Below are 48,288 nucleotides of genomic sequence, written 5' to 3' on the forward strand. Positions count from 1 at the left end.
TTCTGCTGATAATCCAAACAATGTTATGAAAAATGCTCCTCATACTATGGCCATGCTTACAGCCGACACATGGGATTTTCCGTATTCGAGAGAACAAGCAGCATATCCATTATCATATGTAGCCGATAACAAGTTTTGGCCATCTGTACGTCGTGTAGATGACGCATATGGCGACAGAAACTTAATTTGTACCTGTGCACCTATCGAGGAGTATATGGAAACAGAAGCTTAAGAAATGGTATTCTATAAATAATAAAGAGGTGACTTTATGGTTGCCTCTTTTTTGTTATTATGAAAGAATAATAAAATCAATTATAGTCATAAATTGATCTTAATCTAAATAATGATTTAAACACATGAAAGATATTACATCCAGACATGATATAGAGTTCTTAATGGAAGCTTTTTATAAGGTCGCATTTGCAGACCCTATAATTGGTTTATTTTTTACTGAAATTGCAAAAGTTAATCTCAAAGAACACATTCCGGAAATTACAGATTTTTGGGAACAACAATTATTCAGAACAGGAAACTATAAAAAAAATGTGATGCAGATTCACAAAAATTTAAGCAGTAAAAAAAAATTAGAAAAGATTCATTTTGATACCTGGTTATCGCTCTTTCACAAAACAGTAGACAACCATTTTGAAGGAGAAAAGGCTCACCTCATCAAAACCCGAGCCTTATCCATTGTAACGGTTATGCAATTAAAAATAGGATAATCTCTGATGATTTTTAACCAGAATTGCGTATTAGATCTTTGTTACAAGGAATAGTTCAAAGGTATATCTTGAAGCGATTTCAAGCTGTTATATATTTTCTAATACACAATCAAGGTTTAATCAAATACATAACAAAAGAGGTTGGGCATCGTAGCGTCTACTATGCGCGCATAGTAAAATAATTCTTATTATGTACCTTACCATTCATAATCTATAATTGGGAACAATGAATATCAAAATAACGGGCACAGGGAGCTATATTCCTAATGAAATTAAAAAAAACAACGACTTTATCAATCATCAATTCTTTACTGAAAACAAGGTCTTGATCGAACATAATACTACCACTATAATTGATAAATTCAAAAAAATCACTGGTATTGAAGAACGTAGATATGCCTCTGCCCATCAAAACACTTCTGATTTAGCATTTCTTTCCGCAAAAAAAGCAATTATAGACTCAAAAATTGATCCTGAAACCCTTGATTACATTATTGTAGCCCATAATTTCGGCGATGTAGATAAAAACTCTTCTCAGGCAGATACCGTCCCCAGTCTTGCAGCAAGGGTAAAACATAAACTAAAAATAAAAAACCCGTACTGCGTCGCATATGATTTGCTTTTTGGGTGCCCTGGGTGGATAGAAGGAGTCATACAAGCCCAATCATATATAAAAAGTAATATGGCTCAAAAATGTCTTGTTATTGGAGCAGAAACTTTATCTCGTGTTATAGATAAACATGATCGGGATTCTATGATTTATTCTGATGGATCTGGAGCCGTGATACTAGAAAAAACAAAACAACCCGGAGGGATAATTTCTTCTATAAGTGCTTCTTATACATTTGAAGAAAGTAATTTTTTATTCTTCGGAAAAACAAACAATAACATCTCTAATGATGATACGAGATATATCAAAATGTATGGAAGAAAAATATATGAATTTGCTTTAAATCAAGTTCCAAAAGCAATGAAAGTCTGCCTTGATAAAACTGACATTAACATCACAGATATCAAAAAAATTATCATTCATCAAGCTAATGAGAAAATGGATGAAGCTATTGTAAAAAGGTTCTATGATCTATACGATCAGAAAGTACCTGATGGCATTATGCCCATGACTATTCAAAAGCTAGGAAATAGTAGTGTTGCTACTGTTCCTACTCTATATGACCTTATTTTAAATGATAAAGTAGAAAATCAATCCATTAAAGAAGGAGATATTTTGCTATTTGCCAGTGTAGGCGCAGGGATGAACATTAATACTCTTTTATACCAATTTTAAACCTTTTGTAAAATTCTCTTAGATGTACAGATAGTAATCTGGGTAATTGTCTATTTTTACAATATAATTACTGATTTGACTATTATGTACGAAGGAACTTTTCCTCATAAACGATATCAAAAAACTTTAGAGTTTCTTAGAGAAAACACTCCTGCTCCTGGCGCTATCCTGGATTTGGGCATTAGAAACCCTTTTGTAGAGTTTATGGAAAAAGAGGGATACACTGTATCAAATACTTCTGGTGAAGATTTAGACCTCAATACAGAAGTTGTAAAAGAAGAGGGTATTGAAATCGTTACTGCTTTCGAAATTTTTGAGCACCTTATTGCACCTTTTAATGTTCTACGAGACATTAAATCAGATAAATTAGTGGCTTCTATCCCATTAAAACTATGGTTCTCTCCTGCCTATCGCAGTAAAACTGATCCATGGGACAGACACTATCACGAATTTGAAGATTGGCAATTTGATTGGTTGCTCGAAAAAGCTGGCTGGGAAATAAAAGCTAGAAATAAATGGACTCATCCTATCAAAAAGATTGGTTTACGCCCCTTATTAAGACTTTTTACACCAAGATATTATATTGTTTACGCCGAGAGGATTAAAAATTCTTAGTTTCTCTCTTCTTAGTTTTTTAACTTTATACCTGAAACCAAAAACTTCAATTATTTCTTGAATATATATATTGTCATACCTGCTCATAATGAAGACCGTTTCATTGCAAAGACTCTCGATTCTTTGGTATTACAAACACTTACTCCTTCTAAAATAGTAGTGGTTAATGATAATTCTACAGACAATACAAAAGATATCATAAGTGAATATACAAATGCATATGATTATATATCAATAGTAAATACTCAGGCTACCAAAGATCATATGCCCGGTAGTAAAGTGATCAATGCCTTTTATCAAGGTTTCAAAACATTAGACACTAACTATGATATCATTTGTAAATTTGATGCAGACCTTATTTTCCCTCCAGATTATTTAGCAAAAATCACTCGTCATTTTCAGGACAACGATAAAGCAGGAATGGTAGGTGGATTTTGTTATGTAGAAAAAGACAAAAAATGGGTTCTAGAAAATTTAACCAACAAAGATCATATTCGAGGTGCATTAAAAGCATACCGCAAAACATGTTTTGAAGATATTAATGGTCTCAAACCTGCAATGGGTTGGGATACTATAGATGAGTTATTAGCTCAATATTGTAATTGGGAAATACAAACCGATACCTCTTTACATGTCAAGCATCTTAAACCTACCGGAAACACATACAATCCTAAAGCAAAATATAAACAAGGAGAAGCCTTTTATCGTATGCGATATGGTTTTTGGATTACACTAATTGCTTCTATAAAATTAGCACTCCTCAAAAAGCGACCAGGTCTAATCAGTGATTATCTAACTGGGTATTATAAAGCAAAAGTAAAAAAAGAAGCATTCCTTGTTTCTGAAAAAGAAGGTGATTTTATTCGTAAACTTCGTTGGAAAAAAATGAAAAAAAAGTTTATATAACAAACACTCTTAATTAGAAAAACTAGCATCGCTTTAACTTTTATACAATAAATTATTCTTACATTGAAACATTAATTTTTTTAAAAAATAACTTCATGAACATCAAACAACTTCTTTTAGCATCAAGTTGCGCATTATTCTTAGCTTCCTGTAATAAAAATAGCAACGCAGAAAAAGTAGATTATGTGCTTTTCTCTGGAAAAGTAAGTAATGTCGTAGAAAATGAGATTAGTGTATTCGGAAATGATAATGGCTTCCAAAAAGCAATCTCAATTAATGAAGATGGGACATTCTCTGATACTTTAAAGATTGAATCTAAAGGCTCTTATGGTTTTATGATTGGTCGCGAAAGGTCATCCTTGTATTTAGATCATGGAGATCAATTAGAATTAACAATAGATACTAAGCAGTTTGATGAAAGTATAAAATACACAGGTACCGCTGCAGATGCCAACAACTATTTGGCAGAAAAAGCTTTAATAGAAGAAAGCCTTTTTGCTGGTGGCCCAGAAGGGTATAAAAAACTCTTCGTTAGTGAGGTCGATGAGTTTAAAAAATTAGTATCGCAAAATGAACAAGCTAAAAATGATGCGATTAAAAAATATAAAGATTTAGGCCCCGAATTTGCAACTATCCAAACTAAGGATAATCGCTATGAATATTTATCAATGCTAAATAATTATCAATCAACTCATAGTCATTATACAAAAAAAGAAGACTATAAAACTCCAGAAGGTTTTTTGGATGAATTAAAAGATTTTAATATTGATAATGCCGAAGATTATGAGAAATCTAACGCTTATAGAAGATTAAGCTCTGATGTTTTTTATAGAATTTCTCAAGAAAAAGCTGCCAAAGACAGCATTTCTATGGATAAAGCAATGATGGAGAATTTGGCTCAAATAAAAAGTAAAAATATCAAAAATGCTTTTATAAAAAATATAGCATATCAGGTATCTCCAAGAAATGAGAATGCTGCAGAATTGTATGATATGCTTATGGCAGTCTCAGACGACGACGAATTTAAAAGTGAATTAACTAATAAATTTGAAAAAATAAAAGTATTGGTTAAAGGCAATCAGTCTCCTGTATTTAATGATTACGAAAATTATAAAGGAGGTACAACTTCATTAAGTGATCTTAAAGGAAAATATGTATACATTGATGTTTGGGCTACCTGGTGTGGACCTTGTAAAGCAGAAATCCCACATCTAAAGAAAATCGAAAAACAATACCACAATAAAAACATCGAATTCGTAAGTATCTCTATAGATAAAAAACCACAACATGATACTTGGAAAACAATGGTAAAAGAAAAAGAATTAGGTGGAGTTCAATTATTTGCAGATAACGATTGGAGATCTCAATTTATTGTAGATTACGGCATTAGAGGAATCCCAAGATTTATATTGATTGATCCCGAAGGTAAGATTGTAAGTGCAAGTGCACCAAGGCCATCTGACTCAGAACTGATAGAGGTTTTTAATAAACTAAATATCTAAGATTACTTTCTTATTTTTAAAAAATAAAAACATAAATCCGCAAATTCTATTACTATAGGATTTTGCGGATTTATTATAGATAGATGACCTGTTTTTATAGCTCTTTTGAATAATATCAATTTAAAAACAGACAGACTTGTCTATTTTTAAAATTATTTTGTAGTTTTGTATCGTGAAACACTCTTTAGTAAGACAACACATCATAGAAACTGCCTCTGATCTCTTTTACCAAAAAGGATATAATCGCACGGGTATAAATGAAATCATAAAAGAAGCAGGTATTGCAAAAGCAACGCTATACAATCATTTTGCTTCAAAAGAAGATATTTGCCTTGCCTATCTTAAGTTTAGAAATGACTTATTTACAAAAAACATAAAAACCTTTGTGAGCAACGCCAAAAAGGGAAAAGATCAGCTTTATGCCTTATTTCATTTTCTTGCGGAGTTTTTTGCCGAAAAAGATTTTAATGGGTGCTGGTGTGTAAATACCGTTGCTGAAATCCCAAGAGAAAACGAAAAAATCAGAAAAGAGATACAAAAACAAAAAGAAGAATTTATTGAATTCATAAAAGAACTGGTAGAACAAAACTATAGTCAGAATACAACTTCAGAAAATGAGGCACTAGCCAAAAAGATTTATTTAATATATGAAAGTTCAATTTCTGAAAGTAAGTTACATCAAAATCAATGGCCAATAGATACTGGTTTATCTCTTTGTAAAATCATACTGAATTAAAAAAATTTTATTAATTAAAGACAGACTTGTCTGTTCAGTTTTATTCATCTTAAAAAAAAACAAAAAATGACAACATTCAAAAACAAGACAGCCTTAGTTATTGGTGGTACTAGCGGAATCGGTAAAGCTACCGTAAATACTTTAATCGAAGGGGGTGCTACCGTGCATGTAGTAGGGAGAAATATATCCAAAATACCAGATGCAGATAACATGATTAAACACCAGGTAGATATCACAGATACAGTCAGTGTAAATGAATTAACCAATACCATTTCTGGATTAGACCGCTTAGATTACCTGGTAAACGCATCAGGAATCTTTGGACCAAAAGCATTTTTGGATCATACAGTAGCGGATTATGATTCTTACCAAGACCTTAACAGAGGTTTCTTTTTTATTACTCAATCTGCTGCTAAGAAAATGAAAGAAAATAATAGTGGATCTATTGTAAATGTCGGTTCGATGTGGGCAAAACAAGCTGTAAAAGCGACTCCTTCTTCCGCTTATTCTATGCAAAAAGCAGGACTACACACTCTTACTCAACACTTGGCAATGGAGCTCGCAGACCATGGGATTAGAGTAAATGCGGTATCTCCTGCTGTAGTCGAAACTCCAGTTTATGATAGTGTTTTTGGAAGTGCAGAAGAAGCTAAAAAAGCATTAGTAGGATTTAATAATTTTCATCCTATAGGAAGAAATGGAACTCCACAAGATATTGCAAATAGCATCACCTTTCTATTATCAGATAAAGCTTCCTGGGTAACCGGTGCGATATGGGATACCGATGGAGGTGTAATTGCCGGGCGTAATTAACCAAATACACAAGACTAGTTCTATATAGTGTTATTACTATTATTCGTCTTATCAAAAAACAAGAATTGTAAATTCATAAAATAACATTCGAGTAAAGTCTCAAAAAAGAGGCTTTACTCTCCATATTTAACCATAATGAAATCAGAAGTACTTATAATTGGTGCAGGATTAACAGGATTATTACTAGCATATAGATTAAAAAAGCAAGATATTTCTTTTAAAGTTATCGAAGCCAGAAGTAGAATTGGAGGTAGAATACATACTGTTCTTACAAACGATGAAACACCAATAGAAATGGGAGCTACCTGGATAGGAATCCAGCATCAGGAGTTATTAAAAGTAGTAGAGGAATTAAAACTTCCTGTTTTTGAACAATTCATGAAAGGGAATGCACTATTCGAACCCCTATCTACTTCCCCACCTCAACAAATACAATTACCACCTAATCAACAACCAAGTTATCGGATACAAGGAGGAACTATTGCATTACTCAATACTTTGGCTTCACCTTTGGATAAGAAAGAACTTGTTTTAAATGAAAAAATAACAAGTATTCATTATTCAAAAAATCAATTTGAAATTAATACTGCAAACCACAACTATCACGTAAATAAAGTAGTGTCTACATTGCCACCTAGGCTTCTGGTAAACACAATACATTTTAATCCTCCTTTACCTAAAAACAGTATTGAAATAGCAAATAATACCCATACCTGGATGGGAGATTCTATAAAATTTGGGATTTCTTACAAAAGGCCATTTTGGAAGGAAAACAAATATTCAGGAACTGTATTTAGTAATGTGGGGCCTATAACAGAACTATATGATCATTCGAATGATAGAAACACCAAATATGCTCTAAAAGGCTTTTTACAAAGTGAAATGCATATGGAGACCGAAAAGAATAGAAAATCTAAGGTGATACATCAACTCCAAAAACTCTTTGGTAATGATGCCTTAGAATACTCCCAGTATAAGGAAAAAATCTGGAGAAAAGAACCCAATACCTTTAAGGGTTCTGAACATTTTATCTTTCCTCATCAAAATAATGGCCATCCTGTCTACCAAAAAGTTTTTTTTGACAACAACTTATTTATTGCCGGAGCCGAAACTGCAATCCAATTTGGAGGATATATGGAAGGTGCGGTTCAAAGTGCACAATCCATATATCAAAAATTAAAAGGATAACTCCTACTCTAACACAAAGGATAACACTTTTCCTGTAGCTCCGTTAGGAAAAGTAATTCCTAATAAAGCAGAGATAGTAGACGCAATATCCGGGATATATGTTTCTTGAGTTGTACTTCCTTTTTGTATTCCTTTCCCAAAAAACAATAAAGGAGCATGAGTATCATAAGCCAGGCCACTCCCATGAGTTGAACCTGTTTTAGAATAAGATATCGTAGCAGGATCCATCACATATACCACATCACCACTTCTTTTTTGATTATATCCTTTTTGAATCAATGCTGCAATACCTGTAACATATTCACCTGTTTCTAATTGATTTCTGGTAAACACTTTATCAATTTGATTTTCCTGAAGTATATAATGAGCGAGTGCTTTCTCTAGATTTTCAGCAGATATTGCATTCTTTTTCAATATATTATAATTAAAAAACACTTGATTGTTTGATATATTTTCGATCAACCCATCTACTTTAAATTGTGCTTTTACAAATGCTTTAACTTTAGTTGTAAATGCATCTCTATCAAAGTAACCTGCAGGAATTTTAACAGATTTCAAATATGACGGTACATGTACAGCTCCATGATCAGCTGTAAGGAAAACAGTATATTGCCCCTTACCTACTTTAGTATCCAGAGTATCAAAAAAACGTTCTAAATCTTTATCTAATCGCAAATATGTATCTTGAATTTCTTTAGAATTTACTCCAAAGTTATGCCCAACATAATCTGTACTAGAAAAACTCACCGTGAGAAAATCAGTAGTCTTATCACCTCCCAGTTGTTCTCCTTCGATTGCAGCAATTGCAAAATCGGTAGTTAAGCTGTTTCCATAAGCCGAAGCTTTAATGATATCATATCCCATATTCTGATCTTTTAACTTTGCTAGATCATAAGGAAACGTAGCTGTTTCTTTACCTTTAAATCCACCTTCAAACTGATTTTGATCAGGGCCACTTTCTGTATATGTATTGATATCATAAAGAGTATTCCATACTTTTAAGTAAGACTCTGCCTGGTTAGAAGCATTAAATTTTTTAACCCAATCTGGTAGTTCGTTACGATAATAGGTACTTGTTATCCATTTTCCTTCATCTTTACCTCTAAACCAATATGCACCATTAGCAGAATGACCAGCTGGTAGAATAGCACCTCGGTCTTTTATTGCAATACCAATTGTTTTTCCTTTTAATTGTGTATGCAATCTATTTTGATCACTTATAGTAGACGTTTTCATGCGATGAGGAGACATTCGTTCCATTTCGCTATTGGATCCTACCGCTTTGACCAACGAATCGCTTGCACAATACACCATTGCTTTACCAAATTTATCATACCAATGATTAGAGATAATTCCATGATTTTTTGGCGTAGTCCCTGTATATACAGATGCATGACCAGGCCCTGTATAAGTAGGTACATAATTAAAATGATTGTTTTTGCAATTAAAACCTTCATTAATCATACGTTTAAATCCCTTATCACCGAATCGATTATAGAAACGCGTTAAATAATCGTATCGCATTTGGTCTACAACAATACCAACTACCAGCCTTGGTGAACTATTGATCTGAACAGCTTCCTGTGCTTTACAGGGTATGCTGCACAATACAACTAATAAGATTAGAAATATTCTTTTTGTCATTATATTTTGAGTTTAAATAGCTAAAATACTATTACTACAAATGTAAAACTTTAATAGAAGGTTAAATGCTATGGATATTTTTTTTTCTATTTTAGCCTTTCTAATTATAATGCATGTTTTACTTAGACGATATTGGTCGCTATTTTTTAATGTTAAAAGGTGTTTTTAGTCGAATGACTAAAGGTTCTGTAATACGGAATCTAATATTTAAAGAGATAGATGATCTAATTATTGGTTCTTTAGGAATAACCATATTTTTAGCCTTTTTTATTGGTGCTGTTGTAGCTATTCAAACTGCACTTAATCTTACGAATCCTCTAATTCCTAAAAAACTTATTGCTTTTGCATCAAGGCAATCTGTAATACTTGAATTTGCTCCCACATTTATTTCTGTTATCATGGCAGGTAAAGTAGGCTCTTTTATTACCTCAAGTATTGGTACAATGCGAGTAACCGAGCAAATCGATGCACTAGAGGTAATGGGTATCAACTCTCTCAATTATTTAGTTTTCCCTAAAATCATTGCCATGCTTACTTATCCTTTTATTATTGCGATAGCAATGTTTGTAGGTATATTTGGAGGATATGTTGCTGGAGTTTATGGGGGATTTATTTCTAGCTCAGAATTTTTGACAGGACTGCGAGAGGAGTTTATTCCTTATCACCTGATATATGCTTTTATAAAAACTTTTTTATATTCTTTTCTACTAGCAACCATACCATCATTTCATGGGTATTATATGAAAGGTGGTGCACTAGAAGTTGGTAAAGCAAGTACTTCTGCATTTGTATGGACTACGGTTTCTATTGTCATATCTAATTATATTCTCACTCAACTATTATTAAGCTAATGATAGAAGTTACCAATTTACATAAAGGGTTTAACGGAGAAGAAATTCTAAAAGGAATTACTACAACCTTTGATAGAGGCAAAACTAATCTCATCATTGGTACCAGTGGAAGTGGTAAAACTGTATTCTTAAAATGCTTACTTGGCCTTTTTACTCCAGAGCAAGGTTCTATTTGCTATGATGGCAGTACTTATTCTGAACTCAATGAAGAAGAACAAAGAGACCTAAGAGAACAAATGGGAATGGTTTTTCAAGGCAGCGCTCTATTTGATTCTATGACAGTAGAAGAAAATGTAATGTTTCCTCTAATGATGTTTACCAAACAGAAAAAGGAAGAAATGTTAGAAAGAGTTCATGAGGTTTTAGATCGTGTACATCTTGAAAATGCTGAGAAAAAATTACCTTCAGAAATTAGCGGTGGGATGCAAAAGCGTGTCGCTATAGCCCGTGCCATAGTAACACGACCAAAATACCTATTCTGTGATGAACCTAATTCTGGACTTGATCCCAGAACGGCTATTGTTATAGATAACCTTATTAAAGAAATTACCGAAGAATATAATATCACTACAGTAATTAATACACATGATATGAATTCGGTAATGGAAATTGGAGAAAAAATCGTTTTTCTTAAAAATGGACACCTGGAATGGGAAGGTGATAAAACCCAAATATTTAAAACCGATAACAAAGCAGTAACCGATTTTGTATACTCTTCTAATTTGTTTAAAAAAGTTCGAGACGCTCAATTAAAAGGATTATAACTATCAGCTTAGACAAAAGCTATCTACTACGTATTAGTTCGCCTTACCATTGATAATAATACTCCACTAAAAATCAATAGAGATCCTATGATTTTATTTTGCAAATGAATTTTTTCTTTGTTTTCAAGATATTTTTTTAACCTGGATGCAAATCTAACATACATAAAAAGACTGATTCCATCTATCAACAGATAAGTTATTCCCAGTAATAGTACTTGAGGTGCAAAAGCAAGACTTTCATCAATAAACAACGGAAATAATGCAGCAAAAAACACAATTGCTTTTGGGTTAGATGCCGACATAAAAAAGCCTTCACTGTATAATTTTAAAAAATCTTTTTCTCTATTCTCTTTTTTGAATTGCTCGACATTTGGTTTTGAAATAATTTTTGTCACCCCCATATATATCAAATATCCAACACCAATCCATTTTATCAGTCCAAAAATGTCTCCCGAAGAAATAACAATAGATGCTAATCCCAGAGAGGACAAAAGTATTTGTATAGCATTTGCAGATAAGTCTCCGAATATCGTTCCAACTGTTTTCTTTGTTCCATAATTCATACTATTAGCAGAAGCAAGTAGTACACTTGGTCCTGGAGTCACTGCAATAATGAATACTGTTCCGATAAATGAAATCCATAGTGTTAAATTCATGTGCTAACTTTTATGATATATTTCTTGGTTTATTTTGTTTAAAGCTACTAAATTTTCTACTACTTCTCACATCAACTATTCATATGATACTGTATCCTGAATTTTTCAATGCTTCTCATCTTTATTCTTTTTATTTACAATAACGCCCCAAATCTACTGTACTCATTACCGGTATAAACTCTACCAAGTTATATTCTGCTACTTCTTTTTGTATTAGCGGATCTTTATCTAAGATTTCATAAACTTCTTCTTCTGAATCACAATTTGCAATTACAACCCCTCTTGTTCTAGGTGATTTGGGCCCTCCTAATATAAATTTCCCCATCTTGTATTGTTCTGAAATATAATTACGATGGACTTCAGTAAAACGATTAACTTCTTCTATTGGTTTAATAAAATTAAAATTGACAATAAACATAATATACTCTATAATTTTAGTTATTATTTATTTGAATCTCTTCTGGTTTTATACCTAAATACCTTTCTTTTATAATATTAAAATGCCGTAACTCATGTCCTGCAATATGATATACTAATCCTCTTACAGTTCTGCTATTAATATTCCCAGAAGACATCCCGCTTCTCATAAAACAATCATCTGGCAAATAGTTAAACAATGCTATGGTTGATTTTCTTACTACTTCATATTCGTCGAATATGCTTTCTAAACTTCTATCATTGGCTTTAGAATAAATTGCATACTCATTTTCTTCGAATCCAGGCAAAGGCGTTTTGTCATTTCTTGCATACCGTAATGCGCGATATGAAAAAATACGTTCATCGTCAATAATGTGTACCAGGATTTCTTTAATAGTCCACTTATTCTTAGCATACCTATGGTACAATTTTCCTTCTGGCAGGTTGCATATAAAGTTTTTGATTGTAATGAAGTTATCCCACAAATGATTTAAAATCTTACCATCATCCTGCAACAAATTCATATACATATGAGAATAAGCAGGAAACTCACCAGAAACAGGCTTATTAATTTCCCTCATAACGCTTAGTTTAGATTGTTATTTGCCCAGGTTTCTATTAAAAATCTAGCGATAGAATCTGGTCTTGAAAGTGTTAACTCTCCTTTTGACGCAAGCTTATGTATTTCTTCTGCCGAAAACCAAGCTGCATCTTTAATTTCTTCGCCATCTACCTGAAATGCCATTTGCTCTACTTCTGCAACAAACCCCATCATCAAAGATGATGAAAATGACCATGGTTGTGAATCAACATAGCGTAAATTAGTCACCTCAACATTCACTTCTTCTTTCATTTCTCTGGCTACAGCATCTTCAAGGCTTTCACCAATCTCAACAAACCCAGCAAATGTGGAACATATATACCCTTTATCTATTTTTCTTTTACTCAATAAACATAATGGTTGCCCTTTTTTCGGTTTATATTCAATAAGTACAATAATAGCTGGTGAGATTTGTGGATAGAAAATTGTAGAACATTTCGGATTTTTACATTTCTTACTATGCCCATTTTCCCAGCTTTTGGTATCTACTCCACAAGCGCCACAAAATCTGGTTATCTGATGCCATTTATTAATACCTAAAGCATAGGCCAAAAGTGCCGCCTGTTCATTTTCTAATTGACCAACCAGATCCCTAACATCATAAAATCGACCCCCTTTTAAAATTTCTGAAACACTTTCTATATTTGCTTTTGTTAGTTCGGCTGTCCATATTTTTTTGTCTTTCTGTATTCCTAAAAAAGAGCTACTAAGGGAAACCTGAGTAAATAATTCTAAAGGAAACAACGCTAACTCTTTTCTTTCCTTTTCGTGAAAGAAATAAAATTTATGCTGAAACGACACAATCAAAACATCATTTGCAGAAATTGTCGAAGAAGCCTTTCTATTTTCAATATCTCTATCAAAAAAAGGATTACTATAGTATTGTTTTTTCATTTTGAGGGATAGTTCTTTGCCCAGGTTTTTGCCCATTTACCCAGAGGAGATAATAATTCAAATAACTCTTTTCCTTGTTGAGTTAACATATATCCATCAATAGACCGTTCAATAAGGTGAGATTCTGTTAATTCTTTTAACCTCTTGTTCAGCGTAGTAGGAGAAATTGACTCACAATACTCTTGTAACTTTCTAAACGTACTTGGACCTCTATACAAATGCCATATTACTCCCATAGTCCAACTTCTTCCTAAAAGATCAAAAAGAGCCATAATAGGTTGTCCGGTTTTTGATCCTCTAACTGGTTTTCCTGGTTTTGGTGTTGCCATAATATAAATTGCTACATATTTAATAGCAAAGCTACATAAAATGTAGCATTTAAACAACAAGAAACAAATATCAACAAAACACTAGCTCTATCTTCCTGCTACTAATCTATTCAAAATGAGAAAGTAACTCATTATAATTCGTTGGTCATTTTGCCAAGATTTATTTTTTCGGCTTTAGTAAAATATATTTCTCTTACATATTCCATTTTTCCCCACAGGTAAGTATTTCCCTTCAGTCCCTTTGTAGTTTTCATTCTTCTATTTAAGCGTCCAGTTTCTTTACCAGTTGCTTTTCTTCTCTCCCCTAACTCTCCATAGAGTTTAACAGCAGGGTGATTAGGGAATTTTCCTTTAAATAATGATTTGATCCAAAAAAAACGACTGCTATTTACTCCCAAGGCACATATATTCTTATTTTTTTTGGCATGATCTGGCAGTTTTGAAGGAAACTTTTCAAAATAGAAACCAGTTTGATTGTCATTCAGAAATAATGACCCTATTGGTGTTACAGTTGGGTTATTATCAGCATCAACAGATGCAATCGACACATAAAAGTTAGATTTAAAACTTTTATTGAAGTGTTGTCTTATCGTATTCCAATCTGTTTGTATATTCATTTTTACTTCTAATTTATATGGCTAAGTTCTAAAAAGCATATTATTTACTACTATGTTTTTAAATTCCATCCAGGCAGTATTGGAAGCAAAGGCTATAGCTGCTACGGTTGCCATTTTACTGGTTGAATTTTTTATTTTTTCTAAGACTAAAAACCAATTCAGATAATTCTGAAGGTATTTTGTTGCCACTCCATTGAAGGGCTCCATAAATTTCCTTAGACGCATATCCATATTATTCACATTTTGTACGTGATATATTTTGTCAACAGCTCTTTGACCCTTCGAAGCATTAAATTTTTTGTGTGCTACCTTCTTGTCTTTTGCAAATGCAGTATAGCTTCTGTGACTGTCGCTACAAAGGGTTTCTACTTTAGCCAACTTCCCTTGTAATATAGTCTCCAAGTCACTTTTACTAATGCGACCTCTGGTAGCTACTTTGAAATCTTTGTTCCCTGATCGGTCACAACTGGCTATCACAGCTACTTTTTCATTACTGAGACCAGCTTTACTTGCCTTTGCGCCACGTTTTCTAGCAGGACGATCCAAATTTCGATTCCCTTTTTCAGAGTAAGCAAAGAAAAGATCATCACTCTCTAGGATTCCTTGGAATTCATCCACACTTACGCTCCCAAAGGAGACAAGTAATTTGTGCCTCCAATCAAAAGAAGTCTGAATAGAAATCCCTGTTTCTTTGGCACTCTTGCGAATACTATATCCAGAGAGTAAACAGAATAAATAACGATTAACTTTGTCTTTCTTCTTGAGGTTGTACCAGAACTTACCGGTAGTTTCACTAAAGTTTTTATGACAAGTATTACAAACATAGCGCTGTACTCCTTTGAGCTTACCATTAGCCTTAATTTTATTGCACTTACAATGAGGACAGCTTATGGCTTTACTCTGATTGCTATCAATCAGGGCTGAACCCTCAGTAGAGATCTCCAATAATGTGGAAACAATTTCTGATTGAACCAAAGCCGATGAACTAATGAAAAAATCTCTAAAATCTTCTGGTATCATTTCTCCGTTTTTATAAAGTAAAGATAAAACATATTCTAATTAGAACTTAGCCATTTATATGTAATAAACGATCAATCTAGAATTGCCTTCATTAATTTATAAATATTATTTTCTTTTTCGTCTTTGGTTAGTTTGATTAGATAATATCTTCGCACTACGTCAAAAGCTTATAAATCAACCTAAATTAGTGTTTTACCGTACCAAAAACAAGTATACATTATATCCTTACATTAAGTTTATCATGTAGACGTTAGCAACTGAATTAAAAACAATAAAAACACATACTCAAGTTACTGTTCATAATTTTAAGTTCATCAAAATCCGTTAGATTTTTGCAAAATACAATGGATATACACTTAGATGTTATGAGAAATACATAGCAAACTTCACTTCAAACAGAGAAATATATTTTGTATTAGGCATTGATTTTAGTTCGCTAAACACTAAAAATCACTGAAAACAGTGGAGTTTAAAATACTTCCAAAGCATAATTTTGTCTCAAAACAATGCATTATGCGTAATTTATATATTGTATTTTCTTTTATTATATATCAAGGATATGCTCAAGGTATTGAGTTGGAAAATTACTCCAAAAATGATAGTTTAAGGAAAAATGGCATAGGAATTCAACTATTTGCTAATGTAGGTATCGCAACAACGAACATGAGTGATGTTGTTGACACCTCGGGTTTCTTCAATATTGTGGGAAGTTTATTTTCTAGTGGGATTACAGTAGAAACAGGGATAGGAATCCGAATTTTTGACAAGAGAACAGAAACTATTGGTTACAGTTCTGATGGAAACTATAATTCATTTTATCAAGGTATTAATAAAACATCATATTTACTTATAGCAGGGTATGAATTTGGGCATCTTAATCTAGATCAGATATATCATGGTCCAAAACTGAGTACCCAAGTCTTTCTTTATGATCTATTTGTAATCGGATTAAGCAGTTCATACCTTAATGGAAACAACCAGTGGAGATGTATTGTAAGGCCCGAAATAGGTATAGGGATTAGTGATGTATTTAGTCTTACCTACCAGTATACACTTTTTGGCGACACCTCTACATTCTTCCCTTCAGGTTATGATAGGAATCTATTCAGTTTAAAGGTTGTATTTGACATCAAATAGTCGCCGTTTTTGAAGTTTTCATTGAGATAAAAAACCTCATATCAGCATATGAGATCATGATAGCTAAGGGGTAGATTCACAGAAAAAAAACGTACTACAACACCTGTAATCATTGCACTAGCCTATAATTCATTATAAAACAACATATCCTAAACCTCTCTCTGCAGAAGCGTTCTTTATCTTGTACCGTTTAAGACCTTTATTTTAGACCGAAGCCCTACTCTTCTTTCCCTCAAAACTTCGAGTATATCTTTTTGAAATTATTTGATAATTCATTATACCCCTATAAAGGCTAAAGCTTATAAAAATTATGTAAAGGATATGCTTTTTTCACTACCTACTCCACATACAATGTATCTGCTTTCATTTCTTTGGTAATCCATTCTTGTAGCCTGTTTACCCTAATCGTATTAAGGCTATCAGACACCTGAAATTTCCATCTTGGGAAGATGACTTGTACGGTATCTACTTTTAAGAAGTTTGATTTTTGCACCTCGCCATACCCTAGTTCTGCCAGATCAGGGAATCGTATTTTTGCATCTTTTGCTATACTCGCATATGGCATTACAGTTACAGGAACCACTTTGTTTGCCTCTTTTAGCTGGGTTTCCAGACCTGCTATCTTAATCTTGAGATCTTCAATTTCATCCAAAAGCTTATCATTTTCTTTTTCTACACGGTTTAACTGCTCGATCGATCGATCATATGCTTTGGATATCTGGTCAATCCCTCTTGATTTATTACCATTTATTGCTAATGTAAAATCACTAATACTCGTATATTTTTTGATTTCATTTTGCAAATCACTCACTGTTGCTTCATTAATTTCCCCATCGAAATATAATTTTATAGACTCGTTGTTATAGTCATAGAAATCCTTTCTGAGATATAAGCTCTCATTAGCATCAATCTCATTAGCTTTAAATGCTTTATAATCCCGCTCTGCATTACTCTCATTAAGGGTAATATAAAATGTATAACTCGCAGGTATCATTACTAATATCGCTAATAAGGAGGCTAGCTGTGCTATGCGTTTTCTTTTTGCAGAATTGGCATACCGTAACATCGGAAAACGTAATAATTTGGAAACAATAAATGTAGATAATGCTATAAAAGTGGCATTAATAGAAAACAAATACAATGCTCCTAGGGCATACTCTAATTTCCATTCTGCAATACCATATCCTACTGTACACAAAGGCGGCATTAAGGCTGTGGCAATTGCTACTCCTGCTATGGCATTAGGCATTGTTCCTTTTTTAGACTTGGCAACAATTAATGCCAAACCTCCAAAAACCGCAACCAATACATCCAGGATAGTAGGTGCCGTTCTGGATTCTAACTCAGGAGTTAATTCTGTTAACGGAGAAGCCCAAAAATATAAGGTGGCAGCAAGAACACTTAGACCTACCATTACGCCCAGATTAACCAAGGATCGCCTTAAGGTATCAATATCATTAATCGCAATAGATAATCCAACTCCTACAATCGGCCCCATTAATGGAGAAATTAACATCGCTCCTATCACTACTGCTGTAGAACTTACATTAAGACCAATAGACGCTACAAATACCGAAAAAATAAGAATCCAGGCATTGTGCCCTTTAAAAGGAATATCATTCTTAACATCTTCTATTGTTTGATCCTTATCCGTCTCTGATCTTATATCTAATAGTTCTCTAACAAATGTATTAGCGCTGGCAAAAAGACCTTTGGCATCTCTCTTTACTGTTTCTGCCATCTCATCCTGATCAGGAACGGGTTGATTTGTATTTTCTGTCATTGTACTTTATCCGTATTGTTCTCCGTATGTTTCTTTTACTTTTTTAAGGACTTTTTTAATATCCTGTTCTTTCTTTTTAGGATAGATCAAAAGTACTTCTTCTTTGTCTATAATGATATAATCCTTTAGTCCATCGACAACAACTATTTTGTCATCAGATGTTCTAATCATATTACCCGATGCGTCTTCTGGTAATACTCTGGCATTAACCACGGCATTATTAGCTTCTGTTTTATCTAATTTATCATATAACGACCCCCAGGTACCTAAGTCATTCCAATCAAAAGTTGCCGGAAGCACGTATACATTATCTGCTTTCTCCAAAATAGCATAATCGATAGATATATTCTCTGCCTGAGGGTAATTTTTTTGTATAAAATCGTTCTCCTGCATCGTATTATAGACAATCGACCCTTTCTCGAATAAAGCAGTCATCTGTTGCTGAAATTTTGCAAAAGCGGTTATAATACTTTGTGCACTCCAGATAAAAATTCCGGCATTCCATAAATAGTTTCCTTCTTCTAAAAACTTTTTTGCTGTATCATAATCAGGTTTTTCTGTAAACTGATTCACTTTTTTCTTAGTGTTTTCGTTTTCTTCATTATATTGAATATAACCATATCCTGTATTAGGAAACGTGGGTTGAATCCCCAAGGTCATCAAAATATCATTTTCCAAACATGCAGCAAAGCTATATTCTAAATTTGCAATGAATGCATCTTCATCCTCTATCCAGTGGTCACTAGGCGCTACTACCATCACTGCATCAGGGTTATCTTTCTGGATCTTTAACGCTGCATACAAGATACATGGTGCCGTATTACGCATTGCAGGCTCGGTTACTACTTGTCGTTGTTCCGTTTCTGGTAACTGTTCTAAAACCAAGTCATTATATCGTTCGTTGGTAAGAATAAATATATTTTCTTTGGGAACAATCTTAGCCAGACGTGAAAATGTACGCTGGATTAGCGTTTCTCCTGTTCCTAGCATATCATGGAACTGTTTTGGAAATTCTGAAGTACTCACAGGCCAAAACCTTGATCCTACTCCACCTGCCATCAATATTGCATAATAATTTTTGTTCATTAAATTGTATATTTTATTTCCAAAAAGATACTATATCTTCTATTGAAATATCATTTCCATTACTTATATAAATATTATCCCACCTTAGAGATTTCCCTGTTTTTATAAAAACCCTAAAATATCCTGGTTGTAGATCTTCAATATTAATAGTAACATTCTTACTATCTAACCCTCCAGATGTTAGCCTAGCTAACCTTGTTAATTCTGATTCATCATAAGTTACATTTTTTAATGCCTCACTAAAATTTACATCTTGATGTTTTTTTTGTGGATTCGCTTCAACAATCCACACCTTACTAATTTTATCAGCAGTAAAAGATGTTATATTGAATACTTCCCTCATCGGGTTAGGAGATATCATCACTCCATCATTATTTATATTAGGGTTTCCATACAGTAAGGGTTCATCATTTATATCTGCTCTTAAATACATTCCTGTCATTAACAAAATATCAACTTTATCATCTATAATTTGATCATCATCTTTATTACAGCTTGGTAAAACAGAAATCGCAAACAATATTATTAGTATTATTTTCCTCAAAACTTATAATTTTTCTATCAATTCAATAATTCAACTTCTGCATTTGGATTAAAAAGGTAAATCCTGCCGGTATTGAGCTCTACGCATTCATAACGTTTTACTTTCTTATTACCTTTCTTAAAGACTTTTCCATTATACAAACGGAAGACACTTCCGAGGGGTAACTCAAAGATATAATTTTTATCATTAGCGGGGTCATATTGTTTTAGCGCTAATGACAATTTTTCATCGGTATCACTACTAGCTCTTGGGTTTTTAAAATGATGTGCAATAACAGGTAATAATTTAGCTGGGAATACTTCGGGATTAATATAGGGTAACATTAATTGCTGAAAGGTTCTTTTCCATTCTATCCCATGTGGTTTTATGTAACGCCCGTACTTCTCAAAAGCTACAAGATGCGCTACTTCATGAATCAATGTAATGAGAAAACGATATTTATTAAGAGATGCATTTACGGTAATCTGATGTCTACCATCCGGCATTTTGCGATAGTCCCCATGTCTCGTAACCCTCTCATTAACGATTTTAAGATGTACATTACATTTCATGATGAGATCTAATACCTTATCTACAGATCGTTCTGGAATATATCTCTTTAATATTTCTTTCAAACGTATAAAATTATTAACCTTTCTTTTACTTGCGCAAAATACAAAATTATGTATATCGTATTTATCTGATTTATAATTTTTCGTATGTTATTTTGAAATAATAAAAAATATAGGCTTTAAGATAGAATCTCTTACTTTTGTAATAATCAATGCAAGACATACAATGAATATGTTTCAATAATGAAAACTATGAAAAACACATCCAAACTGCTCATATTATTCGTTTTAGGGCAATTATTAACTTCTTGCTTTACTTCAAATAAAAATAAAAACGATACTCTCTTTATTGAAGAAGATTTTGTTCCAGTCGAAATCAATAATCAATATGAACTAAGCGTCCCTAAATACATGAAAGAGGCTCATGATTTGAATGATGATGCTTCATTGCAATATAAAAACATATATAAAGAGACCTATATTGTAGTTATAGATGAACCTAAAGAGGAGATGATTTCTACTTTCAAAGAATTAGAAGAATACAATGATTCTCTTTCTGTAATAAAGAATTATAAAAACATACAGCTTCATATTTTAAATGAAGTAATCGATATAAATATGACATCTGACCCTAAGTCTTTACAAATTAGCGGTTTGGATGCTGAATTTGTAGAATTTGATGGAAAAATAGAAGGTTTAGCATTTGATATTTCTTATTTCTTGACATTTATCGAGGGTAAAGAAAATGTCTACATGATAATGGCTTGGACACTTAAAAACAGAAAAGAAAAGTATAGAAAAGCGTTTGAAATGGCAACTAAATCTTTTCGCTTAATTGATAATTAATGATTAAACATATCCAAAAAAACAGATAATTAGGTGCACCAATAGAGTGCACCTAATTTATGTTCGTTACTTTCGTATCCACTTAAAATACACAAAAATAACAATTCCTAATATTATAAACGGCCAGATATAAAACAAAAGCAACGTTAGGTTTTCTATAATCGACCAACCAAAAGACAGCCCTTGTTTTGCTTTGTCTAAAAAGTGAGGTTGGTATTCTGCAGGCTCGTCTTTTGGAATTATAGTTTGATATACATCTACCTGAACTGTACTATAAGATACTTTATTACTTAAATATTTTAATCTTCCTTGAGCAGCTTCAATTTCTTCCTGAAGTAAACTAAGTTTTTCTTCGGTCTTTAAAATATCTTCTACCGTTTTGGCTCTTGTTCTTAAAATGGTTTCATAACGCTCTTTTACATCCAACTTTGTTTTTAATCGTGATGTAATATCTATATACTCTTCAGTCACATTTACTGTAGATATATTTTTATAATCCACGAATTCTGCCAATCCGCATACACTATCCAAAACAGTATCGAATTGATCTTGAGGAATTCTGATCGTAAAACGATTTTCTTTAGTATAATTTGTATTTGTAAATCGCTCATCAGAAATATATCCCTGATATTTTAAAGCAATTTTTCTAGCCAATAGTGTTGCTTCTTCAACATCTTTAACTTTAATTCGACAATTCGCATTCTTAATAATCTTTAGGGTAGTATCAACGTTATTTTTTTTAGTTTTCAATCTATCACTATCTAATAGCGTTACTTCTTCTGTTTTTTCTTCAGATTCAATACTTGCTAACACAGGAGTTTCTCCTGTATCTTCGAGCATAATACTCTCTGAGTCTAAAGTATATTTACCTTCACTATTAGAGCAAGAATACCCTAACAATGTAACTCCTGCCAAAATTATTATTCTGCTTATTCTAAATTTGTTCGTTTTCATATTATTTTATTCCATTATAACTATTCATCAATCTCACAAACTCTGCTCTATATCCTTGCTCATCTTTCCCTTTATTATTTTTAGCTAGATCAATAATGTTCTTCAAATTTTGATATTCAATATATTTTGAATTTCTTAACTTCAAACCAAACCATGCTACAGAAGTAGCAAATTTGAAATCTGTTGACATTTCTTCTTCCGTATTAGCTTTAAATGCATGTACTAATTCATTACTATGATTTTCTTTTGGGTTTTTATATCTAAATTTCACAGTAAGTTCTTCATCAGTATTTTTTATTGTTTTTTTTGTATACTTCAAATCTGACATTTCTTTAAAATATTCACTTTTCACCCCTACTGGTATGACTTCATAAAGAGCCGTAACCGTATGCCCACTTCCTAGTTCACCTGCATCTCTGGTATCATCTATAAAATCCTCATCTCGCAACACCTTGTTTTCATATCCTATCAAACGATACGCTTTAATTTTTTTTGGATTAAATTCTACCTGAATTTTTACATCTTTAGCAATTGTATACAATGTACCTCCAAACTCAAGTCCAAATATTTTTTGAGCCTCTTGTATCGTATCTATATAGGCATGATTACCATTACCCGCATCTGCAAGAGTTTCTAGCTTGCTATCCTTATAATTCCCCATTCCAAACCCCATACAGGTCAAAAACACTCCAGACTCTCTCTTTTTCTCAATCAGTTTCTTCATTTCTTTATCACTACTTATACCAATATTAAAATCTCCGTCTGTAGCCAGAATCACTCTATTATTACCATTTTTAATAAAATTCTTTTCTGCAATTTCATAAGCAAGTTCTATACCTTCTCCTCCTGCAGTTGATCCTCCTGCTTTAAGATCATCAAATGCTTCCATAATTCTTTTCTTATCATCTCCGCCGGCAGCTTCAAGAACCACTCCTGCCGCTCCAGCATATACTACAATTGACACTTTATCTTCTTCTCTTAGTTTTCCCACTAATAGCTTAAATGCTTTTTTGAGCAATGGCAATTTGTTCTGTTGTGACATAGATCCAGAAACATCTATTAAGAACACTAAATTAGAAACTGGCATATCTTGAGTAGGTATTTCTTTACCTTTTAATCCTATTTTTACCAATTTGGTGTCTTTGTTCCATGGTGTATCTCCCTTTTCTATATGTATCGCTATAGGATGAGTATCCATTGGCGATGCATAATCATACTTAAAATAGTTAACCATTTCTTCAATCTTAACTGCATCTTCTGGAATTTTTTGTCCATTATTGATCATTCTACGAATATTACTATAAGAAGCTTTGTCTACATCTATTGAAAAAGTAGACAAAGGAGCCAGGTGTACATTCTTAAAACCATTCTCTATAATTTCTTTATAGTCTTCATTATTACTATCCATAATTTCTGTTTCTACTACACTAATTTTCTGAATATCATATCCCCTCTTCTCTGGGTATTGATCACATGAACTTAGTATTGTAAACACTACTCCTAATAGTAGAGTTGTTATTTTTTTTATCATCTTTGTTTTCATTTTTATATGTTTATCTTGTTAAACTGAAAACAAACTTAAAAACTAACCTCAACTATCTATTGTAGCATACTTGTAAAGGAATTGTAAAACATTTTACAAAACACAAATCATTAATTATCAAAACATTACAATCATAACTCCTGAAGAAAAAATACTATTCGATCTCCTTAAAAAAGCAGTTACACAACAGTTTTTAAAGGAAAATACTGCTTCGAGTTATGATATTTCTGATTGGAAAGGGCAGGATATTATATGGTTTCAGGAAGATTTACAAAAACAGGTAAAAGCTACGATTAGCGAAAAATCTTTTTATAGTTATTTTAAAAATTCTTCAGAAAAATTACCTCGTGTTGACATCCTTAATCTACTCTCGCAATACTGTGAATATAGAAATTGGAATGACTTTAAAAGTAATCACTCTATTTCTTCGAGCTCTACAAAGGCTGTAGATATTCCTAAATGGTTTTGGGTTGTACCGTTAAGTCTTGGTTTATTTATTATAGCATACTTTTCAATTCCCACTGAAAACACTTTTAGTTTTTGCTTTATCGATCAGGACAGAAACCAACCTATTACCAAGATTCCAATTGATATTATTATACTAAACGACGAAGAATCTCCTTTTTACTCGAAAAGTGATAGTACAGGCTGCTTTTCCTGGAAAACAAAAGATGACTATATTCGTTTTGTAGTGCAATCTCCTTATCATAAAACCGATACTATATATCGAATGACCTCTTCTGACCGCCGAGAGGATGTACATATTAAGACAGATGATTACGCATTAATGCTTCATTATTATGCTAACGGAAAAGTTAACGATTGGAAAAACAGACGAAAAGAATTATCTAGAATAATTGCAAATGACGCAACTATTTTTCAGGTATTACCACAGCGATTAGGTATTGAAATGTATGCTAAAGATGAATTTATAAATAAACTAACTACACCAACACAAAGCTTAAAAAATATTGAGATTATAGAATCCCGAAGATTAAATGGACAGATTGTTAAACTAAAATTCAGGATAAAATCATGAAAGCCCATAATGGGCACTTAATAAATCATTACCAACCTAAATAAATGAAGTTTTAATTGGCAATGGTTTGTAAAATTTTATATAAATGAAAAGGTTGATATATATCATAGTGTTTTTGTTCTCATTAGGTTGTGCAAACAATGCATCCAAATCAATGGAAATGGATACTGTAGAGAGCTTTGAAAAAACAGAAGAACAATCTAACCTTTCTGAGGATGATGCCTACACTCTTATCATCACTCAAAAACTTCAGGAATATCTAGACAAAAAAACATTAGCTAAGACCAATCCTGATTTTACTACCGATACCAATAAAAATGAATTACTCTCTACAGAAGAAGGGGCCCAACTCAAACACATCGATTTTATCACTCCTTTCGAAACTGTTTCAGATTCTGTACAAAAAGTAGTAACACGAGTTGTTCTTGAGCATCAGACTGATACTATTATAACATTTATTAAAACATCTATTATTACTATTGATAATGAAGTTTTTAGAACACATAAAATAGAGTTCGAAACGACAGAAAATGTCAAAAATTAATAACGCCTTATTAGGTCAAGGTGTACTACTAGACACCTGAAGGACTTTTCCGTTATAAAATTTATTTCCGCTTAAGGAAAATTCTTTTATATATTTTGCCATTTCTATAGCGGTCAAAGGTGCTTGATATCCCGGAAATGCTTCTTCCAGCATTTCGGTCTGTACTGCTCCAAGCGCAAGAACATTAAAAGCAATACCACTTTCTTTATATTCTTCTGCTAATAACTCGCTTAAGGTAATTACCGCACCTTTACTAGAACTATACGCCGCTAATCCAGGAAACTTCATACTTCCCTGTATACCTCCCATACTACTTACAGTAACCACATGGCTTCCTGATTTCATATAGGGTAAAGTCAAACGTGTAATTTCGGCTACTCCAAAAACATTTACTTTATATACCTCTTCAAAATCCTGAGTAGAAATTTCGCCAAAAGGCTTATTTAATAATTTACCAGCATTATTGATCAAGACATCTACTTGTTTCCATGAAGAAGAAATATAGCTATTCATCTTTTCAAGATCCTGCGGGTTACAGATATCAAAAGAAAATGTATGTATATTTTTATGTTGAAGAGTATCGATAGGTTTTTCATTCCTTGATAATGCTAAAACCTGGTGACCTTCATCGGCAAATAGTTTTGCCATTTCATACCCAATACCCCGACTTGCACCTGTTATGATGATATTTTTCATTCTTCTGTATAATTAAACTATAAAAAATCAAAAAAATATGATTTTTCAGACAACTTCTTTTCTTTAATTTAACTTAATTTCTTTATCCGATGTATTTGCCATCTTTGTGATTACAGGAATACAACTGTTAATGAATTCTGCCATAAATTCAAAATTCATTTCGGATGCTTCATCATCTACATGATGATAATAGTCATAGTTTGTAAAGTCAAAAGTAGAAATAGTCTGGCAAGGCACTTTAAATTGCTCATAGAACGGGTAATTATCGCTCCTTCTAAACAACTGAAATTCTTTGGCTTTTGGTAAATACCCTATCAGCTCCGAACCTGCATACTCATTCATTTTTTGAGCCATATTAGATATTTCATATCCTGTAATATAGGCTTTATATGGTTTATCATTTAATGGCACCCCTATCATTTCAAAATTAACCATGGTATACACATTAATATTCTTTTCTTTTAATACTTCTGCAAGATGTGTAGATCCTAGTAATCCTCTCTCTTCTGCTCCAAACAGTACAAAAAGAATACTTCGCTTATTATTTTTTAATAGAGCAAATTGTTTAGCCAGAGAAACCACTGCACTGCTTCCTGCCGCATTATCATTAGCTCCATTAGCAATTACATCTCCATCAACTTCTTTTCCCGTACCAATATGATCAAAATGCGCTCCTAGTATGATAAATTCTTTTGATAGCTCCTTATCTGTACCTTTAAGATACCCTACAATATTATATGTTGGTGTTCCTTTTGCATCAAAAGCATCTCTATAGGTTTCAAAATAGGGTGCTATTTTATTTTTTTTAAATTCTTCTTCAATAAATTTTGCAGCTTTTTCTAAACCTTCACTTCCCGTATCTCTTCCTTTTAATTCATCACTAGCTAAAAAATCAACAATATCCTTAACATCAGAAACTTTAGTCTTTTCTACAGAAGTATTTTCTGCTGTCTTTGCTTGCGGCTGAGCAATTGTTCCTTGCTTGCAATTGATAAATAAAACCGAAATCAGGATGATCAATATGTTCTTTGTCATATAAATATGTTTTGGATAAAGATAAAAAATCCCGCTTCATTAGAAGCAGGATTGAATATGAATATTATAATGTTAGTCATCTATGCAAGCATAGTAACCGGATTTTCTAGGTACTGTTTTAATGTTTGTAAAAACTGAGCTCCTGTTGCCCCATCTACAGTTCTGTGATCACAAGCTAAGGTCACTTTCATTGTATTACCAACTACAATCTGACCGTCTTTAACAACCGGTTTTTCTACAATAGCACCAACCGATAATATTGCTGAATTAGGTTGATTAATAATAGAAGTAAATTCCTGGATTCCGAACATCCCTAGATTAGATACCGTAAATGTACTACCGCTCATTTCTTGCGGGGTTAATTTTTTATCTCTTGCTCTAACAGCCAAATCCCTAACCTTAGTATCGATCTCCATAATATTCATATGATCTGTAAAAGGTAATACTGGGACTACCAACCCATCAGGGACAGCAACTGCAACTCCTATACTAATATGCTTATTAAATACTGTTACATCATCTTTCCATGTAGTATTTACCTGAGGATGTCTTCTTAACGCCATTGCGCATGCTTTAACCACCATATCATTGAATGATACTTTGGTGTCAGGTAATTCATTAATAATCTTACGAGAAGAAATCGCATTATCCATATTTACCTCGATAGTAAGATAGTAGTGCGGTGCATTAAATTTAGAAGCCGAAAGACTCTTGGCAATAGCTTTACGCATTTGCGAATTTTTCACTTCTTCGAAACTTTCTTCTCCTGCTGGAGTAAACGTTTGCACTATTGGAGCAGAAGGTGTTTCTTTAGCTGGTTGCGAAGCACTAGCACCAGTTGCAGCAGAAGGTGTAAATGACTCTACATCTTTCTTAACAACACGTCCGTTTTCACCTGTTCCTTTTACCAAAGAAAGGTCAATTCCTTTATCAGCTGCTATCTTCTTTGCCAACGGAGAAGCAAATATTCGTCCTCCTGATGAACCACTTCCTCCTGAAGTCGCAACTGTTGTTTCTATTTTCTCTTCTTTTACAGATGCAGTATCTTTTGCTGCTACAGCTGTTGCGGGAACACCATCTTTAAGTCCAGATATATCGGTTCCTGCGGGGCCAATTATTGCTAATAAAACATCCACCGGAGCAGTTTGCCCTTCTTCTATACCAATATGCAACAAGGTTCCGTTATAGAATGACTCAAACTCCATAGTAGCTTTATCTGTCTCTATTTCGGCAAGGATATCTCCTTCTTCAACAGTATCTCCTACTTTTTTCAACCAGGTAGCCACGGTTCCTTCTTCCATTGTATCACTAAGGCGTGGCATAGTAATAATCTCTACGCCATCGGGAATTGCAGCTGCTTGATTAGAAACGGGAGCAGATTCTTCTGCTTTTTCTTCTTTTACCGGTTCTGCTTTTGGGGTAATATTTCCGTTTAATAAATCAGAAATATCTTCATTTTCTTCTCCGATAATTGCTAGCAATTGATCTACCGGAGCTGTCTCACCTTCCTCGATCCCTACATGAAGTAATGTTCCTTCATAAAAAGACTCAAACTCCATTGTCGCTTTATCTGTTTCTATTTCAGCAAGGATATCTCCTTCGCTAATTTTATCTCCTTTTTTAACAAGCCACTTCGCAACCACTCCTTCTTCCATGGTATCGCTCAATCGCGGCATATTAATTACTGTAGCCATAATTTATTGTGGTTTGTGTGATAAAAATGGATAATTATCCTGTTCGTAAACAACATCATACATCACATTCTTGTCTGGGAATGGTGATTCTTCAGCAAATTTTTGACATTCTGCAACTCTATCTTTTACTCGTTTGTCTATTATTGCAATTTCTTCATCTGTAGCATGATTTTTTTCTTTAATAATATCCAAAATCTGAGTTATTGGATCTATTTTTTGATATTCTGCTACTTCTTCCTTTGTACGATATTTTTGCGCATCACTCATAGAATGACCTCTATATCGATATGTTTTTAATTCTAAAAATGTTGGACCTCCTCCAGTTCTTGCTCTGGTAATAGCCTCATCCATTGCTTCAGCAACTTTTATAGGATTCATTGCATCTACTGGGCCAGAAGGCATTTCGTATCCTTGCCCTAATTTCCAAATATCGGTATGATTTGCCGTTCTTTCTACAGAGGTCCCCATAGCATACCCATTATTCTCTACACAAAATACTACGGGTAATTTCCATAACATTGCCAGGTTAAAAGTTTCATGTAGTGATCCCTGACGAGCAGCTCCATCACCAAAAAAAGTAAGCGTTACAGCATCTCTTTTATGGTATTTATCTGCAAATGCCAAACCTGCTCCCAAAGGTATTTGTCCTCCAACAATCCCATGTCCTCCATAAAATCGATGTTCTTTTGAGAAAATATGCATCGACCCTCCTAAACCTTGAGAAGTACCAGTAGCTTTGCCATACAGCTCTGCCATTACTCGTTTTGGATCAACTCCCATACCAATTGGCTGAACGTGATTACGATATGCTGTAATCATTTTATCTTTGGTAAGATCCATCGCATGTAAAGCTCCTGCCAAAATTGCTTCCTGACCATTGTATAAGTGTAAAAAACCTCTTACTTTTTGTTGAATATAAACTTGAGCTAACTTATCCTCGAATTTTCTCCAGAAAAGCATTTCTTCATACCAATTTAGGTAAACATCTTTGGTTATCTTTTTCATTTAATTGTACTGATATGTATGTATAAAAAAACTAGGTTCAAAACTAGTCATTATTTATTTTTTTCTCTTATTTTTTAAGAGAACGAAAAACAAAAATAACATATTCGGAATTAAGGGGAAAGGAGTTTGGTGATAAAATCAACGAAAACGTTATAAATACGAATTATCAAAAATAAGTGGCAATAAATTAGATAAAGAAGATGATTTAACTACTTTTCCTGTTTCTCCCATAAAATATATAGCTATCGGCATATTTTGTTTCACCTCATATTCTGCTATTGCTTGTCTACATGCACCACAAGGAGGTGTCGGGGTGAGCAGTTGATATTTTAAAGATTTGGCAGAAAGCGCCATGGTAACAATAGGAATCTCTGGAAAATTAGCCCCGGCATGATATATAGCTGTACGTTCTGCACACAATCCCGATGGATAACAAGCATTTTCCTGATTATTCCCTAAAACTACTTCTCCATTCTCTAATAAAAGCGCTGCACCGACCAAAAACTGAGAATACGGAGCATATGCCTTATCTCTAATCACAATTGATTGCTGCATCAATTCCTGAACATCTTTCGGCAATTCATCAAATGAATCATATATCTGTAAGACAGATTTTATTTCTATTTCTTTCATCATCTATTACTTTTTAACGGTGCTTCATTTATTATCTATACTCATAAAACCTTCTTCAAATATTCAATAATATATAATTTGAACTACAAAGAAAAGCTTTACAATGTACTATAAACAAAAAAAGTATCAAACCGTTCGGCTTGATACTTTTTAATATTATAATGCGGTATTTTCTAGTCGTAATATTCGTCTCCAAAATTAAAAGAAAGACCAAAACGTAGTGTTCCTTCAAGTGGACTTCTAACAGACGAGGTAGAAAACAAGTATGATATATCTAAATTTACAATATTATATCTAAAACCTGCCCCTAGTGATAAGAATTTACGAGCTCCTTTTTCTTCAGACTCATTAAAATATCCTGCTCTAAAAGCAAATACATCACGATACATATATTCTGCTCCCAGTGCCCAGGTAATTTCTTTCAATTCTTCGCTAAATCCATCTGGTGCATCTCCCCAAGAAGAAAAGATAGATCCAAATGCACTTTTATTATTATACTCATTATTTGCAGCTTGTTGCTCCTCTGTAGTAATATCACCGTCACCATTAGTATCAGGATCTAAAGGAGTAGGCACTAGCAGTTTACTAAACTCTAATGAAGGTGTAATTCGATTATCTTCGTTAAGGATAAAATCAAAAGCAGCTCCCAATCTAAAGTTAGTAGGTATAAAGTTTTCTTGACCTGCATCATCATACTTTATTTTTGGCCCTATATTAGAAATTGTAGCCCCTGCTCTCCATCTACCATTAAAAGAATTAAAAGCAATCTCATCACTTCTATAAAAACCTGCGATATCTACACCAAAACTCCCTGCTGCACTAGCATCTGCCCCCAGACCTTGTAATCTAAGATCTGAACGTAAATAGCGACCTCCCACAGCCATCGAAAATCTATCACTAAGTTTTAATGCATATGAAACATCAAGTGTTAATTCATTTGGTTTTTGAACGTTAGGCTCATCAGTAGGTCCTTGTCTAAATTCTATATCTCCCAAACTAAAATATCTAAAACTAGCTGCTACAGCACTTCGCTCATTAAGACGATTATAATAATTTATATTACCCAAGAATATATCATTAACAAGATTACTTAAGTAAGGAGTATAATTAACCCCAACCCCTTGCTTATTTTTTATAAATGCATATTTAGCTGGATTCCATTGTTGTGAAAATGCGTCTGGTGATGTGGCAACCCCCTGATCAGCTAAACCAGCTGCTCTTGCATCAGCAGCTATTAATAGAAAGGGAGTAGCAGTTGTTATTGCTCTGTTTTGTTCCTGAGCCTGAGTTTTAAAAGTTAAAACTGTAACGCACAATAGGCTAAGGGTTAATAATCTTTTCATATCCTTTAAAAATTGAGTTTGACAAATATATAGTTATTTAGTTAGTAAGAATAGTGAGTTCTTAGTTTTTTTAAGTTGCTGGTTTATAAACGCTGATTTTAAAGATATCTTATATTTCATTCTATTTTCCCTGAATAATTTTAATTAAAACACTCCAAATTCGAGCTCTCAAATTCTTTATAAACTTTTAAAATTCAAACAATTGACAACCTTGACCTTGTGCAAGATTACACACTACAAGAAGTAAAAATAATGTTAAATAATCATGATTTTTAACATTTTATTAAGAGATCTGTTTTTCATAAAAAAAGTAAGTGCAATGTTTTTTTTCTAATATTCTAAATTTCTTGTTTTTATCACATCTCAAATAATAAACTCATGAATATTGCGTTAAACCAGAGTCGTTATAAATTCATAAAAAAATGTGAATTGATAATATTTTGAAAAAATTAGGGTAATTTTAACGTTTATTATTTATATTGCAAGCCCTAATTTCTACTTAAACGAACTTAAGATTATGAAAAACGCGTTTATTTTTAAGTCGCTAATGGCACTTTCCATTAGTGTTTTACTGTTTAGTTGTTCTAAGAACGATTATGGGAGCAGTTCTAGAGCCACAGGTTGGAAATACAATTCCAAAGATGGTGGATTTCAGGTACAGACAAATTACAAAGAGCAAGAGACTGGTCCTGGTTTAGTATTTATTGAAGGAGGTACATTTACTATGGGACGTGTACAAGATGATGTAATGCATGATTGGAACAACACTCCAACTCAGCAACACGTTCAATCCTTTTATATGGATGAAACCGAAGTTACTAATGTGATGTATTTGGAGTACCTTGATTGGCTGAAAGGAGTATACCCTCCTACAGAACCAAAATACAGAAACATATATTATGGAGCTCTTCCTGATACTTTAGTATGGAGAAATCGACTTGGTTTTAATGAGATGATGACCAATAATTACTTACGTCACCCTGCGTATGCTAATTATCCTGTTGTAGGGGTAAATTGGATTCAAGCAATAGAATTCAGTAATTGGAGAACTAATCGCGTTAATGAAAGAATTCTTGAAGAAGAAGATGTAATTAAAAAGAATGCTCCTTTTGAAGATGTTTCTGCAGAAAGTACTTTTGATACAGATACCTATTTAAATGCTCCTACGCAAACTTATGGAGGTAATGATGAAGCCATCAGAGGTGGTAGAGCATCAGAAAAATACGAAAGAACAAATGATTCTACAGGTCTATACATACAACGTAAAGACGGATTACTTTTACCCAAGTACAGACTTCCAACCGAAGCTGAGTGGGAATATGCCGCTTTAGGTTTAGTAGAAATCAGAAGTTACAACATCTATAGAGGTAGAAAAAAATATCCTTGGACAGGAAAATATACACGTTCTGGAAAAAGAAGAACTCGTGGAGATCAATTAGCTAACTTTAAACAAGGTGATGGTGACTATGGTGGAATCGCTGGATGGAGTGATGATGGTGCGGATATTACTGCTCCTGTAAAATCCTACAATCCTAACGATTATGGTCTATATGACATGGCAGGTAACGTTGCAGAATGGGTGGCTGATGTATACAGACCTATTGTAGATGATGAATATAATGATTTCAACTACTACAGAGGTAATGTATATACCAAAAATGCTATCAATCCTGACGGAACTGTAAAAATTGTTATGACAGATTCTATCGTATACGATACACTTAGTAATGGTAAAATTATAGCACGAGTATTGCCTGGTGGAATTTTACAAGTTCCTATTGATGAAAACGAAACATACATGAGAACTAATTTTACCGATAGTGACAATAGAAACTATAGAGATGGTGATAAGAGTTCTTCTAGATACTATGAAGGATTTCAAGATCAAGCCACTCCTAACAGAAGGATGTATAATGCACCTATTCATTATGTAGGTCCTGATGCAGAAGATAGCACACAAATGGACAGAAGATACGATGAATCGAGTAAAAGAACTACTATCGTTGATAATGAAGTACGTGTATACAAAGGTGGTTCTTGGAAAGACAGAGCCTACTGGTTAGATCCGGCACAAAGAAGATTTATGCCACAAGATATGGCCACAGATTATATTGGTTTCAGAAATGCAATGTCTCGTGTTGGTACTAAAGCCAGAAAGAAAAAAACACCAAGACACCAGAAACCAAAAGGATAATAGCTTAGAATTTAATTAAAGTTCGTTATAAATACAAAAGCCCTGTACATATTTGTCAGGGCTTTTTAATATCATCTGGTTAATGACTATCACCCAAATACATCAATTATTCTTAGCAAGCAGTGGCGCATGCACTGATACCCGAAAAATTGAACCTAATGCCATTTTTTTTGCTTTAAAGGGAGAAAATTTTAATGGAAATACATATGCACAAAAGGCTCTAGAGCATGGGGCAGCATATGCAATAATTGATGAAGTAGCGTTTAAAACTACAGAACAACATATTCTTGTAGATGATGTTCTAAAAACACTACAAGACTTAGCTTCGTTTCATCGCCAGCACCTAAATATCCCTATCATTGCTTTAACAGGAAGTAATGGAAAAACCACTACAAAAGAATTAATCAACAGTGTTCTTTCTTCCTCTTTTAAGACAACCCCCACGATAGGTAATCTAAATAATCATATCGGAGTTCCTCTTACGCTTTTATCGATGACAAAGGAAACTCAAATAGGAATTGTAGAAATGGGAGCCAATCATCTGGAGGAAATAGCATCTTTATGTTCTATTGCCAAACCAGATTATGGTTATATCACAAATATTGGCAAAGCCCACCTAGAAGGTTTTGGAAGTGTCGAAGGTGTTTTAAAAGGAAAAACAGAACTTTATGATTACTTAAAAAAACATGATAAACTAGTTTTTCTTAATCTTGAGGATAAAAAACTAGTGAATGCCTCTTCAGAAATAAAGACCTATAGTTTTTCACAATCCAATACAAGTGATGCTATTATTAAATTAGCAGATACCAATCCTAATGTAATTATTTCTTATCAAGACAAAACTATACAAAGCAATCTAATAGGCCTGTATAACTTCACCAACATTGCGGCAGCCATAGCTATTGGATCTTATTTAAAAATTAGCTTTGATAAGATCAAAGGCGCAATAGAATCTTACACCCCTACAAATAATCGTTCGCAAATCATTAAAAAAGGAAATCATACAATTATCCTGGATGCCTATAATGCTAATCCAACAAGCATGGAAGCTGCTATCAATAATTTGGTTCAATTGCAATATGATACTAAAATTGTATTTTTAGGAGATATGTTTGAATTGGGTGTTGATGCATCTCTAGAGCATCAAAAAATAGCTGATCAGATAAGTGATACAGAAACAGACGAAATTTATTTAATCGGCAGTCATTTTTTTGGCACTAAATGCACGAACCCAAATATTCAAAAATTTAAATCTTATGAAGATCTTGAGGCTAATTGGAGTCTAAAAAATCAAAAAGATATAATTCTGATCAAAGGATCACGAGGGATGAAGCTAGAAAGAATTCTAGATCTTCTTAACTAAGCTATAGCATCGTTTCTTACAAATGCTTCAAGATTATCTAAAGATGCCTTTACAGACTTCCTAACAACTCTTTTTATCAAAAGAAACAACATCAACTTATGCACTATTGATTTCGACTTAGGATAGATCTCTACAGTCAGCAAGCATCTATTACCAGGCAATGATTTTATAACAAAAAACTGATATAATGCATGTATAGGAACATCTGTAGTGCGTTCTCCATACACAATCTCATCAGGACTTGCTTTTTTGGTCACTGTTGTAAAATTGAGTCGTTTTCCATCAATTACACAAACATGTTCGGTACCTAATCGAGTAACCTCTCCTGGGTTGTACTCGAATTTATCAACTCCCTTTGCCCAATAATGCCTATAGCTATAATTAGTAATATACTCTAATAATTGTGTCGCAGGAATTTCAAATTCTTTAGTTAAAACTATAGCTGGAGAACATTTAAAATCTACCACTTCTGGAATAGCAAAAGGAGTAAGTTTTAACTTATTTTTACTTATTTCAGAAAACAAATAAATAATCTCCTTAGTATCATAAGTATCTTTACTCTCCCTAAAATGATATAATTTACTCTCATAACTAACAGGAAGTCCAATAGTTTTTGACACTTCATCACTTAATAAAGCATAGTTATCACTTACAATAGAGTTTTTAAGTAACCTATGCGCCTCAATAACTACCTGACCAAAAGGCTTACGCTTTTCTTGCACCGTAATAAATTGTAATTCTCCACAATGCACTACTATTTTTAGCTGTAAATCCGGCGCTGTAGCACATGCATTACAAGGACAAACACGATTTTTCTCCAAAAGTTTGAGGTGACTATAAAACGCAGTAAACATTGTTTCAATCTGCGCCAGTAGCTTTTCTTGTGACGGAATTTCATTTTCTTTATAAAAAAACAATGCATCCCCTTCTACTTCAGCTAATTTTAAATCTTGTGTATTGGCATTAATCAAAACTTCTAACAACTCAGAAATTACATGTTGACTATGTTCTACCTCGGTATTCTGAACAAAGTGTGTGAAACCTGAAATATCGGGTATAAAGAGTAATGATTTTGCCATCTGAAGATATGCTATTTGTTTTAATTAAAATGAAAGAGAAGTATAGTTTTGTATACTTTTCAAATCATAGACTAGCTACTTTTATATATAATGTAGTAGGTATTTTTCTTTATAACTAACAATATACAAATCCTTATGGATCATCAATGTGCTAATGGACGTATTTAACCCTTCATTAATATTCCATGGCTTGATCATTTTTAGCACTCTATCAAAGTAAAAAATGATATTAACTACACATCTACTTGTTTTAGTTTAAACTCAAAAGCTCTTGATAGAATTAAAAAGAAAGTTTATTCTGAAATAAAAAAATCCGCACAAAGTATGTACGGATTTTTGTTGTTGTGGGCGCTAAGGGATTCGAACCCCTGACCCCTTGGGTGTAAACCAAGTGCTCTGAACCAACTGAGCTAAGCGCCCGCTATCTTGCGATTGCGGATGCAAATATAAGACAGTTTTATAGTCTACCAAAAGAATTTTAAAGAAAAATTAAATTATTTCTGCAACAACAAATGTACTTCCTCCTATATAAACAACATCTTTATCTGTAGCTTGCTGTAATGCAGCTTTATACGCTTCTACTACCGAACTATACTCCTCGCCTATTAGATTAAACTTTAAAGCTTCTTTTTTTAATTTTTTCTCATCAAGCCCTCTTAAAACATCGGGGCGAGAAAAATAATATCGGGCCTCTACAGGAAATAACGGTAAAATAGTATCCAAATCTTTATCATCAACCACTCCTAACACCACATGAAGATAATCAAACTCTTCTTCAACCAACTGCTTCATCACCATTTTTAACCCATCCTCGTTATGTGCAGTATCACATATCACTTTAGGCTTTTTTTGTAATATCTGCCATCTCCCCAACAAATGAGTATTCTTTACAACATTCTGAAGCCCTTTTTTAATATCATTTTCAGATATACTCCACCCATTAGATTTGATCAAATCTATAGTTTGTAAAACGGTCCTTATATTTTCTTTTTGATAAGTTCCTTTTAGATCCGATGGATATATCGCACAGTTACAATCTTCAGCAAGATACAGAGGACTTTGGGATGTATTAGCAACCTCTGCAAAAACCTTTGATGTCTCTTCTACATTCCTTCCTATAACAACCGGTACACCTTCTTTAATGATTCCTGCTTTTTCTGAGGCTATTGCCGTTAAAGTATCCCCCAGAAAACGAGTATGATCTAATCCAATATTGGTAATTACAGAAACTTCTGGGGTAATAATATTCGTAGAATCCAATCTCCCTCCAAGGCCCACTTCTATCACAGCAATATCTACCTGATTTCCTGCAAAATACTGAAATGCCATTCCTACAGTCATTTCAAAAAAAGAAAGTTGATGCGACTCTAGATAAGATTGATGTTTTGAAATAAAATCGATCACATACTCTTCAGATATAGCAGCTCCATTAATTCGAATACGTTCTCTAAAATCTTTTAGATGGGGTGAAGTATATAACCCTACTTTATATCCTGCTTCCTGCAGTATTGAAGCCAGCATATGACTTGTAGAGCCTTTACCATTTGTTCCTGCTACATGTATGCTCTTAAATTTGGTTTCGGGACTTTTTAGATATGCTGCTAATTGTATCGTATTATGAAGATCGACTTTGTATGCACTAGCTCCCTGGCGTTGATACATTGGTAATTGGGTAAACATCCAATCGAGGGTTTCCCTATAGTTCATTCTTTGTATTATTCAGAAAGTTTAAACTGATAAATAATTGTACCTACTTGCTTTGCCGGAGCTTTAGAATCACTATTAAATCGCGTAGCCAAGGCTGCTCTTTTTGCCGGTCCCATTAAACAGGAAGCACTATTGGTCGTTCCTTTAATTCCTGGAGTAGCTTTAATCACTTTTCCGTTTTGATTAACTTCTATTTTTACCACAACAATACCCGACTCATTACAATCCTGAACAAATTTTTCTTTATTAAGAGCCTTTCTACCGCCTAATCGATAATTACCATCTCCATCCAACCCTTTTCCGGCTCCGTAATATGATTTGGCATTAGGATCTCCATCCGGACTTCCCTTATCCCCTGGTGATCTATCATCCCCTTCTCCTCCTTTTGCCTTACCATCATTCTTTGGACCATTAGAAAAACTATTTAGGATATCAAGAGTAGATTTATCCGGTTTTGGATCTGGTTTTTTTTCTTCTACCTTCTTAACAGGCTTTTCTTTGGTTGTATTTTTTGAAGGCTTCTGATCAGAAGGTTTAGGTTTTTCTTTAGGCTTCTCAGTCTCTTTTTTAGGCTTCTTTTTTGGTTTTTTTTCTATTACCGGTGCGTCTTCGAGCTCCTGTGTTACCACCTTATCTTTTATTTGAGGGGATTTCTCTTGTGGTTCTGGAGTCGACGACGTAGTTTCAGGAGTAGTTTTCCTGGGTGATGATTTAATAGGTTTATTAGGTTGAATTTTACCTGAACCAGTTGCTGTGGTACCAAAGTTTACAGCGATACCACTTTCTTCTTCAGGCTCCATATAACTTAAGCTTAGATAAAACAATAAAAAGATAATCGCTATGTGTACCAGTATGGTAAGCACAAAGGATTTCTTTTTATGTCTTGTATCTAACTTTATCATTTTATTCGGGCCTAACGGCTAATATTACTTTAAATTTATTTCTATTGGCAATATCCATTACACTAACTGCTTTTTCTATAGGAACTCCTTCTTCTGCTCTTAGAATAATAGTAGGCTCATTTTTTCCTTGTAATCGAGACAATAATGTAGATTCTAAACTACTTTGACTTATACGCTCTTCATCGATATAGTATTGCAATTTATTAGTAATACTTACCGATATATTTTGCACATTAGAACTCTTTCCTTTGGCTTTTGGCAATATTAAATCCAAGGCTTCTGGAGTAATCGCAGGAGAGGTTAGTAAAAAGAAAACTAATAACAGAAATACAATATCTGTCATAGAAGACATACTAAACTCCGGACTAACTTTATTTCTTCCTCTTAAATTCATATTATGCAGGTTCGTTTAATAAATCTAAGAAATCTACAGCATTTGCTTCCATACTGTGGATCACCTTATCTGTACGAACCACCAAATGGTTATACCCTATATAGGCTACAATTCCTACTACTAGTCCACCAACAGTTGTTGTCATAGCCGTATAAATACCTTCGGCCAAAACACCCATATCTGCAGTTCCTGAACTTGATGCCAGATTATGGAATGCCAAAATCATACCAATTACTGTTCCTAGAAAACCAATCATAGGAGCAGCTCCTGCTACTGTAGCAAGAATACTAACATTTTTTTCTAATTTATATACTTCTAATCGACCAGCATTTTCGATTGCTTTATTAATATCTTCTAGCGAATGACCTATTCTCGAAATCCCCTTTTCGGTCAATCTTGCTATAGGATTATTCGTCTGTGCGCATAAAATTTTTGCGGCTTCAATTTTACCACTTACTACGCTATCTTTAATTTTATCCATAAAACTTTCATCATATTTTGAAGCTGCTTTAATGGCAAAAATTCTTTCAAAATAAATATACACTGCGACAAACAGTAACACAAAAAGAATCGATATGATTACGATTGCTCCTGTTCCACCACTAAGTAAAAGATCCATAATGGATAATGAATTCTCTTCTACTTGCGGATCAATTTCTGGGGTATTTTGGGCTAAAGCACCAAGCATTGGTATATACGTCATTTTGATTTTGTTAATTTAGTGTTAGTATACTAACGTTATTTCTGTAGGTAAAGTATGTTATTATTATTCTTATAGCATATATATTACTCCTAATAAACCAATCACTCCAAGCACTATAGTATATGGAAAAGCCATCTTTACCATTTTGGTATAGGATAATCCAATTAACGGTGCTAAAGAAGAGGTTAGTAAAAATAAGAACGCTGCCTGACCATTAGGTGTTGCAACACTAGGTAAATTTGTTCCTGTATTGATTGCAATTGCCAATTTTTCAAATTGTTCTCGTGAAATTGCTCCATTATCAAAAGCTTGTTTAACTTCTCCTATATATACTGTTGCAACAAAAACATTATCACTAATCATCGATAACACTCCATTAGCAACATAAAACATAGAAGGTTGTTGACTCGGATCTAAAGACAAGGCCCAATCAATAATTGGTGTAAAAAGATGTTGATCATGAATCATCGCTACTATAACAAAGAAAACTACGATTAGACCGGTAAACGGAAGTGCTTCTTCAAAAGCTTTTCCTAATTGATGCTCTTCTGTAATCCCCATAAAGGCAGTTTGAACAACAATTAATGCCAACCCTATAAAACCAACTGGCGCTATATGCCATGCTAAACCAACAATCAAAAGTAATGCTGATATTGCCTGTACTATTAATCCATATTTTGATTTATCAGATCTATTTGCATCTTCATCTTCTGTATAATTTTCTATAATTTTTCTGGCTACTTCTGGTAATTTTGCTCCAAACCCGAATGTTTTTGTGCTTTCTAAAATTACTGTTGTGACCAATCCTGCTCCTAGCACTGGTAACGAAACCGGAGCCATTTTTAAAAAGAATTGTATAAAATCCCACCCCATTCGTTCTCCTATCAATAAGTTTTGAGGTTCACCAACCAAAGTACAAACACCTCCTAGGGCAGTACCTACAACACCGTGCATCACTAAACTCCTCAAAAAACTTCTAAACTGCTCTAAAGTTTCTCCACTTAATTCTTTTCTATCTAACACACCACTCTCATCATAATCTCCCGATCCAGAATGAATTTTGTGATATACTCCATAGAACCCTACTGCAACGCTAATTAAAACAGCTGTCACTGTTAAGGCGTCCAAAAATGCAGAAAGTACTGCCGCTAGAAATACAAATAATAGCGACAATACCATTTTAGATTTTATTTTGGTAAATACTTTACTAAAAATATACATTAATAAAGGCTTCATAAAGTATATACCTGCAACCATAAAAACCAATAGCAAAACTACCTCTAAGTTTTGAACTACTTCAACATAAACTCCACTCATAATCTTTTCTCCTTTATGGTTAAGGATTGGGTTATGATCTGCATCTAACATTGGAGTAGGAAAAGAATTAGTCAATCTTAATGCTAAAATTTCTATTGCCAACAACCCTCCTGATTGTAACGGATAACATTTAAGCGCCATTGCAAGGGTAAAAATAAATTCACCAATAAATATCCAGGCTGTTATCGTCTTTCCGAAAAGGAAAAAAGAAAATACATTAAAAATCAAAAATCCGATCATTACGGTTTTATACCATTTCGGACTGCTCCCTAAAAAATACTTGAACATAGTTTTACTCGGTTAATACAATTAATATTATATCAGCTGTCTAAGAGCTATCTCAAACGCCGTTTTACTGATATTAGTTTCTGTTTGTTTTTCATTATAAGTATCCTGAATCGCTTTCTTTATGGTTTCTGAAGTATCCTTAAAAATAGCTTCATCAGTCATTTGTACTTTTCGCTCCATGAAATAAGCAAATACTCTTGCCATTCCGCAATTAGAAATAAAATCTGGAATCAGGCTTACGCGCTCATCGGTGTATTCCATTATTGGTCCAAAAAATATTTCGCTATCAGCGAAAGGGACATTGGCTCCACATGAAATAACTTCTAAACCAGAATCAATCATTTTGGTAATTTGATCTTTGGTAATCAATCTAGATGCTGCACAAGGGGCAAAAATCTCGGTTTGCAAGGACCATATTTTTTCATTCATTTCATCAAAAGGAATGCGCTGTTCACTATACAGTTTATTTCCTCTTTTATTTAAATACAATTGTTTTATTTCTTCAAATGAAAAACCATCCTCGTTAATAAGTCCTCCAGCATGATCAATTATCCCCACAATCTTTGCTCCCATCTCAGAAAGATAATATGCTGCTGCGGATCCTACATTACCGAAACCTTGCACTACAGCTTTTTTCCCTTTTACTTCACCGCCATAAATGGCATAATAATGTCGTACCGCCTCTGCAACTCCATACCCTGTAATCATATCTGCTACAGTATATTTTTTGGTAACATCGGGAGAAAACATGGTATTCTCTAATACTTTAATTACGCCCTGGCGTAACTGACCTATTCTATTTATTTTATCAGCTTCAGTTGGTTGAAAATGACCATTAAATACACCTTCCTGAGGATGCCATACTCCACATTCTTCGGTAATAGGTATAACCTCATGGATTTCATCTACGTTAAGATCTCCTCCTGTACCATAATAACTCTTTAACAAAGGAGATACAGCTTTATACCATCTCTTAAGAACTCCTTTTTTACGAGGATCATCGGGATCAAAATTAATCCCCGACTTGGCTCCTCCTATTGCAGGGCCAGATACTGTAAATTTGACTTCCATTGTTTTTGCTAAAGAAAGAACCTCATTCATATCTAATCCTTTACGCATTCTGGTTCCTCCACCTGCAGCACCACCTCTCAATGAATTTATAACTGTCCATCCTTCTGCTTCAGTTTCAGCATCTTTCCAATTAAAAACTATCTCGGGTGTTTTATTCTCGTATTTACTTAATAACTCTTTCATTCTTAAAATTTCAATTTATTGAATAACCAATTGTTTTTAAAAAAAACATTTTAAAAAACAACATACTCATTTTATCCTATCTTTTTAATTAAATAATCCTCCATTACGGAGGTTAGAGTTGAGCCATATTACCAGATATTACAATAAATCGAATTATAGTCTAAATGCGACTTCACAAATATAAAAAACTAAACATGGCAAAAGCTTAAATAAAAATAAAATTATGGTAATTAAACAGCAGTTTTTTTACTTCAAAAAAAATAATCCATGGCATTTTTACATCCCTTATACAAATCTCCTATACTTTATCTTAAAAAATGATTATCTCAAAAAATCAAAAAAACAGTAAAACTATCATATTATAGCTTATATTTGTGGTATTAATAACAAAATCGTGATTATCTCGATTTATTTTCATTGAAAGTGAAAATTTCGTGTTATGCACGCACAGTAAATTATAAAGAAAATTATGGACTTCAAATTATCCGAAGAGCAGTTAATGATACGCGACGCAGCTCGTGATTTTGCTAAAACAGAACTATTACCTGGTGTAATCGAACGTGATAACAAACAAGAATTCCCTAAAGAACAAGTAAGAAGAATGGGAGAACTTGGATTTTTAGGAATGATGGCTTCTCCAGAGTATGGTGGTGGTGGAATGGACACTATTTCTTATGTTTTGGCAATGGAAGAATTATCCAAAGTAGATGCCTCTTGTTCTGTAATTGTATCTGTAAACAATTCTTTGGTATGTTGGGGCCTTGACACTTTTGGAAATGCTGAGCAAAAAGAAAAATATTTAACTAAACTTACTACAGGAGAATCAATAGGAGCTTTTTGCCTATCTGAACCTGAAGCGGGTAGTGATGCTACTTCTCAAAAAACAACTGCCATTGATAAAGGCGACCACTATATCCTAAATGGAACAAAAAACTGGATTACCAATGGTAATTCTGCCGATTATTATTTAGTTATTGCTCAAACAGATAGAGAAAAAAAGCATAAAGGCATCAACGCTTTTATTGTTGAAAAAGGATGGGAAGGATTTGAAGTTGGACCAAAAGAAGATAAATTAGGAATCAGAGGAAGTGACACACATTCTCTTATATTTAACGATGTAAAAGTTCCTAAGGAAAATCGAATTGGTGAAGATGGTTTTGGATTTAAGTTTGCTATGAAAACATTAGCCGGAGGTCGTATAGGAATCGCTGCACAAGCATTAGGGATTGCAGCTGGAGCATATGAATTAGCAAAAGAATATGCTAAGGTTCGCAAAGCTTTTGGCACAGAAATTATGAATCACCAAGCAATTGCTTTTAAACTTGCCGACATGCATGTACAGATTGAAGCTGCCCGTATGTTAGTTTATAAAGCTGCAATGGACAAAGATAACCATGAGAACTATGACTTATCTGGTGCTATGGCAAAACTAGCTGCGTCTCAAGCTGCAATGGATGTTAGTATAGAAGCTGTACAAATTCATGGTGGTAATGGTTTTGTTAAAGAATATCACGTAGAACGATTAATGAGAGATGCAAAAATCACACAGATATATGAAGGTACCAGCGAGATACAAAAAATCGTAATTTCAAGAAGTATTCTTAGAGATTGATTAGTTAAAACTCTCTAATAAAAAAGCCCAAACTATAATCTGTAGTTTGGGCTTTTGTGTTATTTATTTTAACCTAGATTAGTTACATCATTACTATTTCCTAATAAAACTACATTTTGTTTCCTCAACATTACAAGGAGACTCAGAATCACAACCATCACTATTACAAAGATTATTAAGTATGGAACCGATTTCTTGAAAACCACCACCTCTCACATCATATATCATCGGGTTATCTAATTTTGTTATTTTAATTTTTTGAAGATTGATTTTAATTTTACTCTTTCTTTTCATGGTTTCTTTTGTATTAATGGATGCATCAAAAGTAATGAAGAAACAATCTTGTAGCATCTATTAAAAATCATTTACAGGTCAAAATTTATAAATTTTCACCTTATTTCACTACAAATACAAGCAGCCCAAACTAATTTCCATACTTTTTCATAAACTCTGCAGGATTACATCCTTTTTGTTTAGAAAAAGCTGTAACAAAAGATTGTAGGTTATTAAAACCAACTTCTTTTGCCATTGACTTGATCGAGTAATGTTTAAAATTTTTATTTTGCTCTATCTGTTGTAAACAATATCCAATTCTCAAATCATTAATATAATTTGCAAAATTCTTTTTCTTCTCCATGTTAATCACCTTGGATAAATAGGTAGAATTTGTTTTTAAGTTTTTCGAAACCTTATTTAAAGTAAGATCGTTTTTTAAATATCCTTTATTATCTTCAAAATCGTTCAACTTCTCAAGTATTTCTTTTTTTAATTTAGTTGAAAAATTCTTACTTGACTTCACACTCTTCCTCTCTTTATTCTCCAAAACTTTAACCTTCTCTAATTCCCTATTTAATTCAATTTTATAATTATTTTTTCTTTTCTTAGAAAAATAGATATATAAAGAACTTACAATTATGATCAAAAAGACACTAAACGCTATTGACTTATAAGTTAAAACTTTATTGTCATTTCTAATTTCACTTATCAAGTGATCTTTATCTTTGATCAACTGTGGTATATCGTACTTTTTTACAATGGAGTGATTTAATCGGCTATATTTTATATTAGAAACGTTTTCATACCGTAACAGTTTTTTCATTATTTCTAACTGATTCCTTTGATCTTTATTCTTTTTATAGTGATCAAGCAATAATGTAAACGCTTCTCTTATTTCTAATCTATAATTTGACTCATTAGTAATTTCATCTACTTTCTTTAAATATTGTAATGCTTTTCGTTCTTCTTTTAGTTGCAAATAGGTTTTCCCCAAATACAGATACCCCTTTCTTACATTTACATCATTGACATCTTCTTCAGATAAAATCAATGCTTTATCCAAACTATCGATAGCCGATTGGTATTCTTCTCTATAGTAACTATTGATTCCGTAAGCAAATAAAAGATTCGGGTAATGATGCTTATAAGTATTAGACAGACTAGCTTTTATTCCTTTTTTAAGATAAAAGTATGCCGAATCATAGTGCTTAAGTCGATTATAACTATCAGACAATTTATACAACGTAGCTACATAAATCTGACTACGTCTTAAAACACTATTCTCCTGTTTCATTAAATAATTATAATTCTCTTTATACACCAATAGTGCTTCTTTCTCTTTTCCCAGAATGGTTTTTAACAATGCAATATTATGTTTTAAACCAATCAATTGTCGTTTATTGTTATTCCTTTCCGCATATTCTTTAGCAACTAAATATGCTTCTAATGCTTCATAATGTTGTTCTATTGTACTTAATATATTTCCTTTTATCATATATCCTGTAGAAGGATAATGGTTATTTCGTAACTTTTTTGTTATTTCTATTATAGAGTCTGCATATAGTAATGATATTTTAGGTTGCTTTTTGTAGATAGAAAGAAACATTTGGTATCCATCTGCTATCCTTTCATTATTAATCTGTTTTTTCGCTTTAAAAATATAAGTATCCGCAAGTTTTCGTTTATAAACAGAATCGAGGTCTTTCCCTTTCCAAAACTCAATTGCTAATTCCTGTAATGTTTTATTTTGTAATGAATTTTTAAAGGTATCCTGTTCTGCTTTTAGTTCTTGCATAGAATATAAAGTAGACATAAAACATCCTAATACAACAAACGAGTAGATAGCTTTCATATGTATTCTAATCAGGAATAAGAATCAATTTTAACAAAATTTTAAACAAACATACAAAGAATATTAATCATCAAAAGATTCATCTAGATAAGGTGAACTTTTATGATCAACCTTTTTTTTAAAAGATTATACGAAACGTCTTATCGGCTCCAATCCATATTGACATAGTATTCCTCAATATATTCTTTAAGGATAGCAATATCCTCTTTTGATGTTAGATCTGGCACATGTTCTGATATCGGTATCCCAATAATTGATGTTGGATGTTCTTTTACCATATTTAATAGTGCTGTAGGAAGTTCTTTTTCATTCCTTTTTTCATTAACCGGGCAATTCACTACATATTCCTGAAACATGGCTCCATTAAATTTAAAAATATTCATACTTACTCGAAGTTTACCAGATCCATCTTTATAGAGCTCACTGTCTTCGACTGATGGTTTTTCTATTATATTTTTCAAAAACCCTTCTTCATCCAAAGATACCAGAGCAAATCGAGCTATCCGTTGCAAACTAAATTGCAACGTATCTCTATCATAACTCACAAAAGCATTTACATGATCGGTACTGCGTAAAGCTTTTAAAGCAGCTTCAGAATACAAATTATCGCTATTACAAACGGTATAGGTTTCACTATTCAGTTCTGGATATTGTGTGATTGCCTGATGAAGAGCATCTGCGGTTCCAAAAGGTTTCTCTCTATCTTTTGGGATATATTGTATTGCATAGTTAATAGTGAGACCATGAAAATTATTTCCACCAGGATTATCTCCATAAAACTCTTTTATCAGGTTTTCTTTTTCTCCAATAACAATGAATATATGTTTATACCCTGCCTCTTTAGCATTATACAAAAGATAATCCATCACAGGTCTCCCACTTGCATCTATACTAATAAGAGATTTTGATCTCGTATTAGCTTGCGCTGTTAAGTCTGTACTTAATCCGGTTTTTATCGCCTTCTTCATTCGTGAAGACGCTCCTCCTGCCAAAATGATTAAATTTTCATGCATAATTTCTCCTTGCTTTAAACAACTCTTGCTCCAGAGTCTACGTTTACAATATAAGCTGTTTTACCTTCTCGTTTAATAGCTTCTACAACGTATTGCTCCTTATCTTTTGGAGCTATAGCGACAATACTACCTCCTCCACCTGATCCAACAATTTTAACTCCATAAGCCCCAGCTTCGATTGCACTATCTACCATTTTATCTATTACCGGAACAGTTATTTTAAGAATATTTTTTAGAATAAGATGATGCTGATTCATCAAATCCCCTATATACTTCATATCAGGATTTTCTTTTCTAAATTCCTGTAAAGCTTTAAGGGTTATAGCATGATTTTTCAATGC

Annotated in this window: 49 protein-coding genes and 1 tRNA gene (2 of these 50 cut by a window edge); 18 read left to right on the top strand and 32 right to left on the bottom strand. The window is 33.2% G+C overall.

What is annotated here, in order from left to right:
* From gcvP to ATE84_RS23425, 9 genes are all read left to right on the top strand, one after another.
* On the top strand, positions 1-232 hold the end of the coding sequence (gene gcvP / locus ATE84_RS23385) for an aminomethyl-transferring glycine dehydrogenase (protein WP_101451220.1). It extends 2,624 nt beyond the left edge of the window; 232 of the gene's 2,856 nt are visible here — the last part of the coding sequence; its start codon lies off the left edge, out of view; the stop codon is at positions 230-232.
* A gap of 124 nt (positions 233-356) precedes the next feature.
* On the top strand, positions 357-722 hold the full coding sequence (locus tag ATE84_RS23390; protein WP_101450219.1) for a group III truncated hemoglobin: 366 nt from the start codon (positions 357-359) through the stop codon (positions 720-722).
* A 226-nt stretch (positions 723-948) separates the two neighbouring features.
* Positions 949-2,007, top strand: coding sequence for a 3-oxoacyl-ACP synthase III family protein (locus ATE84_RS23395; RefSeq protein ID WP_101450220.1), 1,059 nt, complete (start codon positions 949-951; stop codon positions 2,005-2,007).
* Between the two features lie 84 nt (positions 2,008-2,091).
* Entirely contained in the window at positions 2,092-2,622 is a 531-nt protein-coding gene (locus ATE84_RS23400; RefSeq protein ID WP_101450221.1) for a methyltransferase, read from the top strand.
* Positions 2,623-2,679: 57 nt separating this feature from the next.
* Positions 2,680-3,528, top strand: coding sequence for a glycosyltransferase family 2 protein (locus tag ATE84_RS23405; protein ID WP_101450222.1), 849 nt, complete (start codon positions 2,680-2,682; stop codon positions 3,526-3,528).
* A 95-nt stretch (positions 3,529-3,623) separates the two neighbouring features.
* Entirely contained in the window at positions 3,624-5,030 is a 1,407-nt protein-coding gene (locus tag ATE84_RS23410) for a TlpA disulfide reductase family protein (RefSeq protein WP_199176906.1), read from the top strand.
* A gap of 172 nt (positions 5,031-5,202) precedes the next feature.
* Entirely contained in the window at positions 5,203-5,766 is a 564-nt protein-coding gene (locus ATE84_RS23415; RefSeq protein WP_101450223.1) for a TetR/AcrR family transcriptional regulator, read from the top strand.
* A 66-nt stretch (positions 5,767-5,832) separates the two neighbouring features.
* Positions 5,833-6,579: an SDR family NAD(P)-dependent oxidoreductase gene (locus ATE84_RS23420; protein WP_101450224.1), complete on the top strand. Its 747-nt coding sequence runs from the start codon at positions 5,833-5,835 to the stop codon at positions 6,577-6,579.
* A 135-nt stretch (positions 6,580-6,714) separates the two neighbouring features.
* Positions 6,715-7,767: an NAD(P)/FAD-dependent oxidoreductase gene (locus tag ATE84_RS23425; RefSeq protein ID WP_101450225.1), complete on the top strand. Its 1,053-nt coding sequence runs from the start codon at positions 6,715-6,717 to the stop codon at positions 7,765-7,767.
* A 3-nt stretch (positions 7,768-7,770) separates the two neighbouring features.
* Here the strand turns inward: ATE84_RS23425 and pafA are convergent, their stop codons facing one another.
* A complete protein-coding gene (gene pafA, locus ATE84_RS23430; RefSeq protein ID WP_101450226.1) occupies positions 7,771-9,411 on the bottom strand; it encodes an alkaline phosphatase PafA in 1,641 nt (546 codons plus the stop codon).
* Positions 9,412-9,524: 113 nt separating this feature from the next.
* Between pafA and ATE84_RS23435 the strand changes: the two genes are divergently transcribed.
* Positions 9,525-10,262 (top strand): ABC transporter permease, encoded by a 738-nt coding sequence (locus ATE84_RS23435; RefSeq protein ID WP_101450227.1) that lies wholly within the window; start codon positions 9,525-9,527, stop codon positions 10,260-10,262.
* Positions 10,262-11,026, top strand: a complete 765-nt coding sequence (locus ATE84_RS23440; protein WP_101450228.1) for an ABC transporter ATP-binding protein — start codon at positions 10,262-10,264, stop codon at positions 11,024-11,026. The genes ATE84_RS23435 and ATE84_RS23440 overlap by 1 nt, the downstream gene beginning before the upstream one ends.
* A 26-nt stretch (positions 11,027-11,052) precedes the next feature.
* Here the strand turns inward: ATE84_RS23440 and ATE84_RS23445 are convergent, their stop codons facing one another.
* The 7 genes from ATE84_RS23445 to ATE84_RS23475 all read right to left on the bottom strand — a co-directional run bounded on the left by ATE84_RS23445 (position 11,053) and on the right by ATE84_RS23475 (position 15,560).
* Positions 11,053-11,682: a LysE family translocator gene (locus tag ATE84_RS23445; RefSeq protein ID WP_101450229.1), complete on the bottom strand. Its 630-nt coding sequence runs from the start codon at positions 11,680-11,682 to the stop codon at positions 11,053-11,055.
* Between the two features lie 130 nt (positions 11,683-11,812).
* A complete protein-coding gene (locus ATE84_RS23450) occupies positions 11,813-12,100 on the bottom strand; it encodes a YciI family protein (RefSeq protein WP_101450230.1) in 288 nt (95 codons plus the stop codon).
* Positions 12,101-12,116: 16 nt separating this feature from the next.
* Positions 12,117-12,680: a DinB family protein gene (locus ATE84_RS23455; protein ID WP_101450231.1), complete on the bottom strand. Its 564-nt coding sequence runs from the start codon at positions 12,678-12,680 to the stop codon at positions 12,117-12,119.
* A 5-nt stretch (positions 12,681-12,685) separates the two neighbouring features.
* Entirely contained in the window at positions 12,686-13,594 is a 909-nt protein-coding gene (gene nudC, locus ATE84_RS23460; RefSeq protein ID WP_158237323.1) for an NAD(+) diphosphatase, read from the bottom strand.
* Complete coding sequence (locus ATE84_RS23465; RefSeq protein WP_101450233.1) at positions 13,591-13,923, bottom strand: helix-turn-helix domain-containing protein; 333 nt, start codon at positions 13,921-13,923, stop codon at positions 13,591-13,593. Before ATE84_RS23465 ends, nudC begins: the two co-directional genes overlap by 4 nt.
* A 131-nt stretch (positions 13,924-14,054) precedes the next feature.
* Positions 14,055-14,540, bottom strand: a complete 486-nt coding sequence (locus ATE84_RS23470) for a pyridoxamine 5'-phosphate oxidase (RefSeq protein WP_101450234.1) — start codon at positions 14,538-14,540, stop codon at positions 14,055-14,057.
* Positions 14,541-14,561: 21 nt separating this feature from the next.
* Positions 14,562-15,560 carry an IS1595 family transposase gene (locus tag ATE84_RS23475; protein WP_101444842.1) on the bottom strand — a complete coding sequence of 333 codons (999 nt, stop codon included), beginning with the start codon at positions 15,558-15,560 and terminating at the stop codon, positions 14,562-14,564.
* Between the two features lie 513 nt (positions 15,561-16,073).
* Here ATE84_RS23475 and ATE84_RS23480 point away from each other — a divergent pair.
* Positions 16,074-16,697: a hypothetical protein gene (locus tag ATE84_RS23480; protein ID WP_101450235.1), complete on the top strand. Its 624-nt coding sequence runs from the start codon at positions 16,074-16,076 to the stop codon at positions 16,695-16,697.
* A gap of 337 nt (positions 16,698-17,034) precedes the next feature.
* Here ATE84_RS23480 and ATE84_RS23485 read toward each other — a convergent pair whose 3' ends face one another.
* Genes ATE84_RS23485 through ATE84_RS23500 form a run of 4 tightly spaced genes read right to left on the bottom strand, consistent with a single transcriptional unit; the run spans position 17,035 to position 20,724 of the window.
* Positions 17,035-18,480 carry a DUF389 domain-containing protein gene (locus tag ATE84_RS23485; protein ID WP_233195883.1) on the bottom strand — a complete coding sequence of 482 codons (1,446 nt, stop codon included), beginning with the start codon at positions 18,478-18,480 and terminating at the stop codon, positions 17,035-17,037.
* Positions 18,481-18,486: 6 nt separating this feature from the next.
* Positions 18,487-19,566 carry a mannose-1-phosphate guanylyltransferase gene (locus tag ATE84_RS23490; RefSeq protein ID WP_101450236.1) on the bottom strand — a complete coding sequence of 360 codons (1,080 nt, stop codon included), beginning with the start codon at positions 19,564-19,566 and terminating at the stop codon, positions 18,487-18,489.
* 13 nt (positions 19,567-19,579) lie between these two features.
* On the bottom strand, positions 19,580-20,110 hold the full coding sequence (locus tag ATE84_RS23495) for a hypothetical protein (protein WP_143273695.1): 531 nt from the start codon (positions 20,108-20,110) through the stop codon (positions 19,580-19,582).
* A 17-nt stretch (positions 20,111-20,127) separates the two neighbouring features.
* Positions 20,128-20,724, bottom strand: a complete 597-nt coding sequence (locus ATE84_RS23500) for a SprT-like domain-containing protein (protein WP_101450238.1) — start codon at positions 20,722-20,724, stop codon at positions 20,128-20,130.
* Positions 20,725-20,913: 189 nt separating this feature from the next.
* On the opposite strand from ATE84_RS23500, the gene ATE84_RS23505 reads away from it, so the two are divergent.
* A complete protein-coding gene (locus ATE84_RS23505; protein ID WP_101450239.1) occupies positions 20,914-21,507 on the top strand; it encodes a hypothetical protein in 594 nt (197 codons plus the stop codon).
* Between the two features lie 66 nt (positions 21,508-21,573).
* Here the strand turns inward: ATE84_RS23505 and ATE84_RS23510 are convergent, their stop codons facing one another.
* Both ATE84_RS23510 and ATE84_RS23515 read right to left on the bottom strand, forming a co-directional pair.
* Positions 21,574-22,461, bottom strand: a complete 888-nt coding sequence (locus ATE84_RS23510) for a DUF4349 domain-containing protein (protein ID WP_101450240.1) — start codon at positions 22,459-22,461, stop codon at positions 21,574-21,576.
* Position 22,462: 1 nt separating this feature from the next.
* A complete protein-coding gene (locus ATE84_RS23515) occupies positions 22,463-24,004 on the bottom strand; it encodes a VWA domain-containing protein (RefSeq protein ID WP_101450241.1) in 1,542 nt (513 codons plus the stop codon).
* A gap of 691 nt (positions 24,005-24,695) precedes the next feature.
* Between ATE84_RS23515 and ATE84_RS23520 the strand changes: the two genes are divergently transcribed.
* Positions 24,696-25,043, top strand: coding sequence for a hypothetical protein (locus ATE84_RS23520; RefSeq protein WP_143273696.1), 348 nt, complete (start codon positions 24,696-24,698; stop codon positions 25,041-25,043).
* Between the two features lie 85 nt (positions 25,044-25,128).
* Positions 25,129-25,587, top strand: coding sequence for a hypothetical protein (locus ATE84_RS23525; protein ID WP_101450243.1), 459 nt, complete (start codon positions 25,129-25,131; stop codon positions 25,585-25,587).
* Positions 25,588-25,602: 15 nt separating this feature from the next.
* Here the strand turns inward: ATE84_RS23525 and ATE84_RS23530 are convergent, their stop codons facing one another.
* The 6 genes from ATE84_RS23530 to porV form a co-directional block, all read right to left on the bottom strand.
* Positions 25,603-26,283: an SDR family oxidoreductase gene (locus ATE84_RS23530; RefSeq protein WP_101450244.1), complete on the bottom strand. Its 681-nt coding sequence runs from the start codon at positions 26,281-26,283 to the stop codon at positions 25,603-25,605.
* Between the two features lie 63 nt (positions 26,284-26,346).
* Complete coding sequence (locus tag ATE84_RS23535; RefSeq protein WP_101450245.1) at positions 26,347-27,318, bottom strand: M28 family peptidase; 972 nt, start codon at positions 27,316-27,318, stop codon at positions 26,347-26,349.
* Between the two features lie 80 nt (positions 27,319-27,398).
* Positions 27,399-29,012, bottom strand: coding sequence for a pyruvate dehydrogenase complex dihydrolipoamide acetyltransferase (locus ATE84_RS23540; RefSeq protein WP_101450246.1), 1,614 nt, complete (start codon positions 29,010-29,012; stop codon positions 27,399-27,401).
* Between the two features lie 3 nt (positions 29,013-29,015).
* Positions 29,016-30,017 (bottom strand): pyruvate dehydrogenase (acetyl-transferring) E1 component subunit alpha, encoded by a 1,002-nt coding sequence (pdhA, locus tag ATE84_RS23545; RefSeq protein ID WP_101450247.1) that lies wholly within the window; start codon positions 30,015-30,017, stop codon positions 29,016-29,018.
* Positions 30,018-30,167: 150 nt separating this feature from the next.
* A complete protein-coding gene (locus ATE84_RS23550; protein ID WP_101450248.1) occupies positions 30,168-30,650 on the bottom strand; it encodes a cytidine deaminase in 483 nt (160 codons plus the stop codon).
* Between the two features lie 173 nt (positions 30,651-30,823).
* Positions 30,824-31,993, bottom strand: coding sequence for a type IX secretion system outer membrane channel protein PorV (porV, locus tag ATE84_RS23555; RefSeq protein ID WP_101450249.1), 1,170 nt, complete (start codon positions 31,991-31,993; stop codon positions 30,824-30,826).
* A 517-nt stretch (positions 31,994-32,510) separates the two neighbouring features.
* Between porV and gldJ the strand changes: the two genes are divergently transcribed.
* Both gldJ and murF read left to right on the top strand, forming a co-directional pair.
* Positions 32,511-34,187 carry a gliding motility lipoprotein GldJ gene (gene gldJ, locus ATE84_RS23560; protein ID WP_101450250.1) on the top strand — a complete coding sequence of 559 codons (1,677 nt, stop codon included), beginning with the start codon at positions 32,511-32,513 and terminating at the stop codon, positions 34,185-34,187.
* Positions 34,188-34,269: 82 nt separating this feature from the next.
* Positions 34,270-35,550 (top strand): UDP-N-acetylmuramoyl-tripeptide--D-alanyl-D-alanine ligase, encoded by a 1,281-nt coding sequence (murF, locus tag ATE84_RS23565; protein ID WP_101450251.1) that lies wholly within the window; start codon positions 34,270-34,272, stop codon positions 35,548-35,550.
* Here the strand turns inward: murF and ATE84_RS23570 are convergent.
* From ATE84_RS23570 to ATE84_RS23605, 8 genes are all read right to left on the bottom strand, one after another.
* A complete protein-coding gene (locus tag ATE84_RS23570) occupies positions 35,547-36,629 on the bottom strand; it encodes a DUF2652 domain-containing protein (RefSeq protein WP_101450252.1) in 1,083 nt (360 codons plus the stop codon). The genes murF and ATE84_RS23570 overlap by 4 nt on opposite strands.
* Before the next feature lie 345 nt (positions 36,630-36,974).
* Positions 36,975-37,049 (bottom strand) — tRNA-Val (locus ATE84_RS23575).
* Between the two features lie 69 nt (positions 37,050-37,118).
* Positions 37,119-38,336, bottom strand: a complete 1,218-nt coding sequence (locus ATE84_RS23580; protein WP_101450253.1) for a folylpolyglutamate synthase/dihydrofolate synthase family protein — start codon at positions 38,334-38,336, stop codon at positions 37,119-37,121.
* An 8-nt stretch (positions 38,337-38,344) separates the two neighbouring features.
* Positions 38,345-39,238 (bottom strand): energy transducer TonB, encoded by an 894-nt coding sequence (locus ATE84_RS23585; RefSeq protein WP_101450254.1) that lies wholly within the window; start codon positions 39,236-39,238, stop codon positions 38,345-38,347.
* 1 nt (position 39,239) lies between these two features.
* Positions 39,240-39,632, bottom strand: a complete 393-nt coding sequence (locus tag ATE84_RS23590) for a biopolymer transporter ExbD (protein WP_024772018.1) — start codon at positions 39,630-39,632, stop codon at positions 39,240-39,242.
* 1 nt (position 39,633) lies between these two features.
* Positions 39,634-40,320 carry a MotA/TolQ/ExbB proton channel family protein gene (locus ATE84_RS23595; protein ID WP_101450255.1) on the bottom strand — a complete coding sequence of 229 codons (687 nt, stop codon included), beginning with the start codon at positions 40,318-40,320 and terminating at the stop codon, positions 39,634-39,636.
* Positions 40,321-40,404: 84 nt separating this feature from the next.
* Complete coding sequence (nhaB, locus tag ATE84_RS23600; protein ID WP_101450256.1) at positions 40,405-41,940, bottom strand: sodium/proton antiporter NhaB; 1,536 nt, start codon at positions 41,938-41,940, stop codon at positions 40,405-40,407.
* Positions 41,941-41,967: 27 nt separating this feature from the next.
* Positions 41,968-43,194 (bottom strand): Glu/Leu/Phe/Val dehydrogenase dimerization domain-containing protein, encoded by a 1,227-nt coding sequence (locus ATE84_RS23605; RefSeq protein ID WP_101450257.1) that lies wholly within the window; start codon positions 43,192-43,194, stop codon positions 41,968-41,970.
* A gap of 469 nt (positions 43,195-43,663) precedes the next feature.
* On the opposite strand from ATE84_RS23605, the gene ATE84_RS23610 reads away from it, so the two are divergent.
* Positions 43,664-44,806 (top strand): acyl-CoA dehydrogenase, encoded by a 1,143-nt coding sequence (locus tag ATE84_RS23610; protein WP_024772014.1) that lies wholly within the window; start codon positions 43,664-43,666, stop codon positions 44,804-44,806.
* 93 nt (positions 44,807-44,899) lie between these two features.
* Here the strand turns inward: ATE84_RS23610 and ATE84_RS23615 are convergent, their stop codons facing one another.
* From ATE84_RS23615 to ATE84_RS23630, 4 genes are all read right to left on the bottom strand, one after another.
* Positions 44,900-45,157 (bottom strand): hypothetical protein, encoded by a 258-nt coding sequence (locus tag ATE84_RS23615; RefSeq protein ID WP_101450258.1) that lies wholly within the window; start codon positions 45,155-45,157, stop codon positions 44,900-44,902.
* Between the two features lie 73 nt (positions 45,158-45,230).
* Positions 45,231-46,934: an AraC family transcriptional regulator gene (locus ATE84_RS23620; protein ID WP_101450259.1), complete on the bottom strand. Its 1,704-nt coding sequence runs from the start codon at positions 46,932-46,934 to the stop codon at positions 45,231-45,233.
* Positions 46,935-47,074: 140 nt separating this feature from the next.
* On the bottom strand, positions 47,075-47,947 hold the full coding sequence (locus ATE84_RS23625) for a sugar phosphate nucleotidyltransferase (protein ID WP_101450260.1): 873 nt from the start codon (positions 47,945-47,947) through the stop codon (positions 47,075-47,077).
* Positions 47,948-47,961: 14 nt separating this feature from the next.
* Positions 47,962-48,288, bottom strand: partial view of a mevalonate kinase gene (locus ATE84_RS23630; protein WP_101450261.1) — the 3' portion only. It continues 747 nt past the right edge of the window; 327 of the gene's 1,074 nt are visible here — the last part of the coding sequence; the start codon falls outside the window, past its right edge; it ends in the stop codon at positions 47,962-47,964.

The sequence above is a fragment of the Aquimarina sp. MAR_2010_214 genome, assembly GCF_002846555.1.
Lineage (GTDB): Bacteria > Bacteroidota > Bacteroidia > Flavobacteriales > Flavobacteriaceae > Aquimarina.

Bases quoted from the DNA above. Each gene is read 5' to 3' on its own strand.
- ATE84_RS23390 (WP_101450219.1), top strand. From the start codon at position 357: ATGAAAGATATTACATCCAGACATGATATAGAGTTCTTAATGGAAGCT.
- ATE84_RS23395 (WP_101450220.1), top strand. From the start codon at position 949: ATGAATATCAAAATAACGGGCACAGGGAGCTATATTCCTAATGAAATT.
- ATE84_RS23400 (WP_101450221.1), top strand. From the start codon at position 2,092: ATGTACGAAGGAACTTTTCCTCATAAACGATATCAAAAAACTTTAGAG.
- ATE84_RS23410 (WP_199176906.1), top strand. From the start codon at position 3,624: ATGAACATCAAACAACTTCTTTTAGCATCAAGTTGCGCATTATTCTTA.
- ATE84_RS23420 (WP_101450224.1), top strand. From the start codon at position 5,833: ATGACAACATTCAAAAACAAGACAGCCTTAGTTATTGGTGGTACTAGC.
- ATE84_RS23425 (WP_101450225.1), top strand. From the start codon at position 6,715: ATGAAATCAGAAGTACTTATAATTGGTGCAGGATTAACAGGATTATTA.
- pafA (WP_101450226.1), bottom strand. From the start codon at position 9,411: ATGACAAAAAGAATATTTCTAATCTTATTAGTTGTATTGTGCAGCATA.
- ATE84_RS23435 (WP_101450227.1), top strand. From the start codon at position 9,525: ATGTTTTACTTAGACGATATTGGTCGCTATTTTTTAATGTTAAAAGGT.
- ATE84_RS23440 (WP_101450228.1), top strand. From the start codon at position 10,262: ATGATAGAAGTTACCAATTTACATAAAGGGTTTAACGGAGAAGAAATT.
- ATE84_RS23445 (WP_101450229.1), bottom strand. From the start codon at position 11,682: ATGAATTTAACACTATGGATTTCATTTATCGGAACAGTATTCATTATT.
- ATE84_RS23450 (WP_101450230.1), bottom strand. From the start codon at position 12,100: ATGTTTATTGTCAATTTTAATTTTATTAAACCAATAGAAGAAGTTAAT.
- ATE84_RS23455 (WP_101450231.1), bottom strand. From the start codon at position 12,680: ATGAGGGAAATTAATAAGCCTGTTTCTGGTGAGTTTCCTGCTTATTCT.
- nudC (WP_158237323.1), bottom strand. From the start codon at position 13,594: ATGAAAAAACAATACTATAGTAATCCTTTTTTTGATAGAGATATTGAA.
- ATE84_RS23465 (WP_101450233.1), bottom strand. From the start codon at position 13,923: ATGGCAACACCAAAACCAGGAAAACCAGTTAGAGGATCAAAAACCGGA.
- ATE84_RS23470 (WP_101450234.1), bottom strand. From the start codon at position 14,540: ATGAATATACAAACAGATTGGAATACGATAAGACAACACTTCAATAAA.
- ATE84_RS23475 (WP_101444842.1), bottom strand. From the start codon at position 15,560: ATGATACCAGAAGATTTTAGAGATTTTTTCATTAGTTCATCGGCTTTG.
- ATE84_RS23480 (WP_101450235.1), top strand. From the start codon at position 16,074: ATGCGTAATTTATATATTGTATTTTCTTTTATTATATATCAAGGATAT.
- ATE84_RS23485 (WP_233195883.1), bottom strand. From the start codon at position 18,480: ATGACAGAAAATACAAATCAACCCGTTCCTGATCAGGATGAGATGGCA.
- ATE84_RS23490 (WP_101450236.1), bottom strand. From the start codon at position 19,566: ATGAACAAAAATTATTATGCAATATTGATGGCAGGTGGAGTAGGATCA.
- ATE84_RS23505 (WP_101450239.1), top strand. From the start codon at position 20,914: ATGAAAAACACATCCAAACTGCTCATATTATTCGTTTTAGGGCAATTA.
- ATE84_RS23510 (WP_101450240.1), bottom strand. From the start codon at position 22,461: ATGAAAACGAACAAATTTAGAATAAGCAGAATAATAATTTTGGCAGGA.
- ATE84_RS23515 (WP_101450241.1), bottom strand. From the start codon at position 24,004: ATGAAAACAAAGATGATAAAAAAAATAACAACTCTACTATTAGGAGTA.
- ATE84_RS23525 (WP_101450243.1), top strand. From the start codon at position 25,129: ATGAAAAGGTTGATATATATCATAGTGTTTTTGTTCTCATTAGGTTGT.
- ATE84_RS23530 (WP_101450244.1), bottom strand. From the start codon at position 26,283: ATGAAAAATATCATCATAACAGGTGCAAGTCGGGGTATTGGGTATGAA.
- ATE84_RS23535 (WP_101450245.1), bottom strand. From the start codon at position 27,318: ATGACAAAGAACATATTGATCATCCTGATTTCGGTTTTATTTATCAAT.
- ATE84_RS23540 (WP_101450246.1), bottom strand. From the start codon at position 29,012: ATGGCTACAGTAATTAATATGCCGCGATTGAGCGATACCATGGAAGAA.
- pdhA (WP_101450247.1), bottom strand. From the start codon at position 30,017: ATGAAAAAGATAACCAAAGATGTTTACCTAAATTGGTATGAAGAAATG.
- ATE84_RS23550 (WP_101450248.1), bottom strand. From the start codon at position 30,650: ATGAAAGAAATAGAAATAAAATCTGTCTTACAGATATATGATTCATTT.
- porV (WP_101450249.1), bottom strand. From the start codon at position 31,993: ATGAAAAGATTATTAACCCTTAGCCTATTGTGCGTTACAGTTTTAACT.
- gldJ (WP_101450250.1), top strand. From the start codon at position 32,511: ATGAAAAACGCGTTTATTTTTAAGTCGCTAATGGCACTTTCCATTAGT.
- murF (WP_101450251.1), top strand. From the start codon at position 34,270: ATGACTATCACCCAAATACATCAATTATTCTTAGCAAGCAGTGGCGCA.
- ATE84_RS23570 (WP_101450252.1), bottom strand. From the start codon at position 36,629: ATGGCAAAATCATTACTCTTTATACCCGATATTTCAGGTTTCACACAC.
- ATE84_RS23580 (WP_101450253.1), bottom strand. From the start codon at position 38,336: ATGAACTATAGGGAAACCCTCGATTGGATGTTTACCCAATTACCAATG.
- ATE84_RS23585 (WP_101450254.1), bottom strand. From the start codon at position 39,238: ATGATAAAGTTAGATACAAGACATAAAAAGAAATCCTTTGTGCTTACC.
- ATE84_RS23590 (WP_024772018.1), bottom strand. From the start codon at position 39,632: ATGAATTTAAGAGGAAGAAATAAAGTTAGTCCGGAGTTTAGTATGTCT.
- ATE84_RS23595 (WP_101450255.1), bottom strand. From the start codon at position 40,320: ATGCTTGGTGCTTTAGCCCAAAATACCCCAGAAATTGATCCGCAAGTA.
- nhaB (WP_101450256.1), bottom strand. From the start codon at position 41,940: ATGTTCAAGTATTTTTTAGGGAGCAGTCCGAAATGGTATAAAACCGTA.
- ATE84_RS23605 (WP_101450257.1), bottom strand. From the start codon at position 43,194: ATGAAAGAGTTATTAAGTAAATACGAGAATAAAACACCCGAGATAGTT.
- ATE84_RS23610 (WP_024772014.1), top strand. From the start codon at position 43,664: ATGGACTTCAAATTATCCGAAGAGCAGTTAATGATACGCGACGCAGCT.
- ATE84_RS23615 (WP_101450258.1), bottom strand. From the start codon at position 45,157: ATGCTACAAGATTGTTTCTTCATTACTTTTGATGCATCCATTAATACA.
- ATE84_RS23620 (WP_101450259.1), bottom strand. From the start codon at position 46,934: ATGAAAGCTATCTACTCGTTTGTTGTATTAGGATGTTTTATGTCTACT.
- ATE84_RS23625 (WP_101450260.1), bottom strand. From the start codon at position 47,947: ATGCATGAAAATTTAATCATTTTGGCAGGAGGAGCGTCTTCACGAATG.